Below are 57,671 nucleotides of genomic sequence, written 5' to 3'. Positions count from 1 at the left end.
GGCTCCTGCCGCCCATAAGCCGTAATGGTGGGTTTATCCAAGGCTACGATGACGCGGTAATGCCCTTCGTTTTCCTTCCACACCATCGGGTTTTGCAGCATTGCTTCGCTGGCGCTGAGGCTGGTATCGGTAATGGCTCGGGTAGCGCCGTACTGCACGCCAAACTTTTCATAGGGGAATGAGGCAAAGCGTAGCCCCACCCGTTGCTGGGGCTTGATAAAGCCCACCGCTTTACTCGGGGCAAAGAGTTCGACCTGCAATTGCGCGCCGTCGGCAACCATCATTAATAAAGGATCGTTTTGTTTTACCGTCTGCCCGGCCCGGGCCAGTACCACGGCGATATGACCATCCACCGGCGCGGTCAACGTATGATTGCGCTGGGCACCCAGTTCGATTTGTTGCTGTTTAATGCCCTGTAGCTGGCGTTCAAGTTCGGCGTCACGCGCCTGCTGCTGCTGTTCCAGAGTGCGCAACTCTGACGCCGCCGCGGCAAGCTCGCGTTGTAACCGTACCTGCGCCTGTCGCTGAAGCTCAACCTTTTCCTGCGCCTTCGCCAGCGCCATTTGCTGCTGCTGGAATTCAAGCTCTGAGACATAGCCTTTGGCGATCAGCTTGCGGTAACGCCCCATCAGCGACTGGGCCAGTTGCGCCTGCTGCTGAACCAGCGCCATTGCCGCCTCTGTGCTGGCCAACTCCTGATTGAGCTGCGCAATGCGCTGGCGCACGCCGGTTTGCTGCAGAACGCGGGTTGCCAGCTCCTGCGCCCGCTGATGTTCCAGCATGCGATATTGGCGATGTAACGAGTCCGACACCGATGCCAGGGTACCGACACCCTGCCCATTGAAATATTCGCCGCTGAGCCGATACAACGCCTGACCGGCCTTGACCGCCACTCCCTCCGCGACCAGCCGCTCGGTAACCTGCCCGGCGCTACGCGCCACCACCTTGATCAATCCACTGGACGGCATCACCACCCCATCCAGCCGCGCTTTGCGGGTATATTCGCCCAGTATCAGAAACAGCATGATGGCCAGCACCAGCAGGATGCTGACCCAGGCATAGGCGGTTAAACTGAGGCTGGCGGGGATAATCACTTCACCCTCGGCCCTGGTGGCCTGAGCGGCAAAATAACCCTCGCGGTAAAGCTGGGGAGGACGTCCTGTCATTGGGGGTTACACCTTTATCGGCATCAGAGGTCGATAATCCGTTTACTGACCGCGACGCTTCCATTTATGGACAAATCTTCGCGCCGAGATATATATTATTTTCATCAGAGTCATTGTCCCTAACAGGACAAAGAAATAAATCATCCACTTGGCCACTTCACAAGGGATATTGATCCTGAATATACCGCTATGTTGGCTAAGGCCCACAGTAAAAAACAAATTATGGGATAGCGTAACGCTAATGATGCTAATAATAAAAGCCGACCAAAACGTCTTCATAAAAGACACCAGTTCAACATTAATATGCAACCATGCCAATATCTGGCATAGCCGCATTATACTAAGGTGATATACGTATTTATTACCAATTGCAGGTGCCGCCATTATAGGAGCCAGAGTTGCTTCTTGAAGCATTTTGTGAGCCATTCCCACTACCAAAACAAGCACTCAGCGAACCAATCGATGAACCGACCACACTGCCAAAAACAGCTCTAGCCCCTCGAGCAATGAGGCCACCCGCCACGCCGCCCAATACGGCAAAGCCCAGGGCGCTTGCGCATTCTGAGCTAATCGCAGGGGTTGAAGCGACTGCCGGATTGTAGGTCTGCTCACCGTAGTTAGCGGATATCCCACGGCCATAGTGATTTACTCTGGTCCGGGTATCTACGCTGCTTTCACCACCACCGCCAATCATCATAATTTCGGTTTTCGTTAAGCTCTTCATGACATCTCCTTATTTTAAAATTCCATATTTAAACCACATATTTGAAACGTATAATACAGACATAGATATAAACACAAAACAGCACTGCGTCAATATTAAATCCAATTATCACCAAAATAAAAACCCAAATAAAGAAAATGACTTACACGAGAGACTTAATCTAGTAGCTAACAAGAACAAATATTAATTCCATCGCAAAAGACCTTGTTTATTTAATATTCAATTGACAAATCACCTTGGGGTTTTAAATTGGTAACGCCAATCAATAAATAAACAGCGGCGCAAAAGCGCCGCCCTCCAGTAGAGATTAGTGGCTGCCCGGATTGGCACGGAGTCTGGCCACCTGTGCTTCCACATCGCGCCAGGCCGGTTTATCACCGGCATAACGCTGGCGCAGGTAATTCACCAGACTCGCGACCTGCCGATCGGAGAAGCTGTCCTTAAAGCCTGGCATAAAGCCCAAATCGGCGGTGGCCGGTTTGGCAATACCCTGCAGGATCACTTTGATCAGGTTATCCGGTCGCTCACTGAAAATATTGGTGTTATTAGCCAGATCCGGACTGACGCCAAACAGCTGTGGCCCACCGGCAGCGGCACTGTGACAGGCCTGACAGGCGCCCTGAAACAGCCGTTCACCGGCCTGTTGCCCCAGGGCGGGTTGCAGACGGGTGGCCAGTTTGACCTGCGGCTCTACATTTAATTGAGCCGGACTGCTTAGGGATATCAGGTAGTTGGCCATCGCCCGCACGTCAGACTCCGGCAAACTGGCCAGTTCGCTGACCACCGGGCCCATTGGCCCGGCCGCGACGCCGTGCTCGGCGGAATGACCACTGCTCAGGTACTGGAACAGCTGTTCTTCATTCCAGGGCTTCTCCGCCGTGGCCAGTTGGTTCAGCGCCGGTGCCTCCCAGCCGTCCACCATCGCCCCGGCCAGGAAGCTGCTGCCGCCCTTTTCCGCGCCCATCAGATTACGCGGCGAATGGCAGGCCGCACAGTGCCCCAACCCATTGACCAGATAAGAGCCCCGGTTCCACTGGGCCGTTTGTGCAAGGTCCGGCTGGAACTCGCCCTGGCGCAGGAACAGTGCATTCCAACCGGCCATCAGCGGGCGGATATTGAACGGGAAACGCATCTGGTTAGCCGGATTGTTCTGCGCGACCGCCGGCTGCGACATCATATAGGCATACAACGCCTGCATATCGCCGTCGGTCATCTTGCTGAACGAAGTATAAGGAAATGCCGGGTACAGATTACGCCCGTCGCGGCTGATGCCCTGACGCATCGCCCGGTCAAACGCGGTAAACGACCAGTTACCGATACCGGTTTCCGCATCCGGTGTGATATTGGTGCTGTACAGGGTGCCGAACGGCGTTGCCATCGCCAGTCCGCCGGCGTTGGTCGCCCCTTCCGAAGCGGTGTGGCACACCGCGCAATCCCCGACGGCGGCCAGTTGACGACCGCGCTCCAGGGTCGCTGCCGACCAGGTGCCCGAACCAGGGGTTGCCACCGGGGCAATCTCGGCACGCCACGGCAATGCCGTAGCCGCTACGCCCAACAGCGCACCGAAAATACCGGCCGCACCGCCAAACCACCATTTACTGCGCCTGGGTTTAGCCGCTGGCGCAGCTTCCTGCCGGGCGCTATCCGGGCCGTTCAGCGCCTCGCGCAGCCGGTCGGAAGTGATCGGCAACTCGCGGAAACGAATGCCGGTGGCGTCAAACACCGCGTTGGCAATGGCCGCCGCACTGGGCACCGAAGCAGACTCCCCGGCCCCCAGCGGCGGATCGTAAGGCCGCGGCATCATCACCACGTCCACTTCCGGCACCTCCGGGAAGGTCAGAATTGGGTAAGCTCCCCATTCTTTGCTGGAAATGGTCGACTCTTCAAAGGTCACCCGCTCTTTCAGCACCCGGCTGGTCGACTGGATCACGTTGCCGTGGATCTGGTGACGCACGCCGTCCGGGTTGACCATCATGCCGGCATCATGCCCGACCACAATACGCGTGACCGCCACTTCGCCGCTGGCCTTGTCGATCGCCACATCGGCGACCCAGGCCGCCCAGGCGGCACCAAAGCCGGGGAATTTGCTGTGAATGTAGCGCGCATAGGCAAAACCACGCCCGCGCAGCACACCATCTTCCGCCGGGGTTTGCATCGGTTCGGTATGCGGCGTCCAGCCAGCACGCTCGGCGGTGCTGAGCATCAGTTCAGTGGCACGTTGATCCTTGATATATCGCAGCCGGTACTCGAGCGGATCCACACCGGCCGCCATGGCCAGCTCATCAATATAGGACTCGTGCGCGAAGGTATTCGGCAGTGCCGACACGCCACGCATCCAGGAGGCACGAACGATGGGTGCCATGTCCTCAATACTGACGCGCAGTTCCGGGTATTCGTATGGCGGCACCGAAGTGCGGTCCCCCATCTCATAAGCCACCGGTACCGGCTCCACCATGCCGGTCAGCAACAACGCCAGCGTGGGGGCGCCGTTGGACGGGTAATAGGTGCGAAAATCATAGGCCACCGGATGACCGGCGGCGTCCAGCCCGCCGTCAACCTCCATCAACTGTGCCGTGCCCTTGGGTTCCCACAGGTGTTCCTGCTCGCGGGTGAGCTGCACCCGCACCGGCCGACCAACCGCACGCGACAATAACGCCGCATCGGCGCAGACATCGTCGGCACAGTTGCGGCCATAGCAGCCCGCCGCCTCCATGCGAATAATGTCGATCTGCTCTTCCGGGTATTCCAGCAGCCAGGCGAGATCGGCACGCAGCAGATGCGGGTTCTGGCTACCTGACCACACCCGTAACTGCTGCGGCTGGTAGTCCGCCAATGCGCAGGAGGGGCCGATCGAAGCATGCAGTTGGTACGGCCACAGATAACTGCGGGTAAAGCGACGATCGGCGGCAGCCAATGCCGCATCCACATTGCCGGTATCATGCACCACCCGCGTCGAATGCGGGTTATCACGCAGCGCCTGCGCCACGTCAGTCATCTGCGGCAGGTTACGCCGCCAGTCCTTCCAGCTGACCTGCAGCGCCTCTGCTGCCTTGATCGCCTGCTCTTCGCGCTCGGCGACGATGCCGATAAAATCCCCGATCACCACCAGTTTGACGATGCCGGGAATATGGGCAATGGACTGTTCGTCCACCGCCAGCAGGCTGGTGCCGACAAACTCACCGCTGTCATAACCGGCATAGGGCGGCCGTACCACCCGGCCATGCAGCATATTTGGCAGACGCATGTCGTGCACATAGGTGGATTCGCCGGTGGCCTTGGCCGGGATATCAACACGCGCGGTGCTGGTGCCAACCAGGCGGTATTCGGCCTGCGGCTTGAGCGGTGCATCGCCGGAGATCGATAGTTCAACATGTACACCGGTGACCAGCTCGCCGTAGCTCACCGCTTGCCCCAGCGGACTGACAATAAGGCCGTCGTTCAATGTCAGTTGTTCAACCGCGACACCAAAACGCTGCGCCGCCTGTTGCAGCAACCAGCGACGGGCCTCGGCGGCGGCATTACGCAGCGGCACGGCAGAAATTTGCAGCGTCGCGCTGGCGATGGTCGCGCCCTGATTCGGCGTGCTTTCGGTATCACCCAGCACTATGCGCACCTGCTCCATACGCAGGTAGAGTTCTTCGGCGACGATTTGCCCCAGCGCGGTGCGCACCCCGGTGCCAAGATCAACATGGCCGTTGAAGGCGTAGACCTCGCCGCTGTCGCAAATGGCGATAAACAGCCCCGGCTCTTTGGGTTTCAGGTTCGGCGTCTGGCCTTTCGGCACCAGCCCGGGCGGCGGTTGGATCTGATCGATAATCAGCAGCGTGCCATGACGTTGCAATAATTCGGCCTGGCTCGGTAATGAGGAATGGGTGTCAGTCATGGGACGAGGTTTCCTCACTGCGGCAAAGAATGATGGCGCGCTGAACCGCACGCAGGATTTCGATATGGGTGCCGCAGCGGCACAGATTGCCGGACAGCGCCTGACGGATCTCCTGGTCGCTGGGCGACGGGTTGCGATCCAACAGGGCTTTGGTGGTCATGATCATGCCATTAAGACAGTAACCGCACTGCGCGGCCTGTTCTTCAATAAAGGCCCGTTGCACCGGATGCAGGTGGTCACGATTGCCCAGCCCTTCCAGCGTGGTCACCGCGCGGCCGGTCATGCCCAGCGCCGGGATCACACAAGAACGTGCGGCAATGCCGTCGACCAACACGGTGCAGGCTCCGCATTCACCGAGGCCGCAGCCGTATTTCGGGCCGTTGAGCGCCAGATCATTACGTAACACCAAGAGCAGAGGAGTATCCGCCATGACCCGGGTGTGAATATTCTCGCCGTTGACTGACAGCATCAGCGGATGCTCCGTCAGTGTTTTTACCGCGCCTTCCCTGGGCAATTGCACTTCAGCTATCGCCATTATCGCGTCTCCGCCTGCGCTCTGGTTATACCCGTCATCTTTCAAATCGCAGCTGGGCGCCTGGCTGCAACTTGAAAGCTATAGGGTATGTCTTGTGGGCCGTGACCCCGCCGCCACCGCACTCACCAGACAACCGCAGTTGCGGGTGGCGAATCAGCCGGGCGGCTGGTCTTCCAGCATTTTATTGAGCAGGAACATCAGTGCTATACGTTCGGCCGGATTCAGCGTACCGAAGGTTAATTCTGTGATCGTCGCCGCATGCGGCACCGTTTCCGCCAGCAGCGCGGCACCGGTCTCGGTCAACCCGACCACCACTTTGCGTCGATCGACAGGATCCGGCATCACGGTAATCAGTTCGCGCACTTTGAGCCGCTCGATAATGCCGCGAATGGTAGCCTGATCGACCGCCGTCACCTGTACCAGCTCGGTCAACGAACTTGGGCCCATGTCACGCACCGCGCACAGGGTAATAAACTGCACCGCGGTCAGTTGCGAATCGCCAACGTTTTGCTGGAAAATCGCCACATGGCGCTGATAAACCTTACGCAGCAGGTGCCCGACCTGTTCGGTAAAATGATAATTTTCGGTCTTGCCGCTCTCTGCAGCCGGGTATTCGGGGGGCGTCATTGCGTTACTCTCACCATCTATGGAAACCACCGAGAATAGTACAAACCCCCGCGTTTGGCAGCAAGTTAACCCAGGCTGACTCGCGATGCCGCCGGTGCCACCACTTCACCCTCCGCCACCACCGTGGTGCCATCCAGGCTGATGTCGCAATGACGTAGCGCGATATCCATATGGCACGGGGTTTTGCGCGTGCCACCGACTTCGGTATTCGGCCCGGTGGAGAACAGGAAATTGCCGTAGAAAGCGCGGGCATCCATACACATACCGTCGTTTTTATCGTGCAACCCCATCGCCGTCCACTGCGCACGCGGCTGCAAGCCCCAGCCGATATGCGAAATACCGTACACTTCCGGATCGTTGAAATACTTCATGTACTCCCGCAGATATTCCGCCTCGAAGCCGCCGTGAATACGTGTCACAAAACCTTTGTCGATCTCAAGCGTTATGCGTTCGCGCGCATAGTTTTTAAACGGCAGCAGGATATCGCCCACCTCCAGCACCAAAACTCCTTCGGCCTGCTCTTCATTCGGCCAGGTGAACAAGAAACCGCTCGGCCAGTGATCCCAGCGCCCCGGTTCGTCGGCATAGCCGTATTCGGTCACCGTTGGGTACTGCCCCAGTGGCGCACGGAAGTCACTGCCGGCGGCAGACTTCACCTGCATCAAACTGGCACGCTCCAGTACCTCGGCGGCGGCCAGCACCCGCGCTTTATCCTCAGCATTAGGCAACATGCGTGCCAACACCTCCGGCGGCTCGACGGCCAGCAGAATGCGCGTGCCGGTTTTCAGGATCTGTTCCTGCTCTGGTGAGTGCAGCAACATCATGGTGTCGACAATCAGATCCGCCGCTTCCAGTGCTCGTTGCGCTGCGTGGTTACCGGTCAGCGCCGTATCACCACAGTAAGCCGTCATGTCATTGCCCATGGCGCGCGGATGGTTGAACGACGGCAGTTCGACCGCGTAAACCTTGGCCCCCAGACGCAGTGCTGCATCGGTGGCGGCGCGCACCGTCCGCGCATCGGAATAGTGACTTTTCAGGATCGCCACGCTTTGCGAAGCATCAACCTTCGACAGCGTAAGCACCTGCTCGAACAGTTGGACCAACTGACTATCATTGACCGCCATGGTGTATCTCCTGTCTTGCTAAGGGGGGGGCGACGCACCCTGCGTCGATGAGGTTATTTCGCTCAATTTAAAGTGATCACGCTCTTTTAAACATCTAGACCAAAATCAATCTGGAAGCAAGCCCCTGGTTCCAGCCATAAGAAAACCCTATTTAAAGCCCTGCACATCCTGCTGTTAACATGAGTTTAACAGTAATGGCCGGTCAATTAGCGTGAGCCAGATCTAAATTAACACTTGTGCAACTTTGCGTTATTTAGCGTATACACTATAAATCGATCATCCGGCATCACTGCAGATGCCAGGTAAAAAACCAACAGTCAGGGGAAAAATGATGAGCAAACAACAACGCATTGCCGTGGTCGGTGCCGGTCTGGGTGGCGCCGCCGCCGCCGGTCTGCTGCAAAAAGCCGGCTTTATCGTCGACCTGTACGAACAGAGCCCAGTGTTTTCCCGCCTGGGAGCCGGTATCCATATGGGGCCAAACGTCCTGAAGATTTTCCGCCGTCTCGGCATCGAGCAACCGCTGGAACAAATGGCCTCGCATCCGGACTTCTGGTTCAGCCGCGACGCACAAAGCGGTGACTATCTGTCGCGCATTGAACTGGGGGCCTTTGCCCGCAAAGAGTACGGCGCGGCTTACGTGACGGTGCACCGGGGTGATTTACAGGCGTTACAGATGGCGGCCCTGCAACCGGGCAGCGTGCATTTTGGCAAGTGCCTGAGCAAAATTGAGGAACGCGACAACGGGGTGGTGCTGAACTTTGCCGATGGCACCCAGGCCAGCGCCGATATCGTGATTGGTGCCGATGGCATCAACTCACGTATTCGCGAACATCTGCTGGGCGCAGAAGCGCCAACCTACAGCGGCTGGGTTGCCCATCGTGCGTTGATCCGTGGTGAGAAGCTGGCCAAATACAATCTGAGCTTTGAAGACTGTGTGAAGTGGTGGTCGGCAGATCGTCATCTGATGGTCTATTACACCACCCAAAAACGCGACGAATACTATTACGTCAGCGGTGTGCCACACCCGGCATGGAATTTCCAGGGCAGCTTTATCGACAGCAGCCGCGAAGAAATGTACGAAACCTTCGACGGTTATCACCCGATTGTGCAAGCGCTGATCGAATCCAGCGAACAGGTCACCAAATGGCCGCTGTTGAACCGTAAACCCTTACCGCTGTGGAGCGAAGGCCGCATGGTGCTGCTCGGTGATGCCTGCCACCCAATGAAACCGCACATGGCGCAAGGCGCGGCGATGGCGATCGAAGACGCCGCCATGCTGGCACGCTGTCTGCAAGAAACCGGTCTGAGCGACTACCGCACCGCTTTCCAACTGTATGAAGCCAACCGCAAAGAGCGTGCCTCCCGCGTGCAGGCCGTCTCCAATGCCAACACCTTCCTGCGCACTCAGGAAGATCCGGCCTGGGTCTACGGTTATGACCTGTACGCGCAGGCGCTGAAGTCGGAGAACGCCGCATGAGCCACTTTCTGTATGGCGCCAACGTGCAGGCCAACGGCATTCGCCAGCACTACCTGCGCTATGGCGGCCAGGGTCCGGTACTGATCCTGATCCCCGGCATCACCAGCCCGGCGATCACCTGGGGTTTCGTTGCCGAACGTCTGGCCGAGCGCTATGACACCTACGTGTTGGACGTGCGGGGTCGCGGTCTGTCAGCCAGCGGCCCGGATCTGGCCTATGATGCCGAAACCTGCGCCGAAGACGTCAACGCCTTTGCCGCCGCATTAAAACTGGAAAATTACGCCCTGCTTGGCCATTCAATGGGAGCGCGCTTTGCTCTGCGTGCCGCAGTACTACAGCCGGATGGCGTACGGCGATTGGTCTTGGTCGATCCGCCGGTTTCCGGCCCTGGCCGCCGCGAATACCCAGGCAAATGGCCCTGGTACGTGGATTCTATTCGCCAGTCACAGCAGGGAATGGACGCCGAACAGATGCGTGCCTACTGCCCGAGCTGGAGCGAACAACAGCGCCAACTGCGTGCCGAATGGCTGCACACCTGCTATGAACCGGCAATTCAGCGCGCCTATGAAGATTTTCATCAGGTCGATAGCCATCGCGATTACCCCGCACTGCGCATGCCAACCTTGCTGATGGTGGCGGGCCTGGGCGGCGTGATCCAGCCGGAAGACGAAGCGGAGATCCGCCAACTGCAGCCGGAAATCACCCTGGTTAAGGTTGAAAATGCCGGCCATATGATCCCGTGGGACGATTTCGACGGTTTCTTCCGCGCCCTGGGCGATTTTCTGGATTAATCAAGGAGCCTTTGTCATGAGCAAAAATTACCGTATCGGCCAGATAGTGCCCAGTTCCAACACCACGATGGAAACCGAGATCCCGGCGATGCTGACGGCACGCCAGTTGATCCGCCCGGAACGCTTTACCTTTCACTCCAGCCGCATGCGCATGAAGCACGTCAGCAAGGCGGAACTGGCGGCGATGGACGCCGAATCGGACCGCTGCGCACTGGAACTTTCCGACGCGCAGGTTGACGTACTGGGCTATGCCTGCCTGGTGGCAATTATGTCGATGGGCCTGGGCTATCACCGTGAGTCCCAGGCCAGGTTGGCGCAGGTTACCCAAAACAACAACGCGGCTGCCCCGGTGATCAGCAGCGCCGGTGCGTTGGTCAATGGCCTGAAGGTGTTGGGTGCCAAACGCATTGCGCTGGTGGCCCCCTACATGAAGCCGCTGACCCAAATGGTGGTGGACTATATCGAGCACGAAGGCATCGAGGTCAAGGTGTGGCGCGCTCTGGAGATCGCCGACAATCTGGCGGTAGGTCGCCATGATCCGGCCAATCTTCCGGGCATTGTCGCCGAGATGGATCTGAGCGATGTCGACGCTATTGTGCTGTCCGCCTGCGTACAAATGCCGTCCTTACCAGCGGTCGCTACGGTTGAAGCACAAACCGGCAAGCCGGTGCTGACCGCCGCCATCGCCACCACCTACGCCATGCTGACCGCACTGGAACTGGAACCGATCGTCCCCGGTGCCGGCGCCCTGCTTTCTGGCGCTTATTAAGGAGGCAAAATGGCAGCCGATAATTCACTTACCGATAACTACCAGGGCGTTTGGGGCAACCGCATCGGTTTCGGCCAACGTCCGGCCCTGTTGGTGGTCGACTTTATGCAGGGCTACACCACCGAGAGTGCGCCGTTGTTTGCCCCCGGCGTGGTCAGCGCGGTCGAGGAATGCGTAGCGCTGCTGGCAACCGCTCGCCAGGCCGGAGTTCCGGTGATCCACACCAATATCCGCTATCATGCAGGGCATTTTGCCGATGGGGGTATTTGGGTGAAAAAAGCACCGGTTATGAAGGACATGGTGGAAGGGAATCCGCTGGCGGCGTTCTGCTCGCAGGTGGCCCCGCTGGCCACAGAGGTGGTGCTGACCAAGCAGTATGCCAGCGCCTTTTTCGGCACCTCGCTGGCCCCGATGCTGGTGGCGCTCGGCATCGATACCCTGCTGCTGGCCGGCTGTTCCACCAGTGGTTGTATCCGTGCCAGTGCGGTAGACGCGGTGCAGCACGGATTCCGTACCATCGTGGTACGTGAATGTGTCGGCGATCGCCACCCTGGTCCGCATGAGGCCAACCTGTTCGATATCGACAGTAAATACGGCGACGTCGTGGCCAAACAGGAGGCTATCGCTTATCTGAAACGGTTGTAATCAAGAGTTTCACCTGCACGGAGTGCTGAAAAATCAAGAAGGCGCGGCAAGCGCCTCAGGCGACCGCCCGAGACAGGGTGGCTGCCAGCAAACACACAACGCTCCTCCTCCGGAGGCCACTATGCACCACCTGGAGACATCATCATGGCCATTGTTGAAACCCCGCTAGCCGGGAAAGCGGGCGCAGAATCGCTTCTGTACCGCAAAATCACCTGGAAGCTGATCCCGTTCCTCTGTCTGTGCTACTTGGCCGCCTACCTCGACCGCATTAACGTCGGGCTGGCCAAGTTGCAGATGGCCGATCAACTGCAACTGAGCGAAGCGGCCTTCGGTCTGGGGGCCGGGCTGTTCTTTGTCGGCTACATCCTGTTTGAGGTGCCGAGCAACCTAATTCTGCAACGGGTCGGCGCCAAGGTGTGGATTGCCCGCATCATGCTCACCTGGGGCCTGCTTTCCGCCTGCACCATGTTCGTCACCACCCCCAATCAGTTTTACGTCATCCGCTTTCTGCTCGGCGTGGCGGAAGCCGGTTTTCTGCCCGGTGTGCTGTATTACCTGACGCTGTGGTTCCCGACTTACCGTCGTGGCCGCATTATTGCGCTGTTCATGATCGGTCTGCCGCTGTCGAGCGTGCTCGGCGGCCCGATTTCCGGCTGGATCATGGGGCATTTTGATATGCGCCACGGGCTGCACGGCTGGCAATGGCTGTTCCTGCTGGAAGGTATCCCCAGCGTACTGTTGGGGATATTGACGTTCTGGGTGTTACCGAACCATTTCCGTCAGGCCAAATGGTTATCCGAGGAAGAGAAACAGCGTATTGCCGAGGATTTGGCAAGAGACGACGCCGAAGCCAGCCACAGTAAACACAGCTTCCGCGACGGCTTCTTTAATCTCAAGGTCTGGATGCTCGGCGGCATAGACTTCTCGATCCTGCTGAGTGCCTATGCGATGGGATTCTGGATGCCGACTTTTATCAAAACCGCCGGGGTGACCGACATTACCACCATCGGTATGCTGACCGCGCTGCCGAGCGTCGCCGCTCTGTTGGGTATGCTGGTGATCGGCACCAGTTCGGACCGTATGCGTGAGCGGCGTTGGCATATCATAGTGCCGTTTATTATCGGCGCGATGGCGATGGCCGGTAGCACCTTCTTCACTCATAGCGTGATCGCCACGGTGTTGTTGTTCTCTGTTGCCCAGGCCGCGATCATCGGTGCAGTGCCGGTGTTCTTCAGCCTGCCCGCCACCTTTCTGCGGGGTACCGCGGCGGCAACCGGCTTCGCGCTGGCCTGCTCATTGGCCAATATTGCCGGGTTGGTGAGTAATTCACTGATGGGGCTGGCGCTGGATCTGACCGGCAAAAGCGGTGGCGCACTCTGGGCGTTCGCCGGTTGCCTGCTGTTAAGTTCGTTACTGGTGGTCGCCCTGCCGGCTAAAGTGGTTAACCGCTGAGGATGTTGGGCTCCGTTCGCGGGGCCCGGCTTATTGGCAGGTAAAATGCCCGTCCGCCGCCTCGCCCATACGTTGCAGCAAACGATGACCAATATTGTTGCTCCAGTTAAAGCTGTTTTGCAGCACCACTACCGCCGTTTTATGGCGCAGATCCAGCCCGATGTAGCTGGAATAGCCACCGATAAACCCCACCTGATAGGTAATTTGCTGGCTACCCACGTCGTCGACCACCCAGGCAATGGCCGCGGCCTCTTTACTACGAGCAAAATGCACGGTCAGCGAGTCTTTCAGTGCCTGATCCAATGCCGCGAAACCGGTCGGGACAAAATGCGCCTGCGCATAGCGCAACAGATCGTCGGCGTCGGTATACAGCCCGGCGGCCCCCATCATGTAAGAAGAAAACTGCCAATCGGGCACCGGCTGCCCACGCCGAATAAACTTGGGCTGATCGCCGGCATGGCCAATGGCCCGCCGCGTGTAGCCCGGCAATTGCTGAGCATCGTAACTGGTGTGGGTCAGCCCCAATGGCTGGAGGATGTTTTCTGTCGTCAGGCGATCGACGGTTTTGCCGGTGCGCCGTTGCAGGATGTAATCGAGCAGCGCATAGCCCAGATTGGAATAGCGCGGCGCTTCCACCGCCGGAGCTTTAAAATAGGCCAGGTCATCAAGGACTTTAGGCGTATCCAGCGAGCCATAAAAATTATCGCCGGTAAACAGGTAGCGGACAAAGGCACCGAGCATCTCCGGCGTCATCATCTGACGTGGCAGGCCCGAGGTATGGGTCACCAACTGCAGCAAGGTAATTTTGGCCGCATCCTTACTGAGCAAGGTACCCGGTGGCAGTAAGGTTGCCAACGTATCGTCCCAATGCAGCACGCCCTTGTTGACCAACACCACCGTGACTTCGGCAATAAATCCCTTGCTGACCGATCCCACGGCAAACAGCGTGTTGCCGTTGACCGGATAGCGCTGCTGCGCATCGGTCACGCCGTAACCATAGGTGCGCGCCTGCCCGTCTGCCGTCAATACGCCCACCACCAATCCCGGCGTCTGCCCGCTGTCGACTATCGGCCGCGCCAGGCTATCGACCTCGGCCTGTAGGTCCGCACTGCACGCCAAACGCCAGCTTTCCAGCGGCGAGGTGTCGGTCGGCATGCGTGACAGCGTGCCACAGGCTGAAAGCAGCAATGGCATAATCAAAGTAAAACAGCGCGTTAGGAGGATTCTTATCTTCATTGCTCACGGGCCAAAAAATAATCGGCGCATGATAAACCATCACACCGCCCATGTCCCCGTGGAATGAAAAAAGGACGCAAGCAAACTTGCGTCCTTAATGGTCCGTCCGGTTAACACCGCAGCCTATTACTGGTCTTTCAAACCACGGTTAATCAGCATCGGCTCAATGCTTGGCGCTTTGCCGCGCCAGTCGATGTAGAGTTTTTCCAGATCCTGGCTGTTGCCGCGCGACAGGATCATATTACGGAAACGCTGGCCGTTCTCTGCAGTCAGGCCGCCATGTTCGGTGAACCACTGGAAGGCGTCATCCGCCAGCATTTCGGTCCACAGATAGGCGTAATAACCGGCAGCATAGCCGTTACCCCAAATGTGCTTGAAGTAGCTGGAACGGTAGCGCGGCGGCACATAGCTGAGATCGATTTTGTCTTTCATCAGTGATTCGGCCTCGAACTTGTCCACGTCCTGCTGTGGCTGGTCGGCGCTCAGCATATGCCAGTGCATATCCAGCAGTGCCGCAGATAGCAGTTCGGTCATGTCATAACCTTTGTTGAACTTGTCGGCCTTTTTGATTTTGTCGACCAGTTCCTGCGGCATGGCTTCACCGGTTTTGTAATGCTTGGCGTAGTGGGCAAAGACTTTCGGATCGCTGGCCCAGTGCTCGTTAAACTGCGACGGGAACTCAACGAAGTCACGTGCAGTGTTGGTGCCGGACAGGCTCGGATATTCCTGATCGGCGAACATGCCATGCAGCGCATGACCAAACTCGTGGAACATGGTGATCACATCATCGTACGACAACAACGCAGGCTGACCCGGTGCCGGTTTGGTGAAGTTGGCGACGTTGTAAATTACCGGCTTGGTGCCTTTGAGCTTCGACTGTTCGACAAAGTTGCTCATCCAGGCGCCACCGCCCTTGTTGTCGCGTTTAAAGAAGTCGGTATAGAACAGCGCCAACGATTTGCCGTCTTTATCGAACACCTCATAAACCCGCACGTCCGGCTGATAAACCGGGATGTCCTTGCGCTCTTTAAAGCTGATGCCATACAGCAGGTTGGCGGCATAGAACACGCCGTTGTTCAGCACGTTATCCAGTTCAAAGTAAGGTTTGATCTGTGACTCATCCAGGTCGTATTTGGCTTTACGTACCTGTTCAGCGTAGAACTGCCAGTCCCAGGCCTCGACCTTGAAATTGCCTTTCTGCTGGTCGATCACTGCCTGAATATCTTTGGCTTCACGTTCGGCACGCGCGGTAGCCGCCGGGACGATATTGCGCATAAAGGTCAGCGCCGCATCCGGGGTTTTGGCCATCTGGTTTTGCAGCTTCCAGGCCGCGTAATTCGGGAAGCCCAGCAGTTTGGCCTGCTCGGCACGGACTTTAGCCAGGCGAGCAATGGTCTGGCGGGTGTCGTTAGCATCACCCTTTTCCGCGCGGTTCCACGAGGCATCAAACAACGCCTTGCGGGTCTCCCTGTCTTTTAGCGTCTGCAATTCCGGCTGTTGGGTGGTGTTTTGCAACACCAGCAGCCACTGCTTATCCAGCTTGCGTTCAGCGGCCGCCTGAGCCGCCGCCGCCAGTTCGCTTTCCGACAGGCCATCCAGCTTGCCTTTATCGCTAATCGCCAGTGCGCCATCTTTGGTCGCCGCCAACAGTTTGTTGGAGAACTGGGTACTCAGCGTTGCCGCTTCCTGGTTCAGCGCCTTCAGCTTGGTTTTATCGGCGTCGGACAGATTGGCCCCCGCCAACTCAAAGTTCTTATAGGTCACTTCTACCAGTCGGCGCGATTCCGCATCCAGTTTTAGCGCATCGAGTTGTTGATAAACCGCCTTGATACGCGCAAACAGCTTACTGTTGAGCATGATGGCGTCATCCAGCGCCGCCAGCTTCGGCGAGCTTTGCTCATCGAGTTTTTGCAACCCGTCGCTGGTATTGGCCGAGGTCATGGCACCAAACACGTTCATCACCCGCGACAGCAACGCGCCGCTTTGTTCCATCGCCACAAAGGTATTTTTAAAATCAGGCTTGGCCGGGTTGTTGGCAATCTTCTCAATCTCTTCCAGCTTCTGCTTGATGCCCGCATCAATCGCCGGGGCATAATCGCTTTCTTTGATCAGATTGAACGGCGGCGCCTGGAATGGCAGACGGCTTTGATAGAAGAACGGGTTTTGGTTCTTTTTGTTGTCGTGTTGGTTGGCTTCACCGGTCACGTTAGCCTCCTTCGCCTGGCCACTTGGCAACGCGCTATGATCCGCGTGCGGGTTGGTTTCTGCTGCCTGTGCCTGCGCGCCCAGCGCCATGCCGATCGCCAGCACCAATGTCGATAAACGCATCAAATCGAAACTCCTCCATGTTCACAGAATAATGTCGTGGGGAATGCAACTCCCCTTGAGTCACATCCTAGCTTAGGCGCAGTTGGCAGATTGAGCAAAAACAAGTGATTAGCCAGACCTAAAGCAACTAATGGATAGGGTTAACCGCCATAACAGGCAATGATCTCTCCGGCCACCGCCACGGCGATTTCGGCCGGCAGTTTGCCTTTAACGTCCGGCAGACCCAGCGGGCAGCGCATGCTAGCGATCGCCGCTTCGTTGATACCGCGCTGACCGAGTTTATATTCGAAGCGTTTGCGCTTGGTCAGCGAGCCGATCAGGCCGAAGTAACCGGCATCGCCACGGCGTAAAATCCGTTCCGTCAGCGCCAGATCCAGCGCGTGGTCGTGGGTCATGACGATGAAATAGCTACCCGGCGGCATGGCGTCGACGATTTCCAGCGGCTCCTCGCAGACGTCTTGTTGTACCCCGACCGGGATAAACGCCGGGAACTCCGCCGCACGGCCATCAACCCAGCGTACCCGGCACGGCAGCGTAGCAAGAATATTGACCAGAGCACGCCCGACATGCCCGGCACCAAACAGGGCAATTTGCGGGCGCGGCGGGATCAAGGGTTCGAACAGCACGCTGGTAGTTCCGCCGCAGCACTGCCCCAGCCGTGCCGCCAACGGGAAACGCTCCAGCCGCAGTGTGACTGCCCCTTGCTGTAGCATCTCGCGGGCAATCGCCAGCGCCTGGAACTCCAGGTGTCCGCCGCCAATGGTATTCACCGCCCGTTCGGTAGTCACCAGCATTTTGGTGCCACGATTGCGCGGCGTGGAGCCCAGCTCATCCACCAGCGTCACCAATACGCAGGGTTCTCCGCGCCGTCGCAAGTCGGCCAGGGCCTCAATCCACTCGTCCATCGCCTTTCTCCTCTGCCAACTCAGTGACAATGTCACTTGAAAGCATTTGCTGTACGCCCCACAGCACCCGCTCCGGCGTGGCCGGTGCGTCGATATTGGGCTGCAGCCGGTAGTCCGCCAGGCTGGCCACCGCGTCCTTGATCGCGCACCAGACCGAGATGCCCAGCATAAACGGCGGCTCACCTACGGCTTTGGAATGGAACACCGTGTCCTCGGGGTTTTTGCGGTTCTCCAGCAGCGTGACGCGCAAATCCGCCGGTACATCACCAATCGCCGGAATTTTATAGCTGGCCGGGCCGTTGGTCAGCAGTTTTCCCTGCTCATCCCACACCAGTTCTTCGCTGGTCAGCCAACCCATGCCCTGCACAAAACCGCCCTCCACCTGACCGATGTCGATCGCCGGGTTCAGCGAGTCACCCACATCATGCAGAATGTCGGCCCGCAGCAGTTTGTATTCGCCGGTCAGGGTGTCGATCAACACTTCTGCGCAGGCCGCGCCGTAGGCGAAGTAATAGAAAGGATGACCGCTGGCTTTGTCGCGATCGTAAAAAATCTTCGGCGTGCGGTAGTAACCGGTACTGGCGAGTGAAATTTGATTGAGATAGGCCTGCTCAACCACCTGTTCGAAGCTGAAATAACGCTCACCCACCCTGACCTGACCATTGTTGAAGACGATCTGCCCGGCGTTAACCTGATGCTGCGTGGCCAGCATGTCAATCAATCGCTGTTTGATGGTCAAAGCGGCATTCTCCGCCGCCTTGCCGTTCAGGTCGGTACCGGACGATGCCGCCGTCGGCGAGGTGTTTGGCACCTTGCCGGTATCGGTTGCAGTGATCTGAATACGCTCTATTTCCACCTGGAACACTTCAGCGACAATCTGCGCCACCTTGGTGTTCAACCCCTGGCCCATCTCGGTACCGCCGTGGTTGAGCTGAATGCTGCCGTCGGTGTAAATCAGCACCAGCGCTCCCGCCTGATTGAGGAAACCGGCGGTAAAGGAGATGCCGAATTTGACCGGCGTCAGCGCCAGCCCTTTCTTGAGGATGGGGTTTTGTGCGTTGAACTGCCGGATAGCCAGCCGCCTCGCATGATAATCCGCACTGTGCTCCAGGTCGGCGGTGATCTCCTGCAACAGGTTCTGTTCCACCGGCTGATGGTAATGGGTGACGTTGCGCTGGTCTTTGCCGTAATAATTGGTTTTACGCACCGCCAGCGGATCAAGCGCCAAATAGCGCGCGATGTGGTCCATGATCTGCTCGATCGCCATCATGCCCTGCGGCCCCCCAAAACCGCGATAAGCCGTATTGGAGGCAATATGGGTTTTACAGCGGTGGCCGGTTATCAGCACATCCTGCAGGAAATAGGCATTATCGGCGTGGAACATGGCGCGATCGACAATCGAACCGGACAGATCGAGCGAGTAACCGCAGTTACCGGCCAGGCTGATTTTCACCCCGTTCAACAGCCCGGCGTCGTCAAAGCCGACGTCATACTGAATATAAAACGGGTGGCGCTTGCCGGTTACCAGCATATCGTCGCGGCGGTTAAGCCGCATTTTCACCGGCCGCCCGGTGAGGTGCGCCACCACTGCACACAGGCACGCCGGGCCGGCGGCCTGAGTCTCTTTGCCACCAAAGCCGCCGCCCATGCGCCGCGTGTCGATAGTCACCTTGTGCATCGGTAAATTAAGCACCGAGGCCACCAGCTTTTGGATTTCGGTGGGGTTCTGGGTCGATGAATACACCAGCATGCCACCGTCTTCGGCCGGCAACACCGAGGCAATCTGGGTCTCCAGATAAAAATGCTCCTGACCACCGACGTGCAGCTCACCCTGAATGCGGTGCAATGCTTGCGCCAGTGCGCCGTCGGCGTCACCGCGTCGATGGTGGTGCGCTTCCTGCACCACGAAGCCTTCCCGCAGCGATTGAGTGACGTCCAGCTGCGCAGGCAGCTCCTGATAGCTCACTTTGACGGCCTGGGCAGCCCGCCAGGCGATTTCCGGATCCTCTGCCGCCACCACCGCAATCACCTGCCCGACATACTCCACCTCGTCTTTGGCCAGCAGCGGATCGCCGTGGGTTAACGGAGCAATATCCAGTTCACCCGGCACGTCCTCCCAGGTAATCACCCGAACCACGCCAGGAAAGTCGTAACAGGCCGACAGATCCAGCTTTTCGATGCGCGCATGCGCTTTCTCACTCAGCTTTGCCGCCAGATGCAACTGATTGGGAAACTCCAGCCGGTCGTCGATGTATTGCGCTTCACCGCTGACGTGCTTGTCGGCGCTCTCGTGTTTGCGGCTGCGGCCCACACCGCTGGTTAGCGACTGACGGAAACTTTCGGCCAACTGCTGCTGGGTATATTCGGGACGTTTGCGATTACTCATGCGTGGTCACCTCGATCGCCAGTTGTGGCTCCGTCAACGCAATGAAATAGCGACGCAACAGATTCTGCGCCACCAGCAAACGATAAGCGCTGCTGGCACGGAAATCGCTCAGCGGCGTAAAGTCCTGCGCCAACGCCTGAGCCGCAAGCTCCACGGTCGCCCGTCGCCACGGCTGCCCTACCAGTTGCTGTTCGCACAATCTCGCGCGTTTAGGCGTCGCGGCCATGCCACCAAAGGCCACGCGGGCATCGCGGATCGTCCCTTGTTCGATGCTCAGGTTGAAGGCACCGCACACCGCCGAAATATCATCCTCCAGCCGCTTGGACACTTTCCAGGCGCGGAAATCCGCCGGCGCCTGGGCCGGCAGCACGATGCTTTCAATAAACTCCCCCGGCTGCAGCGCGGTCTGGCGATAGTCCAGGAAGAAGTCGTTCAGCGGGAGTTCACGCCGCACGGCGCCACAGCGCAGGATCAACTGCGCATCCAACGCCAGCAGCAACGGCGCTGCGTCACCAATCGGGGAGGCATTAGCGATATTGCCCCCCAGCGTGCCCTGATTGCGGATCTGCTGCGAAGCAAAGCGCGCCAGCAGTTCGCCGAAGGCCGGGTGGTAGTTGGTTAATAGCGGGTAAAGGTCGCTCAGCGTGGCTCCGGCCCCAATGATCAGCCGATCATCCTGCCAGCTGATGAGCTTGAGTGCTTCAATCTGGCCAATGGCGATCATCAAGGGTAAATCCTGATGACGCTGGGTGACCTCCAGTGCCAGATCGGTACCGCCGGCCAACAGTTTGGCCTGCGGATGCTGTTGATACAGCGTCGCCAATTCCTCGAGAGTCTGTGGCAACAGGCAACGCTTGTCCACGGCTTCTAGCGGTGTGGCGGCGGGGATCGCCAGCAGGCGTTGCAACGTTTGTTGTTGATGACGGTCGAAGCTGTCTGGCGTTTTGCTGTCGCACGCCTGCTGCGCCGCCGCCAAAATCGGCCGGTAGCCGGTACAGCGGCACAGATTACCGGCCAGTGCCTGCTGTGCCTGTTCGCGATGATAGTTTTCGCCATTCTTTTGCAGGCAAAACATCGACATCACGAAGCCCGGCGTACAAAAGCCACACTGCGAGCCGTGGCAGTCGACCATCGCCTGCTGCACGCTGTGCAATTTCCCTTGCTGTTTCAGGTCCTCCACACTGATCAACTGCTTGCCGTGCAGCGCGCTGACAAACGTCAGACAGGCGTTAACGCTGCGATAGCGCAACTGATCGCCATCCGCCTCCGCCAGCACCACCGTGCAGGCACCACAGTCACCGGAGGCGCAGCCTTCTTTGGTGCCACAGCGGCCGAGATCGCGGCGCAGATAATTGAGCACCGTGGTATTGGGATCGAGCGCAGTTTCATTTTTCAGCGTTTGATTAAGCAGAAACTGGATCATGCGGCCTCCTGATGCGTGGCCGGTCGGTACACCACTTTGCCATCGACGTAGGTTCGGTAAACGTTGCGGTCGTCGCCCAGCGTCATCAGCACAAACAGTTGCTCCGTCAGTTCACGGCTGTTTTCATGACGCAGTTTCTGCAACGGCGATACCGCCGGATCCAGCACCACAAAGTCCGCCTCTTTACCGACTGCGAAATTACCGATTTTGTCATCCAGTGCCAGCGCCCGCGCCCCTCCCAATGTGGCGTGGTAGAAGGCTTCGCTGGCCGAAAGCTGATAGCGTTGCAGTTGAGCGACCTTATAAGCCTCACCCAGCGTTTGCAGCATGTTGAAAGTGGTACCGGCGCCCACGTCGGTCCCGATGCCCAGCTTGACCTGCTTGTGCCAGGCTTTTTGCAGATTGAACAGACCACTGCCGAGAAACAGGTTGGACGTCGGGCAAAAAGCGATGGCCGAACCGGTGTGGCACAGGCAATCCCACTCTTGCTCTTCCAGATGCAGGCAGTGGGCAAACACGCTTCTCTCGCCGGTCAGTCCGTACTGATGATAGACATCCAGGTAACTGCGGTTGTCCGGGAACAGCTCTTTCACCCAGGCGACTTCTTCCTGACTCTCACTCAGGTGAGTGTGCAGATAGGTATCCGGAAACTCTTCACGCAACCTTTGTACCTGAGCCAACAGCGCCGGGGTGCAGGTGGGCGCAAAACGCGGTGTGATGGCATAGCTCAGCCGTTGCTTACCGTGCCAGCGTTCGATCAGTTCGCGCGTCTGTCTGTAGCTCTGTTCCGGGGTTTCCAGCAGTTCGTCCGGCGCATGGCGGTCCATCATCACCTTGCCGGCGATCAGGCGCATATTCAGCGCCGCCGCCTGACTGAACAGCACTTCAACCGACTGCGGATGCACGGTGCCGAACACCAGCGCCGTGGTGGTGCCGTTGCTTAACAGTTGCTGCAAAAAGAACGCCGACATCTTGCCGGAGTGCTGCTCGCAGCAGAATTGGCTTTCTGTCGGGAAGGTGTAGTGCTTTAGCCATGCCAGGAGCTGATCGCCATAGGCCCCGATCATTTCGGTTTGCGGATAGTGAATATGGGTATCAATAAAGCCCGGCACGATCAGTTTGTCCTGATAGTGGGTGACCTCAAAACCCGGCGACAACAACCTTTCGCCCTGCTGCCAGGGGCCAAACCAGACAATGCGGCCTTCATCGAGCAGCAGCAATCCATCAGGAATATGGCGCAATTGCTGCTCCAACTGCTGCGGTTGATCGACGCAGGCAGCAATATCGAAAAAATTGCCACGGATCGCCGTGGTGAATGACAGGCTCATTTTGCTTTCCTTCTCTACCGGCCAGCGCACAGCCCCGGCTGAGTTATTTCAGCCCGGGGAACTATGGCGGTCTTTTTATCGATCGCAGGTGATGTTTTAAGGATAGCAATCAGCGTGCCAGTTGGTTTTTTATTGGCTCTTATTATTTAAAAACAACAAGATAAATACATGACATCCAATAATCCGAGTAGATAAAAATAAACAGAAAATAAGCAAACGGTTGCCTTTAAATAGCAACCGTTTGCTTGTATTGGATTAATTGTAAGCCTGCACCAATAACGGGCAACAATAGAAATCGGGGGATGAAAGTTATTACTTCAATAACACTTCATAACGCGGGTTAAATTCATCAAACAGCGGTAATGCGGCCGCGCCTAATGCGGCGGTATCCGCACCGGTGGTACCCAATCGTACCCGCAGGCCGTCGAGGTATTTGCTGCGCACCGAACGGTGCAGTGGCGCCAGGCGCTTGATCAACTGCTCTACAATACTTTCCGGCATCAACCCGCCAATAATCACCGCTTCGGCATCGAACATACACTCGATGATGTTGATCGCCTGGCGTAACGCCTGCACCGCCGTATCCAGCCAGGCGTCGATCTGCGACTGCGGTAACGCCAGCAGGTCTTGCGGCATGGCGCGCATTGGATCCAGCCCGCAGCTCTCGTAGGCCGCCTGCAACGAAACATAACGCTCGAGGCAGCCCTGGTTGCCACAGTAGCAGGCCCGCCCGCCCGGTTGCACAATCATGTGGCCGACTTCACCAGCATTGTGCGCATGGCCGGTATAAATTCGGCCATCGGTAAAAATCCCGGCCCCGAGTCCGGTACCGAGATACAAATAAATAAAGGAATTAAGTTGCCTGGCCACGCCGTGCAAACGCTCGCCGATAGCGGCCACGGTGGCATCGTTCTCCAGCGTGACCGGCAGGCCACTTTGCGCGTTGAGCTCAGCCACCACGTCGATATCTTCCCAACCGTTAAGCGTGGTCGGCCCAACGGACGAGATGCCTTCCACGCCAAACGGCCCTGGCATCACTACGCCGATACCCAGCATTTTTCTCCAGCTCAGATCCGGCTGCTGGCGCATTTCTTGCAGTACATCACAAATCAGTTTCAAGGTGGCAGCAGGTTGCGGCTTTTGCACCATAATCAGCCGGTGGAAACGAACGCTGCCTGAGAGATCAACCACGATGATCAGCAGTGACTGGTGATCCAGATGGATGCCGATGGAATACGCGCTATCTGGATTCAGGGTCAACGGCGTGGCCGGTTGACCTCGCCCGCCGGCACGACGCGGCAGGTGCGAGGAGAGAATACCGGCCTGTTCCAGTTCTGTTGCAATGTTTGAAACGGTTTGCGGCGTCAGTGAAGTCAGCCGGGCAATTTCGGCACGGGTCAGTTCACCGTGCAGACGGATAGCCTCTATCACTACGCGCCGGTTGTGTGCACGAGCATGTTCAAGGTTAGTGCCGGAAGTCGTCATAACTGCCTATGCAGAAAGGGAAATCGTCTTTGCAGTATGGTGCCCTCCAATAAAGCAATCAAATTGATTTAAGAATCTTTTTAACACCGGAGAACGCACAATGAAAAGCCATACCCTTGCCGCTACGGCAGTCTGTACCCTTTCTGCCCTGGCGCTCAGCCTGTCATCTGCCTATGCCGCCCCGACGCAAATCAACGCGTTGTTTATGACCCAGGCGGCTTACAGCGAAAATGATATTCGTGCCATGACCGCCGATTTTAGCAAACAGCACCCGGACATCACCGTGAACCTGGAGTTCGTTCCTTACGAAGCGCTGCACGATAAAATCGTCGCCGCACGCGGTGCCGGCAGCAACGGCTACGATGTGGTGCTGTTCGACGCCATCTGGCCGGCGGAATTCACCAAGTTCGGCCTGTTGCAGGACGTGACCTCGCGCATCAGCGCCGACGACAGCGCCAAGATCTTTGCCGGAGCCATGACCACCGTCACCTATAAGGACAAACGCTGGGGCATGCCGTGGATCCTCGATACCAAATACCTGTATTACAACAAAGCCATGCTGGCCAAGGCCGGGATCGCCGCTCCGCCGAAAACCTGGCAGGAACTGGCGCAGCAGGCTGAAATCCTCAAGCAGAAAAACGTGGTCAAATACCCGCTGGTGTGGAGCTGGTCACAGGCCGAGGCACTGGTTTGCGATTACACCACTCTGGTGTCCGCCTATAAGGGCCAGTTTGTTCAACAGGGGAAAATCACCTTCTCCAGCCCCGGTTCGTTGCAGGCCGTCGACTATATGAAAGCGTCGCTGGATAAGGGACTGACCAACCCGAACTCCCGCGAGTATCTGGAAGAGGACGTGCGTAAAGCGTTCTCCAACGGTGACGCGGCCTTCGCCCTTAACTGGACCTACATGTACAACATGGCCAACGATCCCAAGCAAAGCAAAGTGGCCGGTGACGTCGGCATCGTACCGGCTCCGGGTTCGGTGGCAGGTCAGGTCTCCGCAGTTAACGGCTCGATGGGGCTGGGCATCGCCAAGGCCAGCGCCCACCCCGATCAGGCCTGGCAGTACATCAGCTATATGACCTCACAGCCGGTGCAGGACAAATACGCCAAGCTGAGCCTGCCGATCTGGAAGTCGTCTTATGACGATCCGGCCGTGCAAAAAGGTCAGGAACCGTTGATCGCCGCCGCCAAACAGTCGCTGAACGTGATGCTGTCACGCCCTGAAACTGCCGATTACTCTCGTTTGTCTAACGGCTTGCAACAGGACTTGCAGCAAATTCTGCAGGGCAAGGTGACGCCGCAGGCCGGACTGGATGCGGCAACCCAAAGCGCTGCGCGGCTGCGTTAAGCGATGACGATGCTCACTTTACCTCAACGTGAGCGGCGTCAGGCATGGGTGCTACTGGCACCCATGCTGCTGATGATGCTGCTGTTAACCGCCTGGCCGCTGGCTCGCACCCTGTGGCTGAGTTTTACCGACGCGGCGCTGGTAGGTGACGGCGTCACACCTGCCTGGGTGGGTGCGGACAATTTTATCTATGCGCTGACCGACCCGGATTTTCAGGCTGCACTGTGGCGCACGCTGTATTTCACCCTGGTTTCTGTGGCGTTCGAAGGGGTGATCGGCGTACTGGTGGCGCTGCTGCTTAACCAAAAGTTCCACGGCCGTAATGTTCTGCGGGTACTGGTTATTTTGCCCTGGGCGCTCCCGACCATCGTCAACGCCACCATGTGGCGACTGAACTTCAACCCGGATTACGGCAGTATCAACGCGCTGTTAACCCAGCTTGGGGTGATTGACCACTACCGCAGCTGGCTGGGCGACCCCACGTCGGCGCTCAACGCGGTGATGTTGGCAGACATTTGGAAAAACTACCCGTTGATTACCCTGCTGACATTGGCGGCGTTGCAATCCATCCCGGACGATTTGTACGAGGCTGCGCGGCTGGACGGTGCCTCTGCCTGGCGGCGTTTCCGGGCCATCACCCTGCCCGCCATTCTGGCCCCGCTGGCGGTGGCGCTGGTGTTGCGAACCATTGATGCCTTCAAGGTGTTCGACATCATTTACGTGATGACGCGCGGCGGCCCCATGGACAGCACCAAGACCCTCAGCTTCTTCGTGTATCAGGAGTCGTTCAGTTATCTGCGGGCCGGTAGCGGCGCAGCTTACGCGGTGTTGATGACCCTGCTGTGCGGCCTGCTGATCGCGCTGTACATGCTGATGCTGTTCCGCCAGCGCAGAAGGAGCCTCGCCGATGAAGCGTAAAATTCGCCTGGTATTGCGCTACGGTGCCGCGCTGCTGCTGGCTGTGTCGATCCTGGCGCCGATGCTGTGGCTGTTTCTGATGAGCGTCAGTTCCTCGGCCGATCTCACCCGCGTGCCGCTGGAATGGCTGCCGCGCCATTGGGACTTTTCACGCTATGGCAGCCTGCTTTCATTGCAGCCTGGCCAGCCGGGGGCCCTGTTCCTGCATGCGCTGTTCAACAGCCTGCTGGTGGCCTGCGGCGCGACGCTGATTTCGCTGTTGCTGGCGATCCCGGCGGCGTTCAGCTTCTCGCGTTATCCGGGGCGCGACGGTTGGCTGTTCGCCAGCCTGGCGATTTACATGGTGCCGCCGGTGGCCTTTGTGCTGCCGCTGTACTTTATTCTGCAGCAGTTGGCGCTGCTGAACACCCATATCGGTCTGGTACTGGTCTACTGCTCGCTGATCCTGCCGTTCCTCACCTGGATGCTGAAAAACCAGTTCGACGCCCTGCCGATAGACATCGAACAGGCTGCGCGGCTGGACGGGCTGCGTCAGTGGCAGGTGCTGCTGCGCATTACCCTGCCCTTGGCCAAACCGGCGCTGGGCGCTTCTGCGCTGTTTGGCTGGCTATTGGCCTGGGATGAATTTTTCTACGCGCTGCTGTTCACCAGCAATATTCAGGCGCAGACGCTGCCGGTGACCATCGCCGGTTTCACTGCCGGGCGCGCCACCGATGACGGGTTGATCGCCGCCGTCGGCATTCTGGCCGCCATTCCACCTCTTTTTATTGCCATCTGGTTGCAAAAAACGCTGGTTAGCGGCTTAACCAGTGGTGGCAGCAAAGGCTAATTTATTCAGGGAAATTAACATGATGAGCACCAATACCCGGCCCACGCTGTACGTGGTGGGCAATATCAACGTCGATGTGATCATGAGCACCTTGCAGCAGTGGCCGCAAAAAGGCACCGAAGCAATGCTGGATCACAGCGAACTGCGCCCCGGCGGTTCGGCCGGTAACTGCGCACTGGCGCTGGCGGCGCTGGAAACCCCTTACCGGCTGGTGGCCAATCAAGGCAACGACTATTTCAGCCCCTGGCTGGCCCAGCTGTTCCCGGAAAGCTCACTGTACTGGCCGACCTACAGCTGTGAAACCTCGCTGACTTTCGGCGTCACCCACCCCGACAACGAACGCACCTTTTTCAGCAATCAGGGCCACATCACTCGCCTGAGCCAGGACGATGTATTGCATCAAATCCCACTGTTTGCCGGTAATGGCGATACCATTTTGCTGTGCGGCACCTTCCTGTGTACCACCCTGCTGGCGGAATATCCGGTACTGCTGCAAACCCTGCGCCAGCGCGGCTATCGCATTGCGGTTGATACCGGCTGGCCGCCGCAGGGCTGGAGCGATGCGCTGCGCGCACAAATCGCCGACTGGCTGCCGTTCTGCGACATCCTGCTGCTCAATGAAGTGGAAACCTGCGGCATGGCAGGTCATGAGGATTTGTACACCGCCGCCCGTACGCTGAACCGGCAACAGCCGGCCGACGCCGCCTGCGTGGTGAAGTGCGGCCCGGACGGCGCGCGCATGTGGTGCGGTGAACGGCAATTGCAGGCGGCGGCACACCCGATCAAGGTGGTCGATACCATCGGGGCCGGCGACAGCTTTAACGCCGGTTTCCTGACCGCTTGCCTGTATGGCCATTCGGCTGCGGTGGCGCTGCGCTGGGGCATCCGCGCCGCCAGCCACGCCATCAGCAGTTCGCCACGCCAGTATCTGGACTGGAACACGTTAAAAACCTGCGCCGGAGAACTGCTCTGATGGCTAGTGTCGAACTGGTAAAAGTCGCCAAATACTATGGCAAGCAACGGGTGCTGAACCCACTGGATCTGACTATCCCCGACGGCAGTTTTACCGTGCTGGTCGGCCCGTCCGGCTGCGGCAAGTCCACGCTGCTGCGGCTGCTGGCCGGGCTGGATACGCTGACCGAAGGCGCGATCCTGCTGGATAAGCAAAAGATTAACGATCTGGATCCCGCCGATCGCGATATTGCCATGGTATTCCAGAGTTATGCGCTCTACCCGCACCTGACAGTGGCGGAAAACATGGCGTTCCACATGCAGGTGATGAAGGTCGCCAAAAGCGAACAACAGGCCAAGGTGCAGCAGGCAGCGCGCATTTTGGCGATCGACCACCTTTTACAACGCTACCCGAAAGAACTGTCCGGTGGCCAACGCCAGCGAGTGGCGATGGGCCGCGCCATGGTGCGCAACCCGAAAGTGTTTTTATTCGATGAACCGCTGTCCAACCTCGACGCCCAGTTGCGTATGGAGCTGCGCGCCGAGATTAAATCGCTGCATCAGCAGTTCAAAACCACCACGGTGTACGTCACCCACGACCAGATCGAAGCAATGACGCTGGCCGACCAAATCGTGGTGATGAAAGACGGTAATATCGTGCAGCAAGGCAAGCCGCTGGAGATCTACGACGCGCCCGCCAACACCTTTGTGGCGCGCTTTATCGGCTCACCGCCAATGAATTTGTTGGAAGGCATCGTGACGCCACGTGACAATCTGCCCGGCGTGGCCTGCGGCGAATTGTGGTTGCCATTACCCGCCAAATGGCGGCAGGCCGTGCCGGGCAGCCAGGTGATCCTTGGGCTGCGTCCGCACGATTTTCATTTAGTGGACACTAGCCAGCAGCCTGCCGCCACCTTGCGCCTGATGGAGATCACCGGCGATGTCAGCCTGCTGCACCTGACCTGGGGTGGTTATCGGCTGCATGTGCAATTCAGCGGGCGGGTCAATGCCGAAAGCGGCCAACCGCTGTGCCTGCAGCCCAATACTGAAGCGATCCACTTGTTCGATGCCGCTACCGGACAGCGATTGCGGGAAAGTTGAGGCATCTGGTGTACTAACCTCCTTAGCGGGCGCCATTGCTGCGCCCGCTAATTATCACCCACTTAACCTCTTTTTAACCTCTGTGTGATGCGCTATGCTCCAAATCTCTGCCAGCGTTAACATTTTTGAAACGGGGTTTCTCTCATGCCAGCATTTTGTCTGTGCTCCGCCCGGTGCACGCAACCATGAGTTTTTTTTCACGTGCCAGCGCGCTGCCGCTGCTGGTAGCGGGTGCCTTCTTTATGGAAAACCTCGACGGCACGGTGATTGTCACCGCCATGCCGCAGATGGCGGCGGCGTTCGGCGTAAGGCCGGTCGACATGAATATTGGGATCTCGGCTTATATTCTGACGCTGACGGTGTTTATTCCAGCCAGTGGCTGGATTGCCAACCGCTTCGGCGCCCGCAATATCTTTGCTGCTGCAGTGCTGATTTTTACCCTGGCATCGGTGCTGTGCGCCGCCAGCGTTGACCTGCCCACCTTCACCGCCGCCCGTATTCTGCAAGGCTTTGGCGGTGCACTGATGGTGCCGGTGGGTCGCCTGGTGGTGCTACGCAACACGGCCAAACCGGATCTGATCAAGGCCATTGCCACCATCACCTGGCCAGGGTTGGTAGCCCCAATCCTCGGCCCGCCGGTCGGTGGTTTTATTACCACCTACGCCTCATGGCACTGGATCTTTATTCTTAATGTGCCGCTGGGTATCGCCGCCTTGTGGTTGGCCTGGCGGCTGATCCCGCAGGAAGCGCCGCAGAAAGGTGTGCCTTTTGACGCGCTCGGCTTCATGTTGACCGGCATCGCCTGCTTCGGCCTGATGTTCGGTCTGGACTTGATCAACCACCCGCAACTGTCCTGGCTGGTGCCTGCGCTGTGTATTATCGGCAGCCTGGCATTAGGCGCACTGGCGGTTCGCCACGCCAAACGCACTGAGTACCCGCTGATCAATCTGTGGGCAATGCGAATAAAAAGTTACGCCGTCACTATTTGGGGCGGTACGCTGTTCCGCATCGCCATTGGTGCCGTGCCCTTCCTGCTGCCGCTACTGTTCCAGATCGGCTTTGGCCTGAACGCCTTCGACGCAGGGCTGCTGGTGCTGGCGGTATTTGCCGGGAATCTGGTGATGAAGCCGTTTACCTCGGCGGTGCTGTACCGTTTTCGCTTTCGCACCACGCTGGTGGTCAATGGCTTGTTAAACGCCGGCACTATTTTCGCCTGTGCGCTATTGACGCCACAGACCCCGACCTGGCTGATTCTGGCGCTGCTGTTCGTCAGTGGGCTGACGCGCTCCATGCAGTTCACCGCGCTTAATACTCTGGCGTTTTCCGAAGTGCCACAGCCGCAGATGAATGGCGCCAATACGCTGTTCAATGTGTCGCAGCAAATGGGCAGCGGACTGGGTATCGCTATCGGCGCGCTGGCCCTGCGGCTGGCAGAGATGCTGATGCCGCAAACGGCCGAGCGTATCCCTCTGGCTGATTTTCAGTGGGCGTTTGTGGTCATCGGCGTGATTGCCCTGCTGGCCGTGGTTGACTGCTTTACCCTGAGCGCCAACGCCGGCAGCGAGGTACGCCAGAGAACCCCCGCTACCGCCCCAGTGCAGAAATAAGTCGCATCTGCCGTCAATCAACGTAATATCGATGATCCGCCCCGTTTCACCGGTGCGGATTTTTTGCCGTTTTGGCCTGAAAAGCGAGGTAATAATAATGAATCACAGTGACCTTTCTCAGTGCCGCGTTAACACCGACCGGTTGTTGATTGCCCCATTTACCGCAGCAGACGCCGACGATGTCTACCAGGCGATCACCCCTACCTTGACGCGCTATATGAACTTTGAGCCCGAGGAGTCGCCGGAAGCCTTTGCCAACGTTTGGCAAACCTGGCTGCCGCTGATCCGCGAAGGCGAAGAAATGATTTACATCGCTCGCCTGCGCGACACCAAACAGTTTGTCGGCATGGGCGGCGTTCACGACTTGTACAACACCACGCCTGAACTGGGCATCTGGGTGAAAGAGAACCTGCACGGCAAAGGCTATGGGCGCGAAATCGTGCACGCCATGGCGGTGTGGGCAAGCGTTCGTTACCATCCGCGCCACTTTATCTATCCGGTCGCCGAACAGAATACGCCAAGCCGACGTATCGCCGAATCTCTGGGCGGCGTAGTGGCCGGCCGACGCGAAAACACCAAATACGACTGCGTGGTCTATCACATACCGCCACAGCTATAATCGAAGTCTTAGCATTGCCTAATGCCGCTCAGTGAATGCTGAGTGGCATTTTATTATCCAAATTAAACTATCGTGTTGTTTGGCTAACCACAAAACGTAAGCTCATATAACCCATTGTTTTTCTCCGCTAGGATTTTCACACACAAAAGACATTACAGTTTGTGTGGAAAATAAACGCTAAAATATTTTAATATCCTTAGGAGAACAACAATGAGCAACAAAACCCTATCAACCTCCCCTAACCAACTCGGTAGCGGTAATTTACCTTCAGGTTATGATGAGATTAATTTCAGGATGGAAAATGGCAACTGGACAAAGGAAATAAAACTGCCATTAGAACCTACCGATAAAAACAAGGTAAATATTATCTCTAACGCAGCTTATACTGCTTACCTTGATACTACAGAGGTCGACGTACCATTAAAGTCAATACCTATTAAAACCGGAAGCAGCTTCACTCTGGTCTATCAGGCAAACATCAGCAAATGGTCCATTAGTGGACCGGGAATCAGTTATCTTTCACCTAATAGCGTTGGTGATACCATTCCTGAAAAACCAGACAATATCACTTTTTACACACTGGCTGACCACAACTGGGTCCCGGCAGTTACGCTACCCGCCAAGGCTAACGATGGCGCCTATATTGTTGTCCGCTCCCTTGCAGCCTGGAACGCCAAAGTAAATACAACGAACATGTTGTATGCCAGCACGGCCACTATCTTTACCAATGACATTTATACCTTCAAATATCTGGCAGCATTTAATGGTTGGGTGATTGACTCCGCACCGGTCCGAACTCTATTTGCTGATAATATTAACGTTCAAATGCCAAAACCGACTTCGCAGTTCACTGAGGTGAAATTTACAAGTCAGCACTGGATTGAGCTAATAAGACTGCCGGAAAACGCCGGCGATCGCGATAAAGTATCAATAAAATCTTCGTCCATTTTCTATGCAGCCATTGATGCCTCTAACGTCAATATGCCTGGCGCAATGTATTTATACAACGGTGACCAGTATGATTTCATTTATATTGCCGAGAATAAAAAGTGGCAATTAATGAAACATCCAGACTCACGTTTCTACGCTTATGAGCTTCCTAATGGAAGACTTGGACAACTCGGCCGGCCACGCACGCTGATCCATGCTGGCGTCGGTAATCCTCATTCGCAATTGGAATTACCTGGAAACCAACCAGCGGGAAGCCGCGTCGTTATCACCAGTGATGCTGCCAAGGACTTTACCGTATTAGCCGATGGGAAAACCTATCCTGTTTCTAATGGTGAAATCGTGGCGTTTAAGGTGGATGAAAATAAAGCCTGGAGTAAAGAAACCATTACCATCGATCTATTGCTGCTTTACAGCGACAAAGCCGCCGCTCGAATGGGGGAGGACATCATGCGCAACCGGCTGATTGAGGGTTTCAATATGACTAATGAGGCTCTGGAAAACTCCGGTGCCAACTTCCGCTATCGTATGCGTGGTCTGCGTCAGGTTGTCGCAAAAGACCATTGGAAAGAATTGATTGACCCACTTCGTGAGTTACGTAGCGATCCTACCGTTCAGGGCTGGCGAGATAGTCTAAAAGCAGATGGCATTTACTATGAAGGTACTGAAGATGGCTGTGGTTTAGCCTGGGTTCGCTCCAGTGCTTTCAACATGGTTGCCTCCGGCTCAATCAATTGTGGCACCACGGTAATGCGCCATGAACTTGGCCATAATATGGGCTTGAATCATGCCGACTCTGGCGGTTCTTATAATCAGGGTTATTCATTGGTCAGGAGTATTATGGGTGGCAACACCATTCCCTATTACTCCACTCCACATCGCTATACTCAGGATTATGGCATTCCAATGGGGATCGTGGATAAGGTCGATGCTGTACGCGCGATGAATGAGTTTTCTGCGACGGTCGCCGCATACCGTTAAATGTTGACCTAACCGGTGCATCTGCGCCGGTTAATCAAAAGCAGTTCAAAAAACCGCCCGCCTGGCAACAGCGATGGCGGTTTTTCGGCGTGGATGCCGATAACCACTGCCACTTGAAGTAGGATTATGCTAATGCTAGTAGCATCCTGATTAAAAACAGTTGAGGAACAGCAACATGATCATTTTTGTTACGGGCGCCACATCCGGTTTTGGTGAAGCCATTACACGACGCTTTATCCGCGAAGGGCATCAGGTGATTGCCTCCGGTCGTCGTGTCGAACGTCTGGAAGAATTGAAAGACGAGTTGGGTGAAGCTCTGCATATCGTCCGCCTCGACGTGCGTAACCGCGCCGCCATTCAGCAGGTGATTGATGAGCTGCCTGCGGCGCTGCGCCACATCGACATCCTGGTTAATAACGCCGGGCTGGCGCTGGGTATGGAACCCGCGCACAAGGCCAATGCCGATGACTGGGAAACCATGATCGACACCAACACCAAAGGCCTGGTGAACATGACCCGCGCCCTGCTGCCGGACATGGTAGAACGCAACGTTGGCCACGTGATCAATATCGGATCGATCGCTGCCAACTGGCCGTATGCCGGTGGCAACGTTTATGGCGCGACCAAAGCCTTTGTCAAACAGTTCAGCCTCGGCCTGCGAGCTGACCTGCACGGTACCCGCATCCGTGTGACCGATATTGAACCGGGTCTGGTGGGCGGCACCGAATTTTCCAACGTGCGCTTCAAGGGCGACGACGGCAAGGTGGACAAGGTCTACGACGGCGCCAATGCGCTGACGCCAGAAGATATCGCCGAGTCGGTGTTCTGGGTCGCGACCCTGCCGGCCCACGTCAACATTAACTCGCTGGAAATCATGCCGGTCAGCCAATCCTTTGCCGGGCTGAATATCCACCGCGAGTCTTAATCCTGAGCGGCAGGGCTTGCCCCTGCCATCGTTTTTCAGGCCGCACGCCAGCCGGAAACGATAATCAGCATGCCTGCCAGGGCCACACCGGCCCCCAGCCAGTCCAGCGCCGATAATTTCACCCCGTCCACCACCCGCAGCCACAATAACGCCGTCGCCACATAAACCCCACCATAGGCCGCGTAGACCCGCCCACTGGCCGCCGGGTGCAGCGTCAACAACCAGACAAACAGCATCAGACTGACTGCTGCCGGCAACAGTAACCAGGCACTGGCGCTTTTTTTCAGCCACAAATAAGGCAAGAAACAGCCGATGATCTCGGCCAGTGCGGTGGCGAAAAATAACAGGGTGGTCTTTAACATGGGGGAAACTTTCTCTCTGTAAAGTAAACAAGGCCGTGCTTGACTGGTGCAGCTCAGGGGCGCGATGGTATATTTATCAACACGCCTGCGGGCGCGGTAAAGCCAGTGTTGCCGTTTTCAGGCAACACTAACTCATAAGGATGAAACGATGAAAACACTTTCGACTCAACGACTGCTGCGCGGGATGCTGCCGGTCGCCATGCTGATGCTGATGGGGGCCTGGCAGGCTCCGGCGCTGGCCGCCAGCTGCACTCAGGGCAGCACCTGCGTTACCGTCGATGGCAGCAACAGCGGGGCCATGAGCACCGAAGCGGCTCGTCAAAGCAAGGAGCAGTTTAACGATACCAAATCCCTGCGCAACAAGGTTAACACCCGCGTGGAGAAAGAGTTCGACAAGGTAGACAAGGCGATTGATAGCGAAGATCGCTGCGACGACAGCCTGAACGTCAATGCTTACTGGGAGCCGAACACTCGCAAATGTCTGGATCGCCAGACCGGTCGTCAGATTAATCCTTAATCTGGTCGCAGCAAGGCGGTGAGCGTTACCCTACGCCACCGTTGCTGCTATCCTGACAAAGGAAGCCCATTTTCAAATAAGGACGAATGGATGAAAAAAGCGCTTATCTTGGGTGCACTGCTGATGGCCGCGGCACCGCTGGCCGCCCTGGCCTCGTGCGAAAGCGTGAAGGCAGACATTTCGCAGAAAATCGTCAAAAACGGCGTGCCGGAATCTGGTTTCAAACTGGATATCGTGCCGAACGATCAGGCCCAACAGGCCGGTGGACTGGTCGTTGGCCACTGCGAAAACGACACTCAGAAGATTGTTTATACTCGCCTTGGTAACGGCGATGACAACGGTGACGCGGCTCAGACCGGCACCAGCCAGGATACGAAAACCTCGCAATAATTACCGTTTTAGGGCGCTCTGTGCGCCCTTTCCTTTTTATTTATGCCTGCTCCGCCTCTTCCCCCTCACCCTGTGGCCGATGCCGCGCGGGGATCAGCATCGCCGCCGCCAGTGCCAGCAATGAGAGCAACGCCGAAACCAAAAATACCCAGTGCAACGAAGCGGCAACCTGCTGCGTCATGCTCGTCAGTATTTCCGGCGTCATCGCACTACGTGCAGCCGGTTCCATCAATTGCTGTACCGGATCGGTCGTTTGCGGCAAACGAAGCTGCAAGTTGATATTCAGCGTCGCACCTAAAATAGCGGTACCCATCGCCGACCCCATCATACGGGTAAACACCGTGCAGGCGGTGGCAATGCCGCGGATGCTGTGGTGAGCCGCGTTCTGCACCGAAACCAAAAACGTGGTGTTGCACAACCCCATACCCGCACCGACCATAAACGCCGCTACCCGGCCCCACAATAAGCCACCGCTCGGCTGCAGCAACAACAGAATCAGCCCACCGGCCAGTAATAATAATGCCCCCAGTAGCGCCGTAGTGCGATAAGAGGTCATCAGCATCAGCCGACCGCTGAGGGTACTGGCCAACGGCCAACCAATCGACATCAGCGCCAGTGTGGTACCGGCCTCCAGGGGCGTTCCGCCCATCACACCCTGAATAAAGGTCGGCAGAAAGGCACTGATACCCATCATCGCCGCGCCAATCACCAGACCGCCAATATTGCCGGCCACGATCACCCGGCTTTGCCATAACGCTAGCGGAAACAGTGGCTCTGGTGCCCGCCGCTCCTGGCGGATCAGCAACATCAGCGAAACCGCCGCCAACGCCAATAATGGCAGCACCCACCAACCGAGATTCTCTGCCTGCAGCAGTGACAGCAGCAGCGCGGTAACAAACAGCGTCAGCCAGGCGGTCCCAGCCAGATCCAGCGCATGTTTACGCACCTGTTGGCGAGAAGGGAGATAACGCGCCAGGAGAAACATCGCCAGCAGACCGATCGGCAAGTTGACCCAGAATACCAGCGCCCAGGGCAAGTGCTGGACGATAAACGCCCCCAACAATGGGCCAATAATCGCCGACACGCCCCAAACGCTGGAAATGTAGCCCATCACCTTGGGTCGCTCGGTCGGGCTGTAGACATCGCCAATAATGGTGGTGGCTGTCGGCATAATTGCCCCGGCGCCCAGCCCCTGCAACAGCCTAAAACCAATCAGCCAGTACATGTTCGGCGAGAAACCGCACAATACCGAACCCAATAAAAACAGCGACGCGCCAAAGAAAAACACCCGCTTGCGCCCCAGCAGATCCGCCAGCCGACCATAAATGGGAATGGTGATGGCCTGCGCCAACAGATAGACCGCAAACACCCAGCCGAGCAGGGAAAAACCGCCAAGATCGCCGATAATGGTTGGCATCGCCGTGGCGACAATGGTCGCCTCTATGGCCGACATGAACATCGCCAACATGCAGGCGATCAGGATTAGGGGACGATGAGCGATTGGAGCAGGTGTGTCGTTATTTGTCATAGCGTAATTACAAACCGTAGATTCTTGTTTGCCTTAAATTATACCAGCCGGATTAAAGGTTGCCGTTACCGGTGTCTACTTCCCTGTTTTTACTGGCTATAAACGCACCATTTGAACAGAAAGTGACATCGTCACTAAAATGCCATTCGCGGCTCGCCGCAACGAATAAACCGCGATGCTGCCGGCGAATCTGTAAAGATTCACTGGCCTTCGGCCGGGTCGGCAAGCACAATGCTCAGCTGAACCTTTCATTTTTCTCACGATTTTACTGACGCATGAAACGATTGGTCCACCTGCACCATTATCGCGCCCTGCTGCGCCGTCTGTTTATTGCCATCTTTCTTGGTATTGCCGCTGCGTTGGTGGTTTGGCTGTTTCACCGAGCGATGCTCGGGCTGGAATGGTTACTGCTGGACCACGAGGACGGTAGTCTGGTGGCCGCCGCCGCCGCATTGCCCGGCTGGCGCAGAGCGCTAACCCCGGCGTTGGGTGGGCTGGCGGCGGGGCTGTTATTGTGGGTTTATCAACGCTATCAGCACCAGCGGCAGGTTGCCCCCACTGATTATATGGAGGCGATCGAAACCGGTGATGGCCGCCTCGACGTCAGCGCCAGCCTGGTAAAATGCCTGGCCTCACTGCTGGTGGTTTCCAGCGGCAGCGCTATCGGTCGCGAAGGTGCGATGATCCTGCTGGCGGCATTGGTAGGCTCCGTGTTTGCCCAGCGCTTTACCCATGAGAAAGAGTGGAAACTGTGGGTGGCCTGCGGGGCCGCAGCCGGTATGGCCAGCGCTTATCATGCCCCACTGGCCGGCAGCCTGTTTATCGCCGAAATTCTGTTTGGCACCCTGATGCTGGCCTCGCTCGGCCCGGTGGTGATTGCCGCCGTCAGCGCCCTGCTGGTAACCAATTTGCTTAACGGCGGTCAGGCGCCGCTGTATCTGGTGGAGCCGCTGCCCGCGCCCTGGCCGGTGCAATATCTGCTGATGGCGCTGCTCGGCGTATTGGCCGGTGTCTGCGGCCCGTTGTTCCTGTGGGCAATGTCTTCTTCCGGGCGCGCATTCCGTTCGCTGCGACTAAAACCGCCGTTGCAATTGGCGCTGGGTGGGCTAATTGTCGGGCTGCTGTCGCTGCTGTTTCCTGAAGTGTGGGGCAATGGCTACAGCGTGGTGCAGTCGCTGCTCAGTGCGCCGCCCGGCGTATTGCTGGTCGGCGCCATTCTGATCTGCAAGTTGCTGGCGGTGCTCGCCAGCAGTGGCTCTGGGGCGCCTGGCGGTGTGTTCACGCCAACGCTGTTTGTCGGGGCGGCGCTCGGCTCGGTGGTTGGGCAACTCTGCGCTATCTGGCCGGAGCTGGGCAGTGCGGTACCGATTCTGATGGCGTTAACCGGCATGGCTACGCTGTTGGCGGCCACCACCCACGCGCCGATTATGGCTGCGCTGATGGTGTTCGAAATGACCGGTGAATATACCCTGCTACCGGGGATTCTGTTGGCCTGTGTGATCGCCACCACCGTCTCACGCGGTTTACGTTCGGTGTCGGTCTATCACAATGCCTAACGGTTTAGCAATGGCGAGATATCCAGATAACGCGCCAATTCACGCTGCTCGGCGCGTGGCAGATAAGGGATTTCACCCAACAGCGGCGCAGGAATGCGTTGCTGCATCGCATCGATAGTTTCGGCGTAGTGTGCCAGCCCCGGATTGATGCGGTTCGCGACCCAGCCCAACAGCGGCAAGCCATCATTAATGATCGCCTGCGCCGTTAATAAAGCGTGGCTGACACAACCCAGTTTGATCCCCACCACCAGAACCACCGGCAGTTGTTCCTGAATGACCCATTCGGCGTAAGGCCGCATATCGTTCATCAACACGCGCCAGCCGCCACTCCCTTCTACCACCACGGTATCGGCCTTGGTGGACAAATGCTGTAGCCCACTGCTCATCACGCCATAGTTGATATCGTCGGTAGGTTGCGCGTGAAAGACCTCTTCCAGACAGGTGATGGGATTAACTTCCTGATACGACAGCGGCATGGTTGAGGATGCCTGTAAAACCAAAGCGTCTTTATTGCGAAGGCCTTCGCTGGTTTCCTGACAGCGCGCAGCGACAGGTTTGTAGCCGGCCACAGAACGGCCTTGCGCAGCAAGCGCCTGTAATAAAGCGCGGGAAACCACGGTTTTACCGACATCGGTATCCGTACCTGTAACAAATAAACGCGTTAACATGAATTAATTGCCCCGAGATGCACCGTTAACCAAAAAATCGCCAAAAATGTGGCGAAAGCGACGAACGGGAAAAGTCTAGAGGATGCCGGGGGGACGGGGCTTGAGGTAGCTCAACCTTTTGTCGTTAAACGATAAGAATCACTGATTGGTATTAGCCTTGCAGCAACTGCACCAGCAGCGAACCGTTGTATAACGCTTCTTTCACCAGTGCCGCGCCGGGCATGGTGCCTTTATTGAAGAACTGAGTGGACTCTACCTGAACCTGCTCACTGTAGGCCGGCAGCGACTGCTGACGTATACAGGAGGCAATGGCCGGATGCAGAATTTCCGCCGCCCGGTTCAGCGGAGAACCGACCAGAATTTTTTCCGGATTGAACAGGTTAACCATGATCGCCAGAATGCGGCCCACGCTGTGCCCCACCCCAAGGATAATATCTTTCGCCAACTGGTCACCCGCCAGCGCCGCATCACACAGAGACTCAACCGTCAGCGGTGCACCGTGCAGGCTGGAGCTCATGGAAGCACTGAGACGCTGCTGGGCGATTTCCAGTATATTTTCGATGCTGGCGACGGTTTCCAGGCAACCGTGATTGCCGCAGTAACAGCGTTTGCCGTAAGGATCGACCTGAGTATGGCCAATCTCCACCACGCTGCGGCTGCCGGCGTGCAGCACCCTGCCACCGGTGATCACCCCAGCGCCGACGTTGTGATCGATCACCACCTGAATCACGTTTTGACTGCCGCGAGAAGCACCGTATAAGGCTTCGGCCATGGTCCAGGCGCTGATATCGTGCTGCAGGTAAACCGGCAGACCGGTACGCGTTTCCAGCGCCGGGCCTAACGGCATATCTTCGACGTCGTAAAACGGCATGCGGTGCACCACGCCGGAGATCGCATCAACCATACCCGGCAGCGTAATGGCGATTGCCGTCAGGCGTTCCAGCTTGCTTTGATGGCGGATAAAGAACTGGTCGACTTCAACCAGAATGCGTTTTAACAGTGGGTCGGGGTGTTCGGCGGCCAGTGGCAACAACTCTTCCACCACCAGTTTGCTGCTGATATCGCGCAGTGCCAACGTAATGGTGCCCCGGCTGATGCGGGCAGAAAGGTAGTGCCAGGCTTCGGTGTCCAGTACCAGCCCAACCGCCGGACGGCCACGGCTGCCGACTTCCTGGAACTCGGTTTCTTTAACCAGATGAGCTTCCAGCAGTTCGCGGACAATCTTGGTGATACTGGCGGGGGCGAGTTGCGCCCGTTTTGACAATTCGATGCGCGAAATCGGGCCCAGTTGATCGATCAGCCGATAAACTGCCCCTGCATTTGTTTGCTTGATTTGATCGATATGCCCAGGCTGCCCAACAGCAATCACAAACCTGCTCCTACTATTTTTCGCGCTTCTAAATAAAGACTATCGGCTATGGTGGGGCTTTTGTAATAAAGCGTCAACTATTTGATTCGTTATGTGATTTGCTGCACAAATTCACCCCACTTTCACTGCGGATTGCGTTTAATTTACCCAGTTTGGCATTCAGGGCAACAGTAATGCCATCAAGGAATTGGCCGCTGCCGTGAGGGGGCGCTGGCGATGATGCACCAACCAAACTTCAGTCATCGCCTCAGGTTCCGCCAGCGGCAAATACTGCACACCGTCGATTTTAACCCGGGCGAAAGACGCCGGCAGAATCGAGATCCCCAACCCGGAAGAAACCAGGCCGATGATGGTCATCGCCTCACCGACTTCCTGGGTGATATAAGGGGTGATCCCCGCTTTAGCCAGCAGCGACAAAATTTCGTCATGCAGCGCAGTTCCCACTTCGCGCGAGAAAAAGACGAAGGGTTCTTCCGCCAGATGTTGGAAGCGCAGCGTACCGGGTGCCACATGGGTTAGCGGATGCCCTTCCGGGACCACTGCCACCAGGGGTTCGCACAGCAAAAGTTGGTGCTTTAATACCTCCGGCAAACGCGTGTTACGCATCACCCCCAAATCCAGCTCGCCATTGAGCAAGGGTTCAATCTGCTGTTTGGTATTCACTTCACGCATTTTGATATGCACCTGTGGGTGCTGCTGGCGAAAAGCTCGCAGGCTGCGCGATACCACGCTGATAAAGGGGGCCGAAGAGGTGAAACCTATGGTCAATTCGCCCAGTTCGCCACGTTCCAACCGTGCCGCTTTCTCGGCAGCACGACTTACCTGATCGAGCACCTGATAGGCTTCTTTCAGAAACATTTCCCCCGCCTGCGTCAGGCTGACATTGCGGTTGTTACGCGCCAGCAAGCGCGCCCCCACCATTTCCTCCAGCGCCTGGATCTGCTGGCTAAGCGGCGGCTGAGAGATGCGCAAACGTTCTGCGGCACGACCAAAATGCAACTCTTCCGCCACGGCGACAAAATAACGCAGATGTCTTAACTCGATATTCATATGTTTAACGTCTTAATTTTAATTATTAATATATTAGACAAAAAACTGCCCTCTCCCTATGATTTTGTTAACCAAAGATGTACTTGTTTAACCCCATGTTCGGTAAGGAAAGACTGTGACAACCCCTGTGCGTTCTGCGGCCGGTATGCCGTCGACGCTGGCCGCCAACGACGATGCGGCTGCTGCGCCAAAAACCCAACGCTCCACCCTTAATAAATTACCCTACATCGAACGCGGAACGCCGCAGTTTATGCGCGTGACTCTGGCGTTGTTCTCTGCCGGTCTGGCCACTTTTGCCTTGCTGTATTGCGTGCAACCGATCCTGCCGGTTCTGTCGCAAGACTTCGGTATTTCCCCAGCACAAAGCAGCCTGTCGCTGTCGGTGTCCACCGGCCTTTTGGCGATCGGTCTGATGTTCACCGGCCCACTGTCCGACGCCATCGGCCGTAAGTCAGTAATGGTGGTGGCACTACTGTTAGCGGCAATCTGTACCCTGATTTGCGCCTTTATGACCAGTTGGCATGGCATTCTGCTGATGCGTGCACTGATAGGCCTTTCGCTGAGCGGTGTCGCCGCCGTCGGTATGACCTATTTGAGCGAAGAGATCCATCCCAGTTTTGTCGCCTTTTCGATGGGGCTGTATATCAGCGGCAACTCCATCGGCGGCATGAGCGGCCGCCTGGTGACGGGGGTACTGACCGACTTCTTCTCCTGGCGGGTATCGCTGGCGGTGATCGGGGTGTTCGCGCTGGCCGCCGCCTGCATGTTTTGGCGCATTTTGCCCGAATCAAAGCATTTTCGTGCCAGTTCGTTGCGCCCGCGCACCCTACTTATTAACTTCCGCCTGCATTGGCACGACAAAGGCTTACCCCTGCTGTTTGCCGAGGGTTTTCTGCTGATGGGCAGCTTTGTCACCCTATTCAACTATATTGGCTATCGCCTGCTGTCGGATCCTTATCACCTCAGCCAGGCGATAGTGGGCCTGTTGTCGGTGGTGTATCTGACCGGTTCCTACAGTTCGCCGAAAGCCGGTGCCATGACTTCCCGTTTTGGCCGTGGGCCGGTACTGTTGGCTTCGACGCTGATTATGCTGATCGGTATCCTGATTACCGCTCTGGCACCGGTAGCGGTTATTTTTATCGGCATGATGTTGTTCACCGCCGGTTTCTTTGCTGCCCATTCGGTTGCCAGCAGTTGGATTGGTCGCCGCGCGCGCCGTGCCAAGGGCCAGGCATCGTCACTTTATCTGTTCTGTTATTACTTGGGTTCCAGCGTCGCCGGTACCCTCGGCGGCGTGTTCTGGCACAGTTTCGGCTGGAACGGTGTGGTGGCCTTTATCAGCGTGATGCTGCTGCTCGCCCTGTTGGTCGTGCATTACCTGAAGAAACTGCCGGAAGCCGCACGCGTTTGATCCCTGCTTGCCGCCTGCCTCTGGTGCAGGCGGTAACCCCCCTTAAAACCTCTGCCAGGCTGGACCACTCGGTCTCCCTGCCCACACTGCTGCTGATGTTGCCCTTTCGTTTGTTATTCTCTTATTGTATGTTGTAACTAAAATAGGAGTGCATGATGGATAAATACGGTTTAATCGGCAGGATGAATGCTTGCTTCAGTGAACTGGAACAGGCTCTGACGGGCCTCCACCAGCAGATCCTGCCATTACGCTTGCTGGCTGGGCGGGTGTTTAGCCTGCCCGAAATCGAGAAAGGCAAGGAACATGACGCGGTGGCGCAGATTGCCGTCGAACAGCATGTTGGCCTGGCCGCACGCGATTTGGCGCTGGAACACTATCAGCGGCTGTTTATCCATCACAACAAACACAACATCAGTAGCAAGGCGGCAGTACGCCTGCCCGGTGTGATTTGCCTGGCGGTGGAACAGCCGGAATACCTGGCGCTGCAACAGCAAATTGCCCTGATTAACCGGCTGAAGGCCGAACTGGAGCAGATCATCACCGTCGACTCCGGCCTGGCGCCGGAGCAACGTTTTGACTTCGTCCACACCCACCTGCACGGCTTAATCACCCTTAGCGCCTATCGTACCCTCACCCTTTTGACCAATCCGGATTCGGTGCGTTTCGGCTGGGCCAATAAGCACATTATCAAAAACGTAAAGCGCGACGAGATCCTGGCGCAGCTGGAAAAGAGTCTAAAAGCCGGGCGTGCGGTGCCACCGCATAATCGTGAGCAATGGGCCGAGCTGGTCAGTCGCGAGATTGACGATATCAGCCGCCTGCCCCAGCAGGCGGTACTGAAGATTAAACGGCCGGTAAAGGTACAACCCATCGCCAGGGTATGGTATCAGCCGCAGCAAAAGCAGGTGCAACACCCCTGCCCGCTGCCGCTGATTGCCCTGTGCCAGGTAGAGAACGGTGCTCAGGTGCCAAAAATTGGCGAATTGCTCAATTACGACGCCGCTGCGGTCAAACATAAATACAAACCGGATGCCAGGCCGCTTCGGCTGCTGGTAAAGCGGCTGCATCTGTATACCGACGTACCTGCTCGTTGAGGCTACAGGGCTGTTGATGCCATCAATTACTTCTTCATGCTGCCGACCATATCTTCCGGGCGCACCCACAGGTCAAATTCCTCTTCGGTCAGGTAGCCCAGCTTCAGCGCCGAGGCTTTCAGCGTCAGGCCTTCCTTGTGCGCTTTCTTGGCGATTTCTGCCGCTTTGTCATAACCAATATGGGTATTGAGCGCGGTCACCAGCATCAGTGACTCATTCAGCAACTGGCTGATGCGGTCACGGTTAGGTTCGATGCCCACCGCACAATGCTCATTAAAGCCCTGCATACCGTCGGCCAGCAGGCGAATTGATTGCAAATAGTTGTGGATCACCATCGGCCGGAACACGTTTAACTCAAAGTTGCCGGAAGCGCCGCCGATATTCACCGCTACGTCGTTGCCCAACACCTGCGCGCACAGCATGGTCATCGCTTCGCACTGGGTTGGGTTGACCTTGCCCGGCATGATGGAACTGCCCGGTTCGTTTTCCGGAATAGAAATCTCCCCGATGCCACAACGCGGGCCGGAGGATAACCAGCGTACATCGTTGGCAATTTTCATTAGCGAAGCCGCCAGCCCTTTCAGTGCGCCGTGGCCATGCACCAACGCGTCGCAGGTGGCCAGCGCTTCAAATTTGTTGGGCGCGGTAATGAACGGCTGCCCGGTCAGTTCAGCCAGCGCTTTGGCGACGCGAACCGCATATTCCGGATGGGTATTGAGCCCCGTACCCACGGCGGTACCGCCCAGCGCCAGCTCACAGATATGCGGGATACTGGCTTCAATGTGCTGCAGGTTATGCGCCAACATGGCTGCCCAGCCGGAAATCTCCTGGCCGAGAGTCAGAGGGGTCGCGTCCTGCAAGTGGGTGCGGCCAATTTTGACGATATCGCGGTAGGCTTCCGCCTTGTTGCTTAGAGTTTTATGCAGCACTTTCAGTTCGGGGATCAGGTGCTCACGCACCGCGATCACCGCGGCCACGTGCATCGCGGTCGGAAACACGTCGTTGGAGCTTTGGCTTTTGTTGACGTCGTCATTCGGATGTACCCGTCGTTCTTCGCCACGCACGCCACCCAGTAACTCACTGGCGCGGTTGGCCAGCACTTCATTCATGTTCATGTTGGTCTGGGTACCGGAACCGGTTTGCCAGATGGATAACGGGAATTCTTCCGTATGCTGATCTGCCAGCACTTCATCGGCGGCGCTGATAATGGCGTTGGCACGCTCGGCAGGCAGTAAACCCAGGTCCATATTCACGCTGGCCGCCGCGCGTTTGGTCAACGCCAGAGCATGGATCAAGGCGGTCGGCATCTTTTCGGAAGAAATGCGGAAGTGCTCCAGTGAGCGCTGAGTTTGCGCCCCCCATAGCCGATCTGCCGGTACTTCGATGGGTCCCATAGAGTCTTTTTCAATACGAACGGCTGCCATCACGATCTCCTTAGTACAATTCCTAAAAATGTACGATTACGCCAACGCACTCATGCCCGCCGGCACACCCCAACCAGTATAGTGGCATAATAACTATTCGCATTAAGAGAGTTGGCTCACAGCATTTTTTCGCCATATGCCCCGTTTATTGTACGGCCATTATTGGCCAGTAAACTTTCTCGGTCCACAAGGCGAACGTCAGCAATAAAAAAAGCGCCGTCTGGCGCTCTGATTATTTATTTCCAGTCAGAAGATTAATGGTGATGTTGATTATAGGCGTTAATTCGTTGGTCCTGCAGATGATTGATTTCATCATAAGCGTCCTGACGTTCATTATGGCGATAGACACCCACACCGACGGCTCCGGCAACAGCGGTAACCGGGTGAATGACCGGCGTAGCCACCACCGGCGCAGCAGACACTACGACGGGCGCAGGCGTGATTACCACCGGCCTTGGCACCACCACAATAGGTCGTGGTGCCACAATAACCGGCCGCGCGACGCCATAGCCATAAGCGTGGGTAACCACGACGGCCGCATTGGCGCCCGAAGTACAAAGAACCAGAGCCAGTAACAGTTTTTTCATCAACGCCTCGATGCTAATAATATTTAGATTGGATTATTGGCACGCACTCTATAGTGACGCTGGGAAATAAATTTAGCTAGTTGTGTGATTAGCGATGAAATCGAAATGAATATGATGAGAAAGATATTCAGCCGGTAATAATTCAATGCAAAAATCACAGTTTGAAATAGAAAATAATGCCAAAGGACCAAACACCCTCCTCGGTCATTTTTTATATTCCCCGGAGAATATATCGGCGTTTTTTTAAACACTCTCTTCCCGTTGCCAACCGACAGCTGAATTGTGGCAATAGTTGCTATCACGTTATACTTTGACGGCCTTGAGTCGCGGCAGAAACAATGCAGCCGCACCACTTGTTTGATCGCGCCCCGCTTTTGCGCCGAGGTTCAAGTGTAGGATAAGGCGCACCAGGTTTTTCACAGTCAGCAACTACCGCCCCCAGGCGGCGAACGCAAAGGATGTTTATCAAGATGCAAAAAATGACCAACGCAGTGCAAAACTATGCATGGGGCAGCCACGACGCGTTAACCCAACTGTATGGCATCGCCAACCCTCAAGGGCAACCGATGGCCGAACTGTGGATGGGGGCGCATCCGAAAAGCAGCTCTCGCGTGGTCGGTGCCGACGGCAATTTGCGCTCGTTGCGCGATGTCATTGATGAAGATCAGCCCAAGCAACTGGGAGCCAAGGTTGCCGGTCGCTTTGGCGAATTGCCGTTCCTGTTCAAGGTGCTGTGTGCCGATCAGCCGCTGTCGATTCAGGTGCACCCAAGCAAATCCGCCGCTGAGGCAGGTTTCGCCAAAGAAAATGCCGCCGGCATTCCACTGGACGCGGCTGAACGCAACTATAAAGATCCTAACCACAAGCCGGAGCTGGTGTTCGCCCTGACGCCTTTCCTGGCGATGAATGGCTTCCGCGAACTGTCCGATATTGTTTCCCTGCTGCAGCCGATCGCCGGTGCCCATCATGATATCGCCGCCTTCCTGCAACAACCGGATGTCAGCCATCTGTCATCCCTGTTTGCCAGCCTGCTGGCGATGAGCGGCGAGCAGAAATCGCTGGCGCTGGGTGTGCTGAAAGCCGCGCTGAATAACCAACAGGGCGAAACCTGGGACACCATCCGCTTTATCGCCGGTTTTTATCCGGAAGACAGCGGCCTGTTCTCACCGCTGCTGCTGAACGTGGTACAGCTCCAGCCGGGTGAAGCGATGTTCCTGTATGCCGAAACGCCGCACGCCTACCTCAAGGGTGTGGCGCTGGAAGTAATGGCTAACTCGGACAACGTGCTGCGTGCCGGTCTGACGCCAAAATTCATCGATATTCCAGAACTGTTAGCTAATCTGCAGTTCCGTCCACAGCCGGCATCCGGCCTGCTGACCCAGCCGCAAAAGCGCGGTGACGAACTGTTCTTCCCGATCCCGGTGGAAGACTTCGCCTTCTCGCTGCATGACCTTTCCGCTACCCCACAGGCGCTGGCGCAAAACAGCGCAGCCATTGTGTTCTGCGTTGAAGGTGAAGCAGTATTAACCAAACAGGACCAACAACTGGTGCTCAAGCCGGGTGAATCCTGCTTTATCGGCGCGTTCGAATCGCCGGTCAGCGTCAGCGGCACGGGTCGAATCGCCCGCGTTTATAACCTGTTGGCGTAAACGCACGGTAAATTTCCGCAAATTGGTTGCTGAAAGAGTGGCTTACCTTCACAATTAAACGCCTGCGGGCGTTTTTTTATTGGCCCATATTTGCCCATCCATCTGTTTGAGACAGATGGCTTAATAAGGATGAACAGAACTATGAAAAAATCGTTAGTCGCTGTTAGCGTCATTGTGGTTCTTGGCGCGGCATGGACCGGGGCTTCCTGGTACACCGGCAAACTGATCGAACAACGGATGGGTGAAGTGGTTGATAACGCCAACAGCCAGCTGAAAGCCTACCTACCGAAAGCCGGTGTCAAACTGGGTTATGAAAATTACCAGCGTGGCATTTTCAGCAGTAAAATTCGCTATGTCCTGCGCGCTGACGGCAGTGTCACCACCGATGATGCGCCGCTGAAAGCCGGTGATGAAGTGGCGTTTATGGAAACCATCGACCATGGTCCCTTCCCGTTTGCCCAGTTGAAAAAATTCAATCTGCTGCCAAGCATGGCGTCGGTGCATACCGAGCTGGAAAATACCCCAGCCACCAAGGGTCTGTTTGAAATCACCAAGGGCAAATCGCTGTTCACCGCCGATTCCCGCATCTCCTACAGTGGTGATACTTCGTCAGCCATTGACGTGATCCCGCTGGAATACCAGAAAGACAAGTCCTCGCTGAAATTTAGCGGTGCGACCATCAATGCCGACGTGTCACGCGATATGAAAGCCATCACGCTGGACGCCAACAGCGACAACGCAGTGATCAGCGGCCCGAACCAGTTTGGTCAGACCGAGCAGGTTCAATTGCAGGGCTTCTCGCTGAAAAGCCAGACCCACGCCGGGCAGTTCGATCTCAGCCTGGGTAACCAGAACATGGAGCTGAAACAGGTCAAGGTTGCCGTTGACGGTAAAGAGACCCTGACGCTGGACGGCTTCAAGCTGGCAAGCCAGTTCGGTGAGAAAGACACTAACCTGAACGGCCAGATTGATTACACCATGGACGCGCTGAAAATTCAGAACAGCGACTTTGGCTCCGGCAAGCTGTCGTTGAAAATCGACAAACTGGACGCCAAATCACTGAAAGAGTTTGCCGACCGCTACAACCAGCAGGCTATGCAGATGCTGCAACAGGCGCAAACTATGGATCCGGTTGCCTACCAGCAGCAAACCACCGACATCCTGCTGCAGAACCTGCCGCTGCTGTTGAAAGGTAACCCAAGCATCAGCATTGCACCGCTGAGCTGGAAAAACAGCAAGGGTGAAAGTACCTTTACCCTGAACCTGGACCTGACCGATCCTGCGCAGGCCGGTTCCCCGGCAGAGTCGCCGGATCAGCTGATTGCCCGTTCAGTGAAAAAACTGGACGCCAATCTGAGCATTCCAGTAGCGATGGCGACCGAAACCACCTCGCAAACCGCGTTGCTGCAAGGCTACAGCGCTGAAGAAGCGCAGAAACTGGCACAGCAGCAGGTGCAGGGTTTGGCGGCCATGGGTCAGATGTTCAAACTGACGACCCTGAAAGACGGGGTGATCGGTAGCAGCTTCCATTACGCCGACAACCAGGTTGACCTGAACGGCAACAAGATGTCGCTGCAAGAGTTCATCGGCACCTTCGGCCTGCTGGGCGCACCTGGCCCGGTCGAAACGCCGGCTCCGGACGCAGTCCCTGCTCCGGTACCAGCCCAGTAATATTTCCCCTCGGGGCCCGCTCAATCGGGCCCCTGTTTTATCTCTGCTTAGCGCTTATCCAACGCCTGTACCAACTGGTAGGTGGCCGCAACCCGATCGTCGTTCGGGAACCATTTGTTGGCCAGCATCACCACGGCGATTTTCTTCGATGGGATGAATACCGCATAGGTGGAGAACCCACCGGTCGAGCCGGTTTTATTATACCAGGCAGCGCTTTGCTCTTTCTGCGGCGGAGTGATAGCGGTGGCTGGAGTGCCGTTCATGATCATCCCGGCGTTGTTGCCTTCCGTCAGCTTGGGCAATGCCACCGGATAAGCGTAGCTTTCCCACATCAGATCCTGGGTGAACACCCCGGCTCGGTAGTAACCGGTATGGGTCGCCGCCAGGGCCTTGCGCCACTTATCCCCCACCTTGGCCACCTGCATGTTGGCTTCAAGGTAACGGACCAGATCCTTGGCATTGGATTTGATGCCGTAGGATTCTGCGTCCAACGGGCCGGGCGTGACTCGCACCGGTTGGTCTTTCTTGTTGTAGCCCTGAGCGTAGTTATCCATCTGCGCAGCCGGAACATTAACGTAGCTGTGGTTCATGCCCAAAGCCGGCAGCAACTGTTTTTCCATCGCCTGCGCAAAAGGTTGGTTCAGGCTTTTGGCGGTGATCATCCCCAGCATGCCAATACCCAGGTTGGAATAAACCCGATAGCTCCCCACGGCATGTGGCGGCTGCCAGTTTTTGTAATACGCCATCAATTGCGCGTCATTGGTCACATCATCCGGAACAAACAGCGGCAAGCCGGAGGTATGTGTCGCCAGGTTCAGCAAGCTGACGTGGTCAAAGGCGCTGCCACGCAGCTCAGGCAGGTAATGGCTGGCCGGTTCGGCGAACGACAGTTTGCCCTCATTTTGCGCGTAGGCCGCCAGCGTGGCGGTGAAGGTTTTGCTCAATGAGCCCACTTCAAACAAGGTCTGATTGGTGATCGGCTTGCCGGTCTGTTTGGACGCCACGCCATAATCATAAAACTGCTGTTTCCCGTCCACCGACACGGCGATGGCCATGCCCGGCACGCCATATTTTTGCATCAATGGCTGAATAATGGCGTCAATCTCGGCTTTGTCGGCGGCATGGCCTGCCGGCAGGATCATTGCGGCCAACAACGCGGCCGCCAGGCGATTTATTTTGGTCATGTGAAAGCTCTTGGGTTGCAGGGTATCGGCCGATGGCAAAAGATTTTATTGCCTGTCGACGCGAGGATATCCTTGGATGATGGTGTTATTCCTTTTCTGACTGCGTTAATTCCGCACCAGCAGGCTAAATATCAGGGTTTATCCCTGGGTTGACAAGCGATAAGAATTTCAGCCAGCATAAAGAAAAACTTATGGCTAACTTTATGCGTAACCGACTTCCCCTCAATGCCCTGCGGGCGTTTGAATCCTCCGCTCGTCACCTGAACTTTACCCGCGCCGGGCTGGAACTGAGCGTCACCCAGGCTGCCGTCAGCCAGCAGGTGCGTACGCTGGAACAGCAACTGGGCATTCAACTGTTCCGTCGTCTGCCGCGTGGGTTGGATTTGACTGAAGAAGGACAGGCGCTGTTGCCGATATTGACCGACGCTTTCGATCGCATTGAATCGGTGTTGCAACAGTTTGAGGGCGGGCATTTCCATGAGGTGCTGACGGTCGCGGTGGTCGGCACCTTTGCCGTCGGCTGGCTGATGCCCCGCCTGGCGGCGTTCAGAGAAGCGCATCCGTTTATCGATCTGCGGGTGTTAACCAACAATAACCTGGTTAACCTGTCCGCCGACGGGATGGACTTCGCTATCCGTTTTGGCGAAGGCCGCTGGCCGGCGACCCACAACCTCAAGTTATTTGATGCTCCGCTGACGGTGCTCTGCCCACCGGAAGTGGCCAGGCAACTCCATACGCCGCAGGATCTGCAACACCAATTGCTGATGCGCAGCTACCGGAAAGACGAATGGGAACGCTGGTTTGCCGCCGCACAGGTAACTCCATGGCGCATCAACGGCCCGGTGTTCGACTCTTCCCGACTGATGGTGGAAGGGGCGATCCACAGCGGCGGTGTCGCGCTGGCCCCGGCACGGATGTTTGCTCGGGAGCTGCGTGAAGGTCTGTTACAGCGGCCTTTCAGCGCCGAAGCGGATCTCGGCGGCTACTGGCTGACGCACCTGAAGTCACGTGATTTGACCCCGGCCATGAAAGTGTTTGTCAGTTGGATCCAGCAGCAGGTCAATGACGAACAGCATTGAGGTCAGGCCGAACCGCGCTTGATCAACAATGGCGGCAGAATCACGTTTTGCGGCGGTAACTCGGCGTCGGCGATCCGTTGCAGTAAGCGTGAGGCGGCGCTGCGCCCCACTTCTCGCGCGGAACTGGAGACCAGCGTCAGCGGCGGTTCGGTCAGTTCGGCCTCAGGTACATCGCCAAAACCAATCAACGCCACCTGCTGCCCGTAGTAGCTATCCACACCTTCAGAACCGATGCTGCGGCCACTACGCACAATGCCAAAATAAGCTCCCAGCGCCACCGAGGCCTTGTGGCAAACCAGCGCGCTGATATTGGGATGTTGCCGTAGCAGGTTTTCCACCGCCTCTGCCGCCGCCCGTTGATGACAGTCACACTCGACAATCCAGTCGGAGCGGAAAGGCAGACCATATTGCACCAGGGTGGCACAAAAGCCCCCCAGGCGTTCGGCACGGGTCAACGAGCTGCTTTGCCCGCCCAGATAGGCGATTTGGCTGTGGCCGCGTTTGATCAGGAATTCGGTGGCCATTTTTGCCGCCTGCATATTGTCCGGCCGCACCACATCGACTCCTTCCACCCCATTCGAGCGCGCAGCGCATACCAGCGGCACCCCCTGCTCTGCGGCCTTTTCCTTCAGGCCCTCGGCCGAGCGTACCCCCCCCGCCAGCACCATACCGTCGACCCCATGTTCCAGCAGCGTATCAAAACAGCGCATCAGTCCTTTGCCTTCACGACCACTTTGGGTCAGAAACAGCACTTTGCCGTGCGCCTCCAGCACCTCACTCAGGCCCGCGGTCATTTCCGCATAAAACGGCTCGCAAATATCACGCAGGATCAGACCAATCACGCCGGACTCCCCGCCGCGCAACGTTGCCGCCTGACGGTTACGTACGTAGCCAAGGCGCTCGATCGCCTGGTTCACCCGCGCTACGGTGGTGGGTGAAATGCGCCCTTTGCCGCTAAGCACCAGCGAAACGGTCGTAACGGAGACGCCGGCCTGCTGTGCGACATCGGTGATGGTGATCTTTTTGATGGTCATAACCTCTGCTAGCCCGATCCTGGGCATTGGGCATCTTGCAGCAAATGGTATACCGAATCGGTTTGACCAGTAAAACGTTTTACTGGCGTCAGCATTGTCGCCGCAAAGTGCGGGCTGAAATTGTGATTAGCGGCGCATTTTTGCTAGGTAAAACGTTTTATCTTATTTTTACCTAACAGGGGTACACACCACTTTCGCACGTTTTTCGCCAGGAGCCGCCGGTTATGCCAGCACCTAAAAAACAAAAAATCACGCTCTGGGAGTTTTTCCAGAGCCTGGGCAAAACATTCATGCTGCCCGTCGCCTTGCTGTCGTTCTGCGGCATCATGCTGGGTATCGGCAGTTCGCTGAGCAGCCGTGATGTCATCACCCTGCTGCCGTTTATCGGCCACCCGGCCTTCCAGTTGCTGTTCACCTGGATGAGCAAGATCGGTTCCTTTGCCTTTAGCTTCCTGCCGGTGATGTTCGCCATCGCCATTCCGCTGGGCATGGCGCGTGAAAACAAAGGGGTCGCCGCCTTCTCCGGCTTTGTCGGCTTTGCGGTGCTGAATCTGGCCACCAACTTCTACCTGACCACCACCGGCATCTTGCCCACCACCGATCCGCTGGTGTTGAAAGCCAACAACATCCAGAACATCCTCGGTATTCAGTCGATCGACACGGGGATTTTAGGCGCGGTCATCGTCGGTATTATTGTTTATCTGCTGCATGAACGCTTTAACACCATCCGTTTACCGGATGCATTGGCGTTCTTTGGCGGTACACGTTTTGTGCCGATCGTCACCACCGTGGTGCTGGGTCTGTGCGGGTTGGTCATTCCATTGATTTGGCCGTGGTTCGCTGCCGGTATCAACGGTCTGGGCTGGGTGATTAATGGTGCCGGCGCCTTTGGGCCCATGATTTTCGGTACCGGTGAGCGCCTGCTGCTGCCATTCGGTCTGCACCATATTTTGGTGGCGTTGATTCGCTTTACCGAAGCGGGCGGCACGCTGGACGTTTGCGGCCATAGCGTGAGCGGCGCGCTGACCATTTTCCAGGCGCAGCTCTCTTGCCCGACCACCACCGGCTTTGCCGAAAGCGCCACCCGCTTCCTGTCCCAGGGCAAGATGCCGGCCTTCCTCGGTGGCCTGCCGGGGGCGGCGCTGGCGATGTACCACTGCGCCAAACCGGAAAACCGTCATAAGATTAAGGGCCTGCTGATCTCCGGCGTGGTGGCCTGCGTGGTCGGTGGCACCACCGAACCGATTGAGTTCCTGTTCCTGTTTGTCGCGCCATTCCTCTATCTTATCCACGCGATCCTGACCGGGCTGGGCTTCACCGTGATGGCGCTACTGGGTGTGACCATCGGCAACACCGACGGCAATATCATCGACTTCGTGGTGTTCGGCATCCTGCACGGCACCGCCACCAAGTGGTATCTGGTGCCGATCGTCGCCGCCATCTGGTTCGCCGCTTACTATGCCATTTTCCGCTTCTCCATCCAGCGCTTTAACATCAAAACGCCGGGTCGCGAGAGTGAATCTGCCGCCAGCCAGAGTGCCCCCGTGGGCGCAGTCGGCAAATCCGGCTATAACGTACCGGCCATTCTGGCCGCACTGGGCGGCGCGCAGAATATCGTTTCGCTGGATAACTGCATCACCCGCCTGCGTCTGTCGGTCGACGACATGAGCAAGGTGGACGACGCGGCACTGAAAGCCAATCGTGCCATCGGCGTGGTGCATCTCAATGAACATAATTTGCAGGTGGTGATTGGCCCGCAGGTGCAATCGGTGAAAGATGAATTAGACTCACTGATAGCGGCGGCACAACCTGCCACCGCCCTGCAGGGAGCGTCTAATGTTTGATTTTTCCACCCCTATCGATCGCCACGGCACCTGGTGCACGCAATGGGATTACGTCGCTGACCGTTTTGGCAGCGACGATCTGCTGCCGTTCACCATTTCCGATATGGACTTCGCTACCGCCCCCTGCATTCTCGAGGCGCTGCAGCAGCGACTGCAGCATGGCGTACTGGGCTACAGCCGCTGGCAACACGAGGATTTTCTCGGGGCGGTACGCCACTGGTATCAGCAGCGTTTTACTACCCCCATCGACACCCAAATGGCGGTGTATGGCCCATCGGTGATTTACATGGTGGCGCAATTAATCCGTCTGTGGTCGGCAGCGGGTGAATATGTCGTCACGCACACGCCGGCCTATGATGCTTTTTATAAAGTGATCCTTGGGAATCAGCGCCAACTGCTGGCCTGTCCGTTGCACAAACAGGGTAACGACTGGCAGTGCGATATGGCCCATCTGGAAGCCTTACTGGCACGGCCGCAAACCAAAATTTTGTTGCTATGCAGCCCGCATAACCCGACCGGTAAGGTGTGGCGCAAGGAAGAACTGCAACACATGGCCGAACTGTGCGAGCGCCACGATGTGCGGGTGATCAGCGATGAGATCCATATGGATATGGTTTGGGGCGAGCAACGCCATACGCCATGGAGCCAGGTCGCGACCACACCCTGGGCATTGCTGACCTCAGGTTCAAAAACCTTCAATATCCCGGCGCTGACCGGGGCCTACGGTTTTATCAGCGATGATGCCACGCGCGACGCCTACACTCAGCAACTCAAAAGCCGGGATGGGCTGTCGTCCCCGGCGGTGTTGGCTGTACTGGCGCATATTGCCGCTTATCGCCACGGCGAACCCTGGCTGGATGCACTGCGCGATTACTTGCAAGACAACCTGACTTACGTCGCCGAACGGCTCAATCAGGCGTTCCCGCAGCTTGGCTGGCAACCGCCGCAGGCCACCTATCTGGCCTGGATCGATCTGCGCGCGCTGGGTATTGACGACCGCCAGTTACAACAGGTGCTGATCGAAAAGGAAAAAGTCGCCATCATGCCCGGCTTTACCTATGGCGAAGAAGGCCGTGGCTTCCTGCGGCTGAACGTCGGTTGCCCGCGCAGCAAGGTAGAGGCCGGTATGGATAAGCTGATAAGCGGGCTGAAATCGCTGCGGGAGGAAAGATAATCGCGCGGCTCCTCTTGCGTTATAGGGGAGCCGGTCTTTTAAGGAAGGGTCGGCTGTGAAGAAGACAGCGTCGAATGCAGGAAGGTCAGGTGTTCACAGGCCAGTTTCTGAGCCAGCTCCGCATCACCGGCGATGATCGCCTGCAGCAGCTGCTGATGGTGGCGATCGGTCTCATCCCAGTTCTGCTTGTCACGGCGAATAGTGTCAGCCGCATCCAGCACCGAATCCTGCAACACCGAATAAAAACCGCTCATTACGCTCAGCATGGCCTGATTATGGGCCGCCTCAATAATGCCCAGGTGAAATTTTGCATCCGCCCGTGCAGCTTCCTGCAAGGTTCCTTGCGTATAAGCCCACGCCAGTTCCTGGTAAAGCTGGCGCAAATGCTGATGCTCCTGCGGCGTGCTGCGCTTGGCGGCATAGAAAGCGGCGGCACCTTCCAGCAAGCGACGAAACTCCAGAATATCTAACCGCACCTGAGGATTGGAGATCAGTAAGTTGCTCAGAGGAGAAGCCAAGGCATCCTCGAACATATCAGCTACCTGCAGACCATTACCCTGCCCGCCGGTCAACACCCCCTCGGCTTGCAACTTGGTCAAGGCTTCACGGATTGGCGGACGGGAAACCCCCAGTTGCTCTTCCAGTTCGCGCTGAACCGGCAGCCATTCACCCGGTTTGATTCGACCGCTGACGATAGCATCCTTGAGGGCTTCATAAACCAGCATGGCTAAGGTAGCACCCCGTTGTCGGTCGCCACGTTGGATAGGGGTAAATAACTGTGCAGACATCATGTCGCTCCTGTTTTTAACTATTTAATTATCATACATCACGGCAGGAGCCACAAGCACGGGGCCATTGAGGGGAAACGAGTTTAACGGCTGGCAATAAATATAAAATAATAATTGATTAACAGTAATGTAAAAATTAGCGTCATATACAAATGTAATTTTAACATGAGTCACCTGCCTGCCCCGTTGGGTTCTGACGATTTAAAAAGCCCCACGCCGAACGGATATAGCGTGGGGGCAACCTGAAGTGCAGGCAGGTATTAAATTTTAGGGCCGTAAGTATGTATATCCATGGTGCGGTTGTAGTTGATGGCCTCAGATTTGGTCAGCTCACCAGACAACACCCGCATAAACACCGTCAAGGTTTCTTCTGTCACCTGTTCAATCGACTTGTTGCCCAGAATGATCTGCCCGGCATCGATATCCATATCGTGGGAAAGCTGCTGATAGGTACGCGGATTACCGCAAATTTTCAGCACCGGTACAATCGGGAAGCCCTGTGGCGCCCCACGCCCGGTAGAAAACACGATGCCCTGTGCCCCGCCGGCGGCGATACCGGTCAGAATTTCTGGCTCAAACCCCGGTGAATCCTTAATCCATAACCCTTTGCCCGGCACCACATCGGCGTAGTCCAGCACACCTTCGATAGTCCGCGAGCCGGATTTATTGATAGCGCCAAGGGATTTTTCCTCGATGGTGGATAACCCACCGGCAATGTTGCCCGGCGTAGGTTGGCCGTTACGCATATCCACACCGACCGCCATTGCCCTTTTCT

48 protein-coding genes (2 of these 48 running past the window's edge) are annotated in these 57,671 nt (G+C 56.9%); 24 read left to right on the top strand and 24 right to left on the bottom strand.

Going from position 1 to position 57,671, the window contains the following annotated elements; all coding sequences use genetic code 11:
- The 6 genes from E5C26_RS11815 to E5C26_RS11790 form a co-directional block, all read right to left on the bottom strand.
- Positions 1-1,166, bottom strand: partial view of an HlyD family secretion protein gene (locus E5C26_RS11815; protein ID WP_135316471.1) — the 5' portion only. It extends 103 nt beyond the left edge of the window; 1,166 of the gene's 1,269 nt are visible here — the first part of the coding sequence; it begins with the start codon at positions 1,164-1,166; the stop codon falls past the left edge of the window.
- A 361-nt stretch (positions 1,167-1,527) separates the two neighbouring features.
- A complete protein-coding gene (locus E5C26_RS11810) occupies positions 1,528-1,890 on the bottom strand; it encodes a hypothetical protein (protein WP_135316470.1) in 363 nt (120 codons plus the stop codon).
- A gap of 307 nt (positions 1,891-2,197) precedes the next feature.
- Positions 2,198-5,773 (bottom strand): molybdopterin cofactor-binding domain-containing protein, encoded by a 3,576-nt coding sequence (locus E5C26_RS11805; RefSeq protein ID WP_135316469.1) that lies wholly within the window; start codon positions 5,771-5,773, stop codon positions 2,198-2,200.
- Complete coding sequence (locus E5C26_RS11800; RefSeq protein ID WP_135316468.1) at positions 5,766-6,308, bottom strand: (2Fe-2S)-binding protein; 543 nt, start codon at positions 6,306-6,308, stop codon at positions 5,766-5,768. The genes E5C26_RS11805 and E5C26_RS11800 overlap by 8 nt, the downstream gene beginning before the upstream one ends.
- 153 nt (positions 6,309-6,461) lie before the next feature.
- Positions 6,462-6,935, bottom strand: a complete 474-nt coding sequence (locus E5C26_RS11795) for a MarR family winged helix-turn-helix transcriptional regulator (protein WP_135316467.1) — start codon at positions 6,933-6,935, stop codon at positions 6,462-6,464.
- Between the two features lie 65 nt (positions 6,936-7,000).
- Positions 7,001-8,059 (bottom strand): 2,5-dihydroxypyridine 5,6-dioxygenase, encoded by a 1,059-nt coding sequence (locus tag E5C26_RS11790; RefSeq protein WP_135316466.1) that lies wholly within the window; start codon positions 8,057-8,059, stop codon positions 7,001-7,003.
- 328 nt (positions 8,060-8,387) lie between these two features.
- On the opposite strand from E5C26_RS11790, the gene E5C26_RS11785 reads away from it, so the two are divergent.
- The 5 genes from E5C26_RS11785 to E5C26_RS11765 all read left to right on the top strand — a co-directional run bounded on the left by E5C26_RS11785 (position 8,388) and on the right by E5C26_RS11765 (position 13,196).
- Positions 8,388-9,539, top strand: a complete 1,152-nt coding sequence (locus tag E5C26_RS11785) for an FAD-dependent monooxygenase (RefSeq protein WP_135316465.1) — start codon at positions 8,388-8,390, stop codon at positions 9,537-9,539.
- The gene (locus E5C26_RS11780; protein ID WP_135316464.1) at positions 9,536-10,330 is read left to right on the top strand and encodes an alpha/beta fold hydrolase; all 795 of its coding nucleotides are present in this window, start codon (positions 9,536-9,538) and stop codon (positions 10,328-10,330) included. Before E5C26_RS11785 ends, E5C26_RS11780 begins: the two co-directional genes overlap by 4 nt.
- Positions 10,331-10,346: 16 nt before the next feature.
- Complete coding sequence (locus tag E5C26_RS11775) at positions 10,347-11,099, top strand: maleate cis-trans isomerase family protein (protein ID WP_135316463.1); 753 nt, start codon at positions 10,347-10,349, stop codon at positions 11,097-11,099.
- 9 nt (positions 11,100-11,108) lie between these two features.
- Positions 11,109-11,744 (top strand): N-carbamoylsarcosine amidohydrolase, encoded by a 636-nt coding sequence (locus E5C26_RS11770; RefSeq protein ID WP_135316462.1) that lies wholly within the window; start codon positions 11,109-11,111, stop codon positions 11,742-11,744.
- Between the two features lie 144 nt (positions 11,745-11,888).
- Positions 11,889-13,196, top strand: a complete 1,308-nt coding sequence (locus tag E5C26_RS11765; protein WP_135316461.1) for an MFS transporter — start codon at positions 11,889-11,891, stop codon at positions 13,194-13,196.
- A gap of 30 nt (positions 13,197-13,226) precedes the next feature.
- On the opposite strand, the gene E5C26_RS11760 is transcribed toward E5C26_RS11765, so the two are convergent.
- The 7 genes from E5C26_RS11760 to E5C26_RS11730 form a co-directional block, all read right to left on the bottom strand.
- On the bottom strand, positions 13,227-14,390 hold the full coding sequence (locus tag E5C26_RS11760) for a serine hydrolase domain-containing protein (protein ID WP_240776017.1): 1,164 nt from the start codon (positions 14,388-14,390) through the stop codon (positions 13,227-13,229).
- A 168-nt stretch (positions 14,391-14,558) separates the two neighbouring features.
- The gene (gene dcp / locus E5C26_RS11755) at positions 14,559-16,760 is read right to left on the bottom strand and encodes a peptidyl-dipeptidase Dcp (RefSeq protein WP_135316460.1); all 2,202 of its coding nucleotides are present in this window, start codon (positions 16,758-16,760) and stop codon (positions 14,559-14,561) included.
- Positions 16,761-16,900: 140 nt separating this feature from the next.
- The gene (gene xdhC, locus E5C26_RS11750; RefSeq protein WP_135316459.1) at positions 16,901-17,665 is read right to left on the bottom strand and encodes a xanthine dehydrogenase accessory protein XdhC; all 765 of its coding nucleotides are present in this window, start codon (positions 17,663-17,665) and stop codon (positions 16,901-16,903) included.
- The gene (gene xdhB, locus E5C26_RS11745) at positions 17,649-20,051 is read right to left on the bottom strand and encodes a xanthine dehydrogenase molybdopterin binding subunit (protein WP_135316458.1); all 2,403 of its coding nucleotides are present in this window, start codon (positions 20,049-20,051) and stop codon (positions 17,649-17,651) included. The genes xdhC and xdhB overlap by 17 nt, the downstream gene beginning before the upstream one ends.
- Complete coding sequence (gene xdhA, locus E5C26_RS11740; RefSeq protein ID WP_135316457.1) at positions 20,044-21,474, bottom strand: xanthine dehydrogenase small subunit; 1,431 nt, start codon at positions 21,472-21,474, stop codon at positions 20,044-20,046. Before xdhA ends, xdhB begins: the two co-directional genes overlap by 8 nt.
- Positions 21,471-22,802 carry a guanine deaminase gene (gene guaD, locus E5C26_RS11735; protein WP_135316456.1) on the bottom strand — a complete coding sequence of 444 codons (1,332 nt, stop codon included), beginning with the start codon at positions 22,800-22,802 and terminating at the stop codon, positions 21,471-21,473. The genes xdhA and guaD overlap by 4 nt, the downstream gene beginning before the upstream one ends.
- Before the next feature lie 312 nt (positions 22,803-23,114).
- A complete protein-coding gene (locus tag E5C26_RS11730) occupies positions 23,115-24,287 on the bottom strand; it encodes an ROK family transcriptional regulator (RefSeq protein WP_135316455.1) in 1,173 nt (390 codons plus the stop codon).
- Between the two features lie 100 nt (positions 24,288-24,387).
- On the opposite strand from E5C26_RS11730, the gene E5C26_RS11725 reads away from it, so the two are divergent.
- From E5C26_RS11725 to ydfG, 9 genes are all read left to right on the top strand, one after another.
- Positions 24,388-25,638 (top strand): extracellular solute-binding protein, encoded by a 1,251-nt coding sequence (locus E5C26_RS11725; protein ID WP_135316454.1) that lies wholly within the window; start codon positions 24,388-24,390, stop codon positions 25,636-25,638.
- Positions 25,639-25,647: 9 nt separating this feature from the next.
- Positions 25,648-26,556 (top strand): carbohydrate ABC transporter permease, encoded by a 909-nt coding sequence (locus E5C26_RS11720; protein ID WP_135316453.1) that lies wholly within the window; start codon positions 25,648-25,650, stop codon positions 26,554-26,556.
- Positions 26,546-27,385, top strand: coding sequence for a carbohydrate ABC transporter permease (locus E5C26_RS11715; protein WP_135316452.1), 840 nt, complete (start codon positions 26,546-26,548; stop codon positions 27,383-27,385). Before E5C26_RS11720 ends, E5C26_RS11715 begins: the two co-directional genes overlap by 11 nt.
- A 19-nt stretch (positions 27,386-27,404) precedes the next feature.
- Positions 27,405-28,358 carry a carbohydrate kinase family protein gene (locus tag E5C26_RS11710; RefSeq protein ID WP_135316451.1) on the top strand — a complete coding sequence of 318 codons (954 nt, stop codon included), beginning with the start codon at positions 27,405-27,407 and terminating at the stop codon, positions 28,356-28,358.
- Positions 28,358-29,437: an ABC transporter ATP-binding protein gene (locus E5C26_RS11705; protein WP_135316450.1), complete on the top strand. Its 1,080-nt coding sequence runs from the start codon at positions 28,358-28,360 to the stop codon at positions 29,435-29,437. Before E5C26_RS11710 ends, E5C26_RS11705 begins: the two co-directional genes overlap by 1 nt.
- A gap of 185 nt (positions 29,438-29,622) precedes the next feature.
- The gene (locus tag E5C26_RS11700; RefSeq protein ID WP_135316449.1) at positions 29,623-31,044 is read left to right on the top strand and encodes an MFS transporter; all 1,422 of its coding nucleotides are present in this window, start codon (positions 29,623-29,625) and stop codon (positions 31,042-31,044) included.
- A 97-nt stretch (positions 31,045-31,141) separates the two neighbouring features.
- Complete coding sequence (locus E5C26_RS11695; protein WP_135316448.1) at positions 31,142-31,663, top strand: GNAT family N-acetyltransferase; 522 nt, start codon at positions 31,142-31,144, stop codon at positions 31,661-31,663.
- A 210-nt stretch (positions 31,664-31,873) separates the two neighbouring features.
- A complete protein-coding gene (locus tag E5C26_RS11690; protein ID WP_135316447.1) occupies positions 31,874-33,592 on the top strand; it encodes a M12 family metallo-peptidase in 1,719 nt (572 codons plus the stop codon).
- Positions 33,593-33,767: 175 nt separating this feature from the next.
- Positions 33,768-34,517: a bifunctional NADP-dependent 3-hydroxy acid dehydrogenase/3-hydroxypropionate dehydrogenase YdfG gene (gene ydfG / locus E5C26_RS11685; protein WP_135316446.1), complete on the top strand. Its 750-nt coding sequence runs from the start codon at positions 33,768-33,770 to the stop codon at positions 34,515-34,517.
- Positions 34,518-34,552: 35 nt separating this feature from the next.
- Here the strand turns inward: ydfG and E5C26_RS11680 are convergent, their stop codons facing one another.
- On the bottom strand, positions 34,553-34,879 hold the full coding sequence (locus E5C26_RS11680; protein WP_135316445.1) for a YnfA family protein: 327 nt from the start codon (positions 34,877-34,879) through the stop codon (positions 34,553-34,555).
- Between the two features lie 148 nt (positions 34,880-35,027).
- Between E5C26_RS11680 and E5C26_RS11675 the strand changes: the two genes are divergently transcribed.
- Positions 35,028-35,396 (top strand): DUF1283 family protein, encoded by a 369-nt coding sequence (locus tag E5C26_RS11675; RefSeq protein WP_135316444.1) that lies wholly within the window; start codon positions 35,028-35,030, stop codon positions 35,394-35,396.
- A 90-nt stretch (positions 35,397-35,486) separates the two neighbouring features.
- On the top strand, positions 35,487-35,786 hold the full coding sequence (locus E5C26_RS11670; RefSeq protein ID WP_017892728.1) for a DUF1161 domain-containing protein: 300 nt from the start codon (positions 35,487-35,489) through the stop codon (positions 35,784-35,786).
- 40 nt (positions 35,787-35,826) lie between these two features.
- On the opposite strand, the gene E5C26_RS11665 is transcribed toward E5C26_RS11670, so the two are convergent.
- Positions 35,827-37,314 (bottom strand): MDR family MFS transporter, encoded by a 1,488-nt coding sequence (locus E5C26_RS11665; protein ID WP_135316443.1) that lies wholly within the window; start codon positions 37,312-37,314, stop codon positions 35,827-35,829.
- Between the two features lie 275 nt (positions 37,315-37,589).
- Here E5C26_RS11665 and clcB point away from each other — a divergent pair, with 275 nt between their 5' ends.
- Positions 37,590-38,870: a voltage-gated ClC-type chloride channel ClcB gene (gene clcB, locus E5C26_RS11660; RefSeq protein ID WP_135316442.1), complete on the top strand. Its 1,281-nt coding sequence runs from the start codon at positions 37,590-37,592 to the stop codon at positions 38,868-38,870.
- Here clcB and bioD read toward each other — a convergent pair.
- From bioD to E5C26_RS11645, 3 genes are all read right to left on the bottom strand, one after another.
- Positions 38,867-39,538, bottom strand: coding sequence for a dethiobiotin synthase (gene bioD / locus E5C26_RS11655; protein ID WP_135316441.1), 672 nt, complete (start codon positions 39,536-39,538; stop codon positions 38,867-38,869). The genes clcB and bioD overlap by 4 nt on opposite strands.
- 151 nt (positions 39,539-39,689) lie before the next feature.
- Complete coding sequence (mlc, locus tag E5C26_RS11650) at positions 39,690-40,907, bottom strand: sugar metabolism global transcriptional regulator Mlc (protein WP_135316440.1); 1,218 nt, start codon at positions 40,905-40,907, stop codon at positions 39,690-39,692.
- Between the two features lie 159 nt (positions 40,908-41,066).
- Positions 41,067-41,957 (bottom strand): LysR family transcriptional regulator, encoded by an 891-nt coding sequence (locus E5C26_RS11645; protein WP_135316439.1) that lies wholly within the window; start codon positions 41,955-41,957, stop codon positions 41,067-41,069.
- 145 nt (positions 41,958-42,102) lie between these two features.
- Here E5C26_RS11645 and E5C26_RS11640 point away from each other — a divergent pair, with 145 nt between their 5' ends.
- Entirely contained in the window at positions 42,103-43,368 is a 1,266-nt protein-coding gene (locus E5C26_RS11640) for an MFS transporter (RefSeq protein ID WP_206194273.1), read from the top strand.
- 155 nt (positions 43,369-43,523) lie between these two features.
- A complete protein-coding gene (tus, locus tag E5C26_RS11635; protein ID WP_135316668.1) occupies positions 43,524-44,462 on the top strand; it encodes a DNA replication terminus site-binding protein in 939 nt (312 codons plus the stop codon).
- A 26-nt stretch (positions 44,463-44,488) separates the two neighbouring features.
- On the opposite strand, the gene fumC is transcribed toward tus, so the two are convergent.
- Positions 44,489-45,886, bottom strand: coding sequence for a class II fumarate hydratase (gene fumC, locus E5C26_RS11630; protein ID WP_135316437.1), 1,398 nt, complete (start codon positions 45,884-45,886; stop codon positions 44,489-44,491).
- Positions 45,887-46,140: 254 nt separating this feature from the next.
- Positions 46,141-46,473 carry a hypothetical protein gene (locus E5C26_RS11625; RefSeq protein ID WP_135316436.1) on the bottom strand — a complete coding sequence of 111 codons (333 nt, stop codon included), beginning with the start codon at positions 46,471-46,473 and terminating at the stop codon, positions 46,141-46,143.
- A gap of 470 nt (positions 46,474-46,943) precedes the next feature.
- Here E5C26_RS11625 and manA point away from each other — a divergent pair, with 470 nt between their 5' ends.
- On the top strand, positions 46,944-48,122 hold the full coding sequence (manA, locus tag E5C26_RS11620; RefSeq protein WP_135316435.1) for a mannose-6-phosphate isomerase: 1,179 nt from the start codon (positions 46,944-46,946) through the stop codon (positions 48,120-48,122).
- A gap of 141 nt (positions 48,123-48,263) precedes the next feature.
- A complete protein-coding gene (locus tag E5C26_RS11615) occupies positions 48,264-49,793 on the top strand; it encodes a YdgA family protein (protein WP_135316434.1) in 1,530 nt (509 codons plus the stop codon).
- A gap of 47 nt (positions 49,794-49,840) precedes the next feature.
- Here the strand turns inward: E5C26_RS11615 and ampC are convergent, their stop codons facing one another.
- On the bottom strand, positions 49,841-50,977 hold the full coding sequence (gene ampC, locus E5C26_RS11610) for a class C beta-lactamase (protein ID WP_135316433.1): 1,137 nt from the start codon (positions 50,975-50,977) through the stop codon (positions 49,841-49,843).
- A gap of 191 nt (positions 50,978-51,168) precedes the next feature.
- On the opposite strand from ampC, the gene E5C26_RS11605 reads away from it, so the two are divergent.
- Positions 51,169-52,056, top strand: coding sequence for a LysR family transcriptional regulator (locus tag E5C26_RS11605; protein ID WP_206194263.1), 888 nt, complete (start codon positions 51,169-51,171; stop codon positions 52,054-52,056).
- A gap of 2 nt (positions 52,057-52,058) precedes the next feature.
- Here the strand turns inward: E5C26_RS11605 and E5C26_RS11600 are convergent, their stop codons facing one another.
- Positions 52,059-53,090 (bottom strand): Mal regulon transcriptional regulator MalI, encoded by a 1,032-nt coding sequence (locus E5C26_RS11600; RefSeq protein ID WP_135316432.1) that lies wholly within the window; start codon positions 53,088-53,090, stop codon positions 52,059-52,061.
- A gap of 224 nt (positions 53,091-53,314) precedes the next feature.
- On the opposite strand from E5C26_RS11600, the gene malX reads away from it, so the two are divergent.
- On the top strand, positions 53,315-54,934 hold the full coding sequence (malX, locus tag E5C26_RS11595; RefSeq protein ID WP_135316431.1) for a maltose/glucose-specific PTS transporter subunit IIBC: 1,620 nt from the start codon (positions 53,315-53,317) through the stop codon (positions 54,932-54,934).
- Positions 54,927-56,108 carry a MalY/PatB family protein gene (locus E5C26_RS11590; protein ID WP_135316430.1) on the top strand — a complete coding sequence of 394 codons (1,182 nt, stop codon included), beginning with the start codon at positions 54,927-54,929 and terminating at the stop codon, positions 56,106-56,108. Before malX ends, E5C26_RS11590 begins: the two co-directional genes overlap by 8 nt.
- Before the next feature lie 38 nt (positions 56,109-56,146).
- Here the strand turns inward: E5C26_RS11590 and E5C26_RS11585 are convergent, their stop codons facing one another.
- Positions 56,147-56,896 carry a FadR/GntR family transcriptional regulator gene (locus E5C26_RS11585; RefSeq protein WP_167796644.1) on the bottom strand — a complete coding sequence of 250 codons (750 nt, stop codon included), beginning with the start codon at positions 56,894-56,896 and terminating at the stop codon, positions 56,147-56,149.
- Between the two features lie 260 nt (positions 56,897-57,156).
- Positions 57,157-57,671, bottom strand: the end of a protein-coding gene (locus tag E5C26_RS11580; protein ID WP_135316428.1) for a UxaA family hydrolase. Its footprint extends 658 nt past the window's final position; only the last 515 of its 1,173 coding nucleotides appear in the window; the start codon falls outside the window, past its right edge; it ends in the stop codon at positions 57,157-57,159.

Origin of the sequence: Serratia proteamaculans (genome assembly GCF_004684015.1) — a bacterium.
GTDB classification, from domain to species: Bacteria; Pseudomonadota; Gammaproteobacteria; order Enterobacterales; family Enterobacteriaceae; genus Serratia; species Serratia proteamaculans_F.
This window is presented reverse-complemented; position numbering and strand designations above follow the sequence as displayed.

Excerpts from the sequence above, each read along its gene's own strand:
- E5C26_RS11585 (WP_167796644.1), bottom strand. The coding sequence starts at position 56,896 with ATGTCTGCACAGTTATTTACCCCTATCCAACGTGGCGACCGACAACGG.
- E5C26_RS11590 (WP_135316430.1), top strand. The coding sequence starts at position 54,927 with ATGTTTGATTTTTCCACCCCTATCGATCGCCACGGCACCTGGTGCACG.
- E5C26_RS11680 (WP_135316445.1), bottom strand. The coding sequence starts at position 34,879 with ATGTTAAAGACCACCCTGTTATTTTTCGCCACCGCACTGGCCGAGATC.
- E5C26_RS11665 (WP_135316443.1), bottom strand. The coding sequence starts at position 37,314 with ATGACAAATAACGACACACCTGCTCCAATCGCTCATCGTCCCCTAATC.
- ampC (WP_135316433.1), bottom strand. The coding sequence starts at position 50,977 with ATGACCAAAATAAATCGCCTGGCGGCCGCGTTGTTGGCCGCAATGATC.
- E5C26_RS11765 (WP_135316461.1), top strand. The coding sequence starts at position 11,889 with ATGGCCATTGTTGAAACCCCGCTAGCCGGGAAAGCGGGCGCAGAATCG.
- E5C26_RS11710 (WP_135316451.1), top strand. The coding sequence starts at position 27,405 with ATGATGAGCACCAATACCCGGCCCACGCTGTACGTGGTGGGCAATATC.
- E5C26_RS11770 (WP_135316462.1), top strand. The coding sequence starts at position 11,109 with ATGGCAGCCGATAATTCACTTACCGATAACTACCAGGGCGTTTGGGGC.
- E5C26_RS11795 (WP_135316467.1), bottom strand. The coding sequence starts at position 6,935 with ATGACGCCCCCCGAATACCCGGCTGCAGAGAGCGGCAAGACCGAAAAT.
- tus (WP_135316668.1), top strand. The coding sequence starts at position 43,524 with ATGGATAAATACGGTTTAATCGGCAGGATGAATGCTTGCTTCAGTGAA.
- E5C26_RS11790 (WP_135316466.1), bottom strand. The coding sequence starts at position 8,059 with ATGGCGGTCAATGATAGTCAGTTGGTCCAACTGTTCGAGCAGGTGCTT.
- xdhC (WP_135316459.1), bottom strand. The coding sequence starts at position 17,665 with ATGGACGAGTGGATTGAGGCCCTGGCCGACTTGCGACGGCGCGGAGAA.
- E5C26_RS11690 (WP_135316447.1), top strand. The coding sequence starts at position 31,874 with ATGAGCAACAAAACCCTATCAACCTCCCCTAACCAACTCGGTAGCGGT.
- E5C26_RS11780 (WP_135316464.1), top strand. The coding sequence starts at position 9,536 with ATGAGCCACTTTCTGTATGGCGCCAACGTGCAGGCCAACGGCATTCGC.
- E5C26_RS11760 (WP_240776017.1), bottom strand. The coding sequence starts at position 14,390 with ATGCCATTGCTGCTTTCAGCCTGTGGCACGCTGTCACGCATGCCGACC.
- E5C26_RS11615 (WP_135316434.1), top strand. The coding sequence starts at position 48,264 with ATGAAAAAATCGTTAGTCGCTGTTAGCGTCATTGTGGTTCTTGGCGCG.
- fumC (WP_135316437.1), bottom strand. The coding sequence starts at position 45,886 with ATGGCAGCCGTTCGTATTGAAAAAGACTCTATGGGACCCATCGAAGTA.
- E5C26_RS11725 (WP_135316454.1), top strand. The coding sequence starts at position 24,388 with ATGAAAAGCCATACCCTTGCCGCTACGGCAGTCTGTACCCTTTCTGCC.
- E5C26_RS11705 (WP_135316450.1), top strand. The coding sequence starts at position 28,358 with ATGGCTAGTGTCGAACTGGTAAAAGTCGCCAAATACTATGGCAAGCAA.
- xdhB (WP_135316458.1), bottom strand. The coding sequence starts at position 20,051 with ATGAGTAATCGCAAACGTCCCGAATATACCCAGCAGCAGTTGGCCGAA.
- clcB (WP_135316442.1), top strand. The coding sequence starts at position 37,590 with ATGAAACGATTGGTCCACCTGCACCATTATCGCGCCCTGCTGCGCCGT.
- malX (WP_135316431.1), top strand. The coding sequence starts at position 53,315 with ATGCCAGCACCTAAAAAACAAAAAATCACGCTCTGGGAGTTTTTCCAG.
- E5C26_RS11625 (WP_135316436.1), bottom strand. The coding sequence starts at position 46,473 with ATGAAAAAACTGTTACTGGCTCTGGTTCTTTGTACTTCGGGCGCCAAT.
- E5C26_RS11605 (WP_206194263.1), top strand. The coding sequence starts at position 51,169 with ATGGCTAACTTTATGCGTAACCGACTTCCCCTCAATGCCCTGCGGGCG.
- E5C26_RS11645 (WP_135316439.1), bottom strand. The coding sequence starts at position 41,957 with ATGAATATCGAGTTAAGACATCTGCGTTATTTTGTCGCCGTGGCGGAA.
- E5C26_RS11670 (WP_017892728.1), top strand. The coding sequence starts at position 35,487 with ATGAAAAAAGCGCTTATCTTGGGTGCACTGCTGATGGCCGCGGCACCG.
- E5C26_RS11800 (WP_135316468.1), bottom strand. The coding sequence starts at position 6,308 with ATGGCGATAGCTGAAGTGCAATTGCCCAGGGAAGGCGCGGTAAAAACA.
- E5C26_RS11700 (WP_135316449.1), top strand. The coding sequence starts at position 29,623 with ATGAGTTTTTTTTCACGTGCCAGCGCGCTGCCGCTGCTGGTAGCGGGT.
- xdhA (WP_135316457.1), bottom strand. The coding sequence starts at position 21,474 with ATGATCCAGTTTCTGCTTAATCAAACGCTGAAAAATGAAACTGCGCTC.
- ydfG (WP_135316446.1), top strand. The coding sequence starts at position 33,768 with ATGATCATTTTTGTTACGGGCGCCACATCCGGTTTTGGTGAAGCCATT.
- E5C26_RS11715 (WP_135316452.1), top strand. The coding sequence starts at position 26,546 with ATGAAGCGTAAAATTCGCCTGGTATTGCGCTACGGTGCCGCGCTGCTG.
- E5C26_RS11675 (WP_135316444.1), top strand. The coding sequence starts at position 35,028 with ATGAAAACACTTTCGACTCAACGACTGCTGCGCGGGATGCTGCCGGTC.
- E5C26_RS11640 (WP_206194273.1), top strand. The coding sequence starts at position 42,103 with ATGCCGTCGACGCTGGCCGCCAACGACGATGCGGCTGCTGCGCCAAAA.
- guaD (WP_135316456.1), bottom strand. The coding sequence starts at position 22,802 with ATGAGCCTGTCATTCACCACGGCGATCCGTGGCAATTTTTTCGATATT.
- E5C26_RS11810 (WP_135316470.1), bottom strand. The coding sequence starts at position 1,890 with ATGAAGAGCTTAACGAAAACCGAAATTATGATGATTGGCGGTGGTGGT.
- E5C26_RS11730 (WP_135316455.1), bottom strand. The coding sequence starts at position 24,287 with ATGACGACTTCCGGCACTAACCTTGAACATGCTCGTGCACACAACCGG.
- E5C26_RS11720 (WP_135316453.1), top strand. The coding sequence starts at position 25,648 with ATGCTCACTTTACCTCAACGTGAGCGGCGTCAGGCATGGGTGCTACTG.
- bioD (WP_135316441.1), bottom strand. The coding sequence starts at position 39,538 with ATGTTAACGCGTTTATTTGTTACAGGTACGGATACCGATGTCGGTAAA.
- E5C26_RS11775 (WP_135316463.1), top strand. The coding sequence starts at position 10,347 with ATGAGCAAAAATTACCGTATCGGCCAGATAGTGCCCAGTTCCAACACC.
- E5C26_RS11785 (WP_135316465.1), top strand. The coding sequence starts at position 8,388 with ATGATGAGCAAACAACAACGCATTGCCGTGGTCGGTGCCGGTCTGGGT.
- E5C26_RS11695 (WP_135316448.1), top strand. The coding sequence starts at position 31,142 with ATGAATCACAGTGACCTTTCTCAGTGCCGCGTTAACACCGACCGGTTG.
- E5C26_RS11600 (WP_135316432.1), bottom strand. The coding sequence starts at position 53,090 with ATGACCATCAAAAAGATCACCATCACCGATGTCGCACAGCAGGCCGGC.
- manA (WP_135316435.1), top strand. The coding sequence starts at position 46,944 with ATGCAAAAAATGACCAACGCAGTGCAAAACTATGCATGGGGCAGCCAC.
- dcp (WP_135316460.1), bottom strand. The coding sequence starts at position 16,760 with ATGCGTTTATCGACATTGGTGCTGGCGATCGGCATGGCGCTGGGCGCG.
- E5C26_RS11805 (WP_135316469.1), bottom strand. The coding sequence starts at position 5,773 with ATGACTGACACCCATTCCTCATTACCGAGCCAGGCCGAATTATTGCAA.